Annotated in this window: 54 protein-coding genes and 1 pseudogene (1 of these 55 running past the window's edge); 13 read left to right on the forward strand and 42 right to left on the reverse strand. The window is 54.5% G+C overall.

Annotation, left to right across the window (positions count from 1 at the left end):
* Positions 1-114: 114 nt before the first annotated feature.
* The 23 genes and pseudogenes from AB1763_01790 to AB1763_01900 form a co-directional block, all read right to left on the reverse strand.
* Positions 115-1,602: a tetratricopeptide repeat protein gene (locus AB1763_01790; GenBank protein ID MEW5831554.1), complete on the reverse strand. Its 1,488-nt coding sequence runs from the start codon at positions 1,600-1,602 to the stop codon at positions 115-117.
* A gap of 22 nt (positions 1,603-1,624) precedes the next feature.
* Positions 1,625-3,130 (reverse strand): NADH-quinone oxidoreductase subunit NuoN, encoded by a 1,506-nt coding sequence (gene nuoN, locus AB1763_01795; GenBank protein ID MEW5831555.1) that lies wholly within the window; start codon positions 3,128-3,130, stop codon positions 1,625-1,627.
* Positions 3,130-4,677 (reverse strand): NADH-quinone oxidoreductase subunit M, encoded by a 1,548-nt coding sequence (locus AB1763_01800; GenBank protein MEW5831556.1) that lies wholly within the window; start codon positions 4,675-4,677, stop codon positions 3,130-3,132. The genes nuoN and AB1763_01800 overlap by 1 nt, the downstream gene beginning before the upstream one ends.
* A gap of 9 nt (positions 4,678-4,686) precedes the next feature.
* Complete coding sequence (nuoL, locus tag AB1763_01805; protein MEW5831557.1) at positions 4,687-6,573, reverse strand: NADH-quinone oxidoreductase subunit L; 1,887 nt, start codon at positions 6,571-6,573, stop codon at positions 4,687-4,689.
* A 3-nt stretch (positions 6,574-6,576) separates the two neighbouring features.
* Positions 6,577-6,882, reverse strand: coding sequence for an NADH-quinone oxidoreductase subunit NuoK (gene nuoK / locus AB1763_01810; GenBank protein MEW5831558.1), 306 nt, complete (start codon positions 6,880-6,882; stop codon positions 6,577-6,579).
* A complete protein-coding gene (locus AB1763_01815) occupies positions 6,882-7,466 on the reverse strand; it encodes an NADH-quinone oxidoreductase subunit J (GenBank protein MEW5831559.1) in 585 nt (194 codons plus the stop codon). The genes nuoK and AB1763_01815 overlap by 1 nt, the downstream gene beginning before the upstream one ends.
* 9 nt (positions 7,467-7,475) lie before the next feature.
* Positions 7,476-8,105, reverse strand: coding sequence for an NADH-quinone oxidoreductase subunit NuoI (gene nuoI / locus AB1763_01820; protein ID MEW5831560.1), 630 nt, complete (start codon positions 8,103-8,105; stop codon positions 7,476-7,478).
* 12 nt (positions 8,106-8,117) lie between these two features.
* Positions 8,118-9,107: an NADH-quinone oxidoreductase subunit NuoH gene (gene nuoH, locus AB1763_01825; GenBank protein ID MEW5831561.1), complete on the reverse strand. Its 990-nt coding sequence runs from the start codon at positions 9,105-9,107 to the stop codon at positions 8,118-8,120.
* Between the two features lie 3 nt (positions 9,108-9,110).
* Complete coding sequence (locus AB1763_01830) at positions 9,111-11,597, reverse strand: NADH-quinone oxidoreductase subunit G (protein ID MEW5831562.1); 2,487 nt, start codon at positions 11,595-11,597, stop codon at positions 9,111-9,113.
* Positions 11,594-13,846 carry a 2Fe-2S iron-sulfur cluster-binding protein gene (locus tag AB1763_01835; GenBank protein ID MEW5831563.1) on the reverse strand — a complete coding sequence of 751 codons (2,253 nt, stop codon included), beginning with the start codon at positions 13,844-13,846 and terminating at the stop codon, positions 11,594-11,596. Before AB1763_01835 ends, AB1763_01830 begins: the two co-directional genes overlap by 4 nt.
* A gap of 10 nt (positions 13,847-13,856) precedes the next feature.
* On the reverse strand, positions 13,857-15,893 hold the full coding sequence (locus tag AB1763_01840) for an FAD-dependent oxidoreductase (protein MEW5831564.1): 2,037 nt from the start codon (positions 15,891-15,893) through the stop codon (positions 13,857-13,859).
* Positions 15,894-15,902: 9 nt separating this feature from the next.
* Positions 15,903-16,127 (reverse strand): NADH-ubiquinone oxidoreductase subunit E family protein, encoded by a 225-nt coding sequence (locus AB1763_01845; protein MEW5831565.1) that lies wholly within the window; start codon positions 16,125-16,127, stop codon positions 15,903-15,905.
* 11 nt (positions 16,128-16,138) lie between these two features.
* Positions 16,139-17,365 (reverse strand): NADH dehydrogenase (quinone) subunit D, encoded by a 1,227-nt coding sequence (gene nuoD / locus AB1763_01850; protein ID MEW5831566.1) that lies wholly within the window; start codon positions 17,363-17,365, stop codon positions 16,139-16,141.
* A 9-nt stretch (positions 17,366-17,374) separates the two neighbouring features.
* On the reverse strand, positions 17,375-18,181 hold the full coding sequence (locus AB1763_01855) for an NADH-quinone oxidoreductase subunit C (GenBank protein ID MEW5831567.1): 807 nt from the start codon (positions 18,179-18,181) through the stop codon (positions 17,375-17,377).
* Positions 18,181-18,690: an NADH-quinone oxidoreductase subunit B family protein gene (locus AB1763_01860; GenBank protein MEW5831568.1), complete on the reverse strand. Its 510-nt coding sequence runs from the start codon at positions 18,688-18,690 to the stop codon at positions 18,181-18,183. The genes AB1763_01855 and AB1763_01860 overlap by 1 nt, the downstream gene beginning before the upstream one ends.
* Positions 18,672-19,061: an NAD(P)H-quinone oxidoreductase subunit 3 gene (locus AB1763_01865; GenBank protein ID MEW5831569.1), complete on the reverse strand. Its 390-nt coding sequence runs from the start codon at positions 19,059-19,061 to the stop codon at positions 18,672-18,674. Before AB1763_01865 ends, AB1763_01860 begins: the two co-directional genes overlap by 19 nt.
* Before the next feature lie 318 nt (positions 19,062-19,379).
* Complete coding sequence (locus AB1763_01870; GenBank protein ID MEW5831570.1) at positions 19,380-20,474, reverse strand: methyl-accepting chemotaxis protein; 1,095 nt, start codon at positions 20,472-20,474, stop codon at positions 19,380-19,382.
* Positions 20,475-20,565: 91 nt separating this feature from the next.
* A complete protein-coding gene (locus AB1763_01875) occupies positions 20,566-22,302 on the reverse strand; it encodes an ATP-binding protein (GenBank protein MEW5831571.1) in 1,737 nt (578 codons plus the stop codon).
* A 33-nt stretch (positions 22,303-22,335) separates the two neighbouring features.
* Complete coding sequence (gene nfo / locus AB1763_01880) at positions 22,336-23,181, reverse strand: deoxyribonuclease IV (protein MEW5831572.1); 846 nt, start codon at positions 23,179-23,181, stop codon at positions 22,336-22,338.
* Positions 23,182-23,211: 30 nt separating this feature from the next.
* On the reverse strand, positions 23,212-24,360 hold the full coding sequence (locus AB1763_01885) for an aminotransferase class I/II-fold pyridoxal phosphate-dependent enzyme (GenBank protein MEW5831573.1): 1,149 nt from the start codon (positions 24,358-24,360) through the stop codon (positions 23,212-23,214).
* Positions 24,361-24,390: 30 nt separating this feature from the next.
* Positions 24,391-25,623, reverse strand: a complete 1,233-nt coding sequence (locus AB1763_01890) for a hypothetical protein (GenBank protein ID MEW5831574.1) — start codon at positions 25,621-25,623, stop codon at positions 24,391-24,393.
* Between the two features lie 42 nt (positions 25,624-25,665).
* Positions 25,666-26,166, reverse strand: a complete 501-nt coding sequence (locus tag AB1763_01895; protein ID MEW5831575.1) for a hypothetical protein — start codon at positions 26,164-26,166, stop codon at positions 25,666-25,668.
* Positions 26,138-27,034: pseudogene (locus AB1763_01900) on the reverse strand (aldo/keto reductase). The gene AB1763_01895 and the pseudogene AB1763_01900 overlap by 29 nt, the downstream one beginning before the upstream one ends.
* 166 nt (positions 27,035-27,200) lie before the next feature.
* Between AB1763_01900 and AB1763_01905 the strand changes: the two are divergent.
* The 3 genes from AB1763_01905 to AB1763_01915 all read left to right on the forward strand — a co-directional run bounded on the left by AB1763_01905 (position 27,201) and on the right by AB1763_01915 (position 29,804).
* Entirely contained in the window at positions 27,201-27,533 is a 333-nt protein-coding gene (locus AB1763_01905; GenBank protein MEW5831576.1) for a hypothetical protein, read from the forward strand.
* 68 nt (positions 27,534-27,601) lie between these two features.
* Positions 27,602-28,888 (forward strand): DNA polymerase IV, encoded by a 1,287-nt coding sequence (locus tag AB1763_01910; GenBank protein ID MEW5831577.1) that lies wholly within the window; start codon positions 27,602-27,604, stop codon positions 28,886-28,888.
* A gap of 10 nt (positions 28,889-28,898) precedes the next feature.
* Positions 28,899-29,804: a DUF234 domain-containing protein gene (locus tag AB1763_01915; protein MEW5831578.1), complete on the forward strand. Its 906-nt coding sequence runs from the start codon at positions 28,899-28,901 to the stop codon at positions 29,802-29,804.
* On the opposite strand, the gene AB1763_01920 is transcribed toward AB1763_01915, so the two are convergent.
* From AB1763_01920 to AB1763_01945, 6 genes are all read right to left on the reverse strand, one after another.
* Positions 29,787-30,575, reverse strand: a complete 789-nt coding sequence (locus AB1763_01920) for a J domain-containing protein (GenBank protein ID MEW5831579.1) — start codon at positions 30,573-30,575, stop codon at positions 29,787-29,789. The genes AB1763_01915 and AB1763_01920 overlap by 18 nt on opposite strands.
* A 53-nt stretch (positions 30,576-30,628) precedes the next feature.
* The gene (gene aguB / locus AB1763_01925) at positions 30,629-31,477 is read right to left on the reverse strand and encodes an N-carbamoylputrescine amidase (GenBank protein MEW5831580.1); all 849 of its coding nucleotides are present in this window, start codon (positions 31,475-31,477) and stop codon (positions 30,629-30,631) included.
* Between the two features lie 121 nt (positions 31,478-31,598).
* Positions 31,599-33,179 (reverse strand): arginine--tRNA ligase, encoded by a 1,581-nt coding sequence (argS, locus tag AB1763_01930; protein MEW5831581.1) that lies wholly within the window; start codon positions 33,177-33,179, stop codon positions 31,599-31,601.
* 3 nt (positions 33,180-33,182) lie between these two features.
* Entirely contained in the window at positions 33,183-33,428 is a 246-nt protein-coding gene (locus AB1763_01935) for a twin-arginine translocase TatA/TatE family subunit (protein ID MEW5831582.1), read from the reverse strand.
* A gap of 92 nt (positions 33,429-33,520) precedes the next feature.
* Positions 33,521-34,144, reverse strand: a complete 624-nt coding sequence (gene gmk, locus AB1763_01940) for a guanylate kinase (GenBank protein ID MEW5831583.1) — start codon at positions 34,142-34,144, stop codon at positions 33,521-33,523.
* The gene (locus AB1763_01945) at positions 34,141-35,613 is read right to left on the reverse strand and encodes a hypothetical protein (protein ID MEW5831584.1); all 1,473 of its coding nucleotides are present in this window, start codon (positions 35,611-35,613) and stop codon (positions 34,141-34,143) included. The genes gmk and AB1763_01945 overlap by 4 nt, the downstream gene beginning before the upstream one ends.
* Positions 35,614-35,690: 77 nt before the next feature.
* Here AB1763_01945 and AB1763_01950 point away from each other — a divergent pair, with 77 nt between their 5' ends.
* Positions 35,691-36,164 carry a hypothetical protein gene (locus AB1763_01950; protein ID MEW5831585.1) on the forward strand — a complete coding sequence of 158 codons (474 nt, stop codon included), beginning with the start codon at positions 35,691-35,693 and terminating at the stop codon, positions 36,162-36,164.
* On the opposite strand, the gene fliR is transcribed toward AB1763_01950, so the two are convergent.
* From fliR to rpsB, 4 genes are all read right to left on the reverse strand, one after another.
* Positions 36,156-36,920, reverse strand: coding sequence for a flagellar biosynthetic protein FliR (gene fliR / locus AB1763_01955; protein ID MEW5831586.1), 765 nt, complete (start codon positions 36,918-36,920; stop codon positions 36,156-36,158). The genes AB1763_01950 and fliR overlap by 9 nt on opposite strands.
* A gap of 2 nt (positions 36,921-36,922) precedes the next feature.
* Positions 36,923-37,564: an ABC transporter ATP-binding protein gene (locus tag AB1763_01960; protein ID MEW5831587.1), complete on the reverse strand. Its 642-nt coding sequence runs from the start codon at positions 37,562-37,564 to the stop codon at positions 36,923-36,925.
* Positions 37,565-37,641: 77 nt separating this feature from the next.
* The gene (gene tsf, locus AB1763_01965) at positions 37,642-38,709 is read right to left on the reverse strand and encodes a translation elongation factor Ts (GenBank protein MEW5831588.1); all 1,068 of its coding nucleotides are present in this window, start codon (positions 38,707-38,709) and stop codon (positions 37,642-37,644) included.
* Between the two features lie 2 nt (positions 38,710-38,711).
* A complete protein-coding gene (rpsB, locus tag AB1763_01970; protein MEW5831589.1) occupies positions 38,712-39,488 on the reverse strand; it encodes a 30S ribosomal protein S2 in 777 nt (258 codons plus the stop codon).
* Between the two features lie 309 nt (positions 39,489-39,797).
* On the opposite strand from rpsB, the gene AB1763_01975 reads away from it, so the two are divergent.
* Positions 39,798-41,312 carry a DUF3373 family protein gene (locus tag AB1763_01975; GenBank protein MEW5831590.1) on the forward strand — a complete coding sequence of 505 codons (1,515 nt, stop codon included), beginning with the start codon at positions 39,798-39,800 and terminating at the stop codon, positions 41,310-41,312.
* 53 nt (positions 41,313-41,365) lie between these two features.
* Here the strand turns inward: AB1763_01975 and bcp are convergent, their stop codons facing one another.
* Positions 41,366-41,836, reverse strand: coding sequence for a thioredoxin-dependent thiol peroxidase (gene bcp / locus AB1763_01980; protein ID MEW5831591.1), 471 nt, complete (start codon positions 41,834-41,836; stop codon positions 41,366-41,368).
* 12 nt (positions 41,837-41,848) lie between these two features.
* The gene (locus AB1763_01985; protein MEW5831592.1) at positions 41,849-43,264 is read right to left on the reverse strand and encodes an aldehyde dehydrogenase family protein; all 1,416 of its coding nucleotides are present in this window, start codon (positions 43,262-43,264) and stop codon (positions 41,849-41,851) included.
* A 144-nt stretch (positions 43,265-43,408) separates the two neighbouring features.
* Between AB1763_01985 and AB1763_01990 the strand changes: the two genes are divergently transcribed.
* The 6 genes from AB1763_01990 (at position 43,409) to AB1763_02015 (ending at position 47,787) form a co-directional block, all read left to right on the forward strand.
* Positions 43,409-43,858, forward strand: a complete 450-nt coding sequence (locus AB1763_01990; GenBank protein ID MEW5831593.1) for a globin — start codon at positions 43,409-43,411, stop codon at positions 43,856-43,858.
* Positions 43,859-43,989: 131 nt separating this feature from the next.
* Positions 43,990-44,910 carry a branched-chain amino acid transaminase gene (locus AB1763_01995; GenBank protein ID MEW5831594.1) on the forward strand — a complete coding sequence of 307 codons (921 nt, stop codon included), beginning with the start codon at positions 43,990-43,992 and terminating at the stop codon, positions 44,908-44,910.
* Between the two features lie 49 nt (positions 44,911-44,959).
* Positions 44,960-45,994, forward strand: coding sequence for a prohibitin family protein (locus tag AB1763_02000; protein ID MEW5831595.1), 1,035 nt, complete (start codon positions 44,960-44,962; stop codon positions 45,992-45,994).
* Between the two features lie 79 nt (positions 45,995-46,073).
* The gene (hisIE, locus tag AB1763_02005) at positions 46,074-46,748 is read left to right on the forward strand and encodes a bifunctional phosphoribosyl-AMP cyclohydrolase/phosphoribosyl-ATP diphosphatase HisIE (GenBank protein MEW5831596.1); all 675 of its coding nucleotides are present in this window, start codon (positions 46,074-46,076) and stop codon (positions 46,746-46,748) included.
* Positions 46,745-47,260 (forward strand): DUF2393 family protein, encoded by a 516-nt coding sequence (locus tag AB1763_02010; protein MEW5831597.1) that lies wholly within the window; start codon positions 46,745-46,747, stop codon positions 47,258-47,260. The genes hisIE and AB1763_02010 overlap by 4 nt, the downstream gene beginning before the upstream one ends.
* Positions 47,257-47,787 carry a DUF2393 family protein gene (locus tag AB1763_02015; GenBank protein ID MEW5831598.1) on the forward strand — a complete coding sequence of 177 codons (531 nt, stop codon included), beginning with the start codon at positions 47,257-47,259 and terminating at the stop codon, positions 47,785-47,787. The genes AB1763_02010 and AB1763_02015 overlap by 4 nt, the downstream gene beginning before the upstream one ends.
* On the opposite strand, the gene AB1763_02020 is transcribed toward AB1763_02015, so the two are convergent.
* The 5 genes from AB1763_02020 to trxA form a co-directional block, all read right to left on the reverse strand.
* Positions 47,784-48,746: a TIGR01212 family radical SAM protein gene (locus AB1763_02020; GenBank protein MEW5831599.1), complete on the reverse strand. Its 963-nt coding sequence runs from the start codon at positions 48,744-48,746 to the stop codon at positions 47,784-47,786. The two genes, AB1763_02015 and AB1763_02020, sit on opposite strands and share 4 nt — an antisense overlap.
* Before the next feature lie 8 nt (positions 48,747-48,754).
* Entirely contained in the window at positions 48,755-50,107 is a 1,353-nt protein-coding gene (gene purF / locus AB1763_02025; GenBank protein ID MEW5831600.1) for an amidophosphoribosyltransferase, read from the reverse strand.
* A 9-nt stretch (positions 50,108-50,116) separates the two neighbouring features.
* The gene (gene dapB, locus AB1763_02030) at positions 50,117-50,887 is read right to left on the reverse strand and encodes a 4-hydroxy-tetrahydrodipicolinate reductase (GenBank protein MEW5831601.1); all 771 of its coding nucleotides are present in this window, start codon (positions 50,885-50,887) and stop codon (positions 50,117-50,119) included.
* A gap of 82 nt (positions 50,888-50,969) precedes the next feature.
* Positions 50,970-51,905, reverse strand: a complete 936-nt coding sequence (gene trxB / locus AB1763_02035; protein MEW5831602.1) for a thioredoxin-disulfide reductase — start codon at positions 51,903-51,905, stop codon at positions 50,970-50,972.
* A 201-nt stretch (positions 51,906-52,106) separates the two neighbouring features.
* Positions 52,107-52,424, reverse strand: a complete 318-nt coding sequence (trxA, locus tag AB1763_02040) for a thioredoxin (GenBank protein ID MEW5831603.1) — start codon at positions 52,422-52,424, stop codon at positions 52,107-52,109.
* 171 nt (positions 52,425-52,595) lie between these two features.
* On the opposite strand from trxA, the gene AB1763_02045 reads away from it, so the two are divergent.
* Together AB1763_02045 and AB1763_02050 are read left to right on the forward strand one after the other, a co-directional pair.
* Positions 52,596-53,528 carry a cytochrome c peroxidase gene (locus tag AB1763_02045; protein MEW5831604.1) on the forward strand — a complete coding sequence of 311 codons (933 nt, stop codon included), beginning with the start codon at positions 52,596-52,598 and terminating at the stop codon, positions 53,526-53,528.
* On the forward strand, positions 53,525-55,567 hold the full coding sequence (locus AB1763_02050) for an EAL domain-containing protein (GenBank protein MEW5831605.1): 2,043 nt from the start codon (positions 53,525-53,527) through the stop codon (positions 55,565-55,567). The genes AB1763_02045 and AB1763_02050 overlap by 4 nt, the downstream gene beginning before the upstream one ends.
* On the opposite strand, the gene AB1763_02055 is transcribed toward AB1763_02050, so the two are convergent.
* Positions 55,554-55,889 (reverse strand): YraN family protein, encoded by a 336-nt coding sequence (locus tag AB1763_02055; GenBank protein MEW5831606.1) that lies wholly within the window; start codon positions 55,887-55,889, stop codon positions 55,554-55,556. The two genes, AB1763_02050 and AB1763_02055, sit on opposite strands and share 14 nt — an antisense overlap.
* 3 nt (positions 55,890-55,892) lie before the next feature.
* Positions 55,893-57,671: the 3' portion of a molybdopterin-dependent oxidoreductase gene (locus AB1763_02060; GenBank protein MEW5831607.1), read on the reverse strand. The gene runs 297 nt beyond the window's last position; 1,779 of the gene's 2,076 nt are visible here — the last part of the coding sequence; the start codon falls outside the window, past its right edge; it ends in the stop codon at positions 55,893-55,895.

Genomic DNA, 57,671 nt, shown 5'->3' on the forward strand with positions numbered 1-57,671 from the left:
TGAGGTTATCAATTATGGTGTGTCAATCGATAAGCTGGCTCAGATGCTAGAGTCTGGACAGATGAGATTTGACGTTTAAGTTTCAGAGGGTCAAAAATGGAAATCAACCACTTTTTAAAGAGACCCGTATTTTTTCTGCTTGAACAGCACCTGCGCCTTTTTGTAAAGTGCTTTGCGTCCGACGCTTTCGTTACCGTAGCGCTGTATCAGTTCGTCGTATTTTTTGATCTGCCCGGTTGCATTGCTCTCCTGCTCTTCAAAAAAGAGGCCGTCTTTTGCACGCCGCACTTCCGCGACGTAATCTCCGTATTTGTATGTTTTGAGGTATTCGTTGAACCGTTTGAGCGCTTCGCTCTTGCGGTCTGCCTGAGCAAGACGCAGCCCGAGATTTTTCAACAGTACTTCGTGCTCGGCGCTTTTGGGATCGGCACCGTTGAGAAGTGATTCGGCGATTCGTATTCCCGTCTTAAAATCTTTGCGGTATACGAACGTATCGGACATGTTGATCGCATCGTTGCGCACTTTCGTAAAATATTTCGGATTGGCTTTGATGATTTTGTCGGCATATTCGGCCGCTTTGTCCGTATTCCCGCCGCTCAGTTCCATCTGCGCGAGCCTGAACGCCGCCTGGGATGCGACATCGACGTCCTGGGTCGTATCCAGCGCTTTCTGGTAATAGTACATGGCGCGTTTGGGCGATCCGCCGAATTCAACCTGCTTGGCCTTGTAAATCATTCCCACGGCGGCGAAAGGGCTGTCGCCGTGTTCCTTGAACAGACGGTCGTAGAAATAATCGGCATCCGCCGTCTGTCCGAGTTTCCCGTAGGCATTGGCCGTGTCGGCGAGGACTTCGGCGACATGCTGATCGGACGAATAATCGCGCAGAAACTGTTTGGCGATCTCGACGACCTTTTCATGGTTCCCGCGCTCGTGATAGGCCCGGATCTGATGAAGCATCAGCTCACTTCGGAATACCGTTTTCGGGTAATGTTGCAGGGTGTACTCGGCCAAATCCAGTACCTGTGCATAGTCTTTGGCGTCATATGCCTTTTTCATATGCATGTAGTCGGTAACGTCCTGGGCCCGCGTAATTTTGATCGGATTGCCCTTAAGGTCGAGTCCTCCGACATAGGGCTCGATGTTCTTTTCGATTCGGACCGGAAAATTGATGGCCGACGATCTCGGCGGCGGCGCATCAAGCAGAGGGGGTATATACTCATACCCCATCACGGTCCACTGTTTCGCTTTCGCCGTCTGCGCGGCATAAGTCTGCGTCGATTTCGCGAGACTGAAGGCGACGGGATAGAGTTTCATTTTTTTCTTGGGGAAAATCGAGACCGTATAGCCTTTGGAAGTTGCGGCTCCGGTAATTTTGAAATGGGCGTTTTCGATCGGTGAGAATTTTTTCGGCGAAAGGGGGGAAAAACGGCAATCGATCCGTTTGGTTTCGTCGAACTCGTTGTTCAGGGCACGACATTCAAAGGGGATATTGTCCTGAAGGTGCAGAATACTGTAGGGCCTGGAATCTTCTTTACCGCTTTGGAGCGTGAGCTCCATCGCAAAAAGGGGAAAGCAGAGGGATAGAGCTATCCAGTACCGCACTATTCCCCCTTTCGTAAGATGATTAATAACCGCTATTATACACGAATAAAGTTATGACTTCCAACAACGGATTGACCGCGAAAACGGCAAAAATCGTTCCGACGGCCGCGACACCGATAATCGTTTTGAGCGAAAGCGATGCGTTCATCAGGTAGTATTTATCGTACCCGACCATCGGCTCCTTCATGAACATGAAAACGATCAGTTTGAGGTAGTAATATCCCGCGATCGCCGAGTTAAGCGCCATAATCAGCGCCAGCAGCGTATAACCGGCACTGACGGCGGAGCCGATCATGTACATTTTGCCCCAGAACAGGCCAAAAGGCGGAATACCCGCCAGAGAGAGCATAAACAGACCCATCATGATCGCCGCCATCGGCATCGTTTTGACCATTCCCGAGAATTTTTCGTAAGGGTGGTCGGAACTCTGCCCCGGAAGAAGGTTCTTCTGACGGTTGACCCACAGCATGGTGAAAGCCCCGAGATTGGTGAAACTAAACAGCGCCCAGTACAGGAAAAGACCCGTGTTGGCCTGCGTCGTACCGATCAGGATCGCCGCCATGACGAATCCGGCATGGGAAATCGAACTGTAGGCGAGCATCCGCTTGACATCGGTCTGGACCAATGCCCAGATGTTGGCGGCGGTCATGGTCACGACGACCCCGATATAGAGGATCACCTGCAACCATACCACACCGCTGTGGACGAGGAACTCGAACAAACGCATCGCGACGACGAACGCCGCGATTTTCGGAACGATCGACATGTATCCGGCAAGCGCCGCGGACGACCCTTCGTAAACGTCGGGAGTCCAGGTGTGAAACGGTACCATCGAGAGTTTGAACCCGAATGCCGCGATCATGAAAGTGACGGCGATCAGGACGTATCCGATGTTGCTGTAGTGATCTTCCGCAAGGACGGTGGCGATCTGGTTGATCTCGACCGAACCGCTGATCGCGTAGAGAATCATTGCACCGAACGCGTAAAAACCGGCCGCAAGCGCACCCATCGTAAAATATTTGACCGCCGCTTCAAACGATTTGGAGCGGTTGTGCAGCGCGATAAGGGTATAAAGCGCCAGTGAAGCCGTTTCCAATCCGACGAAGACAAGAATCAGGTTGTCGGTGGCGACCATGAACTGGAAACCCGCGATCATGAACAAGAACAGGGCGAAATACTCCGGATAGTTGTACTCGTGAAACCGTTTGGAGGTAAGTGCCAACGGAATAAAGAGCATCGAACCGGCCACGATGATGATCTGGGAAAGGATCGCGATCCCGTCCATCAGCATGACGTCGAAAAATCCAAGCACCGTTCCGTTTTTCAGGAAGACACCCCCGAAATCGATCAGGGCCCCCAAATCCAGAAGCAAGAACAACAAGGCGACCATGACGTACAGAGACTTGTGGAGTCCCTCTTTGACCAAATCGATCATCAGGATCGACAGTGCACCGACAATGGCGATGAGCATCGGAGCGAGCGTCGCGAGGTTCAGCGACGCCAGCGATACGTTAACGGGCTCCAACATTAGTGTGCCTCCTGCATTGTAATGATCCCGTTCGACTCGGAGAGGTTCGGGATACGCGCCTTGGCTTCGGCGCTTTGCGCTTTGTCGTGCATCAGCTGGATGACCGATTCGACGCTGTTATTGATGGGTTCGAGAACCGGTTTGGGATAAACCCCCAGCCAGATCGCGATGATTACGAGGGGAACCAGGCCCACCATTTCAACTTTGTTGACGTCTTTGAGATTCTTATTCTCTTCTTTGGTCACCGGCCCGAAGAACGCTTTTTTGTACGCCGAGAGCATGTAGATCGCGCCGACGATGATCGCCACACCTGCAGCCAGCGTCATCGCGTGGGACTGTTTGTAGAACCCGAGCAGGCTCAGGAATTCCCCGACGAAGTTGATCGTCAGCGGCAGACCGACCGATGCCATCATCATGATCCCGAAAATGGTCGCATAGCGGGGCATCACCGATGCCAGGCCGCCGAATTCGCTCATCAGTTTCGTATGGCGGCGGTCGTAAATCACTCCGACAAGAAGGAAGAGCGCGCCCGAAACAACCCCGTGCGCGATCATCAGGAATACCGATCCGCTGACCCCTTCGACGTTCAACGCGAAGGTACCGAGAATAATGACCCCCATGTGCGAAATCGAGCTGTAGGCGACGACTTGTTTGATGTCTTCCTGGGCGTAGGCGACCATTGCCGTATAAATAATCATGATGATCGCGATGATCGCGATCGGGAACATGAAAAAGACCGATGCGTCCGGAAAAAGCGGAAGCGAAAAACGGACGAACGCGTAAGTTCCCATTTTGAGCAGAATTGCCGCAAGGATCACCGAACCGATGGTCGGTGCCTGACCGTGGGCATAGGGCAGCCACGTATGGAACGGAAACATCGGAACTTTGATCGCGAATCCGAGGAAGAACGCGACAAAGAGCCAGATTTGAAAGTTCTCGGGCAGAATCAGACGATACCACTCCAGGATCGAAAAGCTCCACGCCCCCGTCGCCTGATAGTAAAAGTACGCCATGAAGAGCATCCCCACGAGCATCACCAGCGATCCGGCAAACGTATAAAGGAAAAACTTGATCGACGCATAGATACGCAACGGTCCGCCCCATGCACCGATGATGTAGAGCATCGGAACGAGCGAGAGTTCCCAGAAGACGTAGAACACGATGGCATCCAACGCCGCAAACACGCCCACCATCGTCATTTCAAGGAACAACAGGGTGATGATCATGTCTTTGACGCGGCGTGTTTCGGTCAGCGACGCGATACCGATCAACGTAAAGAACGTCGACAGGATAATAATGAAAAGCGAAATCCCGTCAACCCCGAGCAGGTAGTTGATACCGAATGCCGGAATCAGCGGTGCGGCTTCCATAAACTGCATCCCCGAAACCATCGGGTCGTACGCATACCACAACCACAGGGAGAGGAAAAACTCGATCCCCGCCACGGCGATACCGTAAGCGCGGATACTGTCTTGTCTGACAACGAACCCGAACATCGCGGCCAATGCCGGGAAGAAAATCAAAAGCGATAAAATATGATCCAACATCATTACTCCTTAAGCGCCGACCGCGTTGTAACCCACGGTAAAGGCAACGGCAAGCGCCAGCAAAACGACCAGGCCGACCACCATCCAGCGTAACATGCTGGAGAGGTTGCCGTTCTGGATATCCCGGGTATTCTCACCCGTTTTGTAGATCGCGTTGGCGATCGCGTCGACGGTAGCGTCGACGATTTTAAGGTCGATCTGCTTCCATGCGATTTTCGAAAGTTCCAGATAAGGCTTCGAAAACACTTCGTCGAAAAACTTCGGAATATAGTACTGATTCCACAGCAGTTTGTAGCAGAAACGGTTTTCCATTTTCGAGGTTCCGTCCGGAACGCTACTCCAGTTGGCGTATTTTTTATACGCGAACAAAATCGCCGCGATGACGAAAAGCTGCGTCCCGATCGTCATGATCCAGTAGGTCATCTCGCTGTGGACATGGTACTGCGTCGACGGAAGCAGGTTGATCACCAGCTGATAATAGGTCATTTTGAACGCCCCGGCGATCACCGCAAGGACGAGCAGCGGGCTCATCGCGACCAGCATGAATTTATACGCTTCGTGCGGATGGATGCCGAAGAGTTTGTAGCGCTCTTCCCCGTGGAAGATCAGAGCGACCAGACGGAACGAATAAAACGCCGTCAAGCCCGCCGTGAGCAACAGAACCGTATACAGCACGTAGTGGTGCTCGACGAATGCTACCTCGAGGATCAGGTCTTTCGAGAAGAAACCGGCCAACGGATAGATTCCCGCCAGCGCAACCGATGCGACCGTCATCATCACGAAGGTCCCTTTCATCACTTTGCGCAGGCCACCCATTTTGAACGGGTCGAGTTCGTCGTGCATCGCGTGCATGACGTTACCTGCACCGAGGAACAGGAGGGCTTTGAAAAATGCGTGGGCCATCAGGTGGAAAAGAGCGACCCAGTAGGCGCCCAGACCGGCCGCAACGAACATGTATCCCAGCTGCGAGAGCGTCGAATAGGCGATAATCCGTTTCATGTCACGGTTCACGAGCGCCATCGAAGCGGCGAAGAACGCGACAAAAGCACCGAGGCTGGCGATAAAGAGCCCGACATTGGGGATCAGATCGTAGATCGGGTTGGAACGGACGACCAGATAAACCCCTGCCGTTACCATCGTCGCGGCATGGATAAGGGCCGAAACGGGCGTAGGGCCTTCCATCGCATCGGCCAGCCAGGTATGGAGCGGAAACTGCGCCGATTTACCCATTGCCCCGATGAAGAGGAAAATACCGATCCAGGTCACCACTTCCACCGGAAGGTTTCCGATTTCGGAAAACACGACGTCGTACTGCAGCGAACCGATGTTCCAGTAAACCAGAAAGAGTCCGATCAACATCCCCAGGTCGGCGATACGGTTCATGATGAACGCTTCGTTCGCCGCCCATGTGGCCGATTCTTTGTGGTACCAGAATCCGATGAGTCCCCACGAGCACAGACCGACCCCTTCCCATCCGATGAAAAGTCCCGCAAAGTTGTCGCTCATGACGAGAACCATCATCGAAAACACGAATGCCGACAGCCATGAGAAAAAGCGGTTGAATCCCTTGTCGTGGTCCATGTACCCGATCGAATAGATGTGAACGACCGTCGAGACGACGGTAACGACCATCATCATGACGACACTCACCTGATCGACGACGAAACCGAACGGAATGTACAGATCTCCCGTCGCCATCCACGTCATCAGTTCGACGTGTACCGTATGCCCGCTCATGACGTGGTTTAGCAAAACGGCGCTGCTGAGGAACGAAACGAACAGCAGACCCGACGTCACGTAGCCTGTGAGCTTGGTTTTGGGCGACGCGCCGAAGAGCGCCGCAAACAACGACCCGGCCAGCGGAGCGAAGAGGGCAAGATATAAGTAGAGTTCCATACATTATCCTCGCATTGAAGTCATTTGATCGAGATCGATCTTACCGGTACGTTTGTACCACACGATGAGCAGTCCCAGACCGACCGCTACTTCCGACGCCGCAATCGCGATGATAAAAAAAGCAAACATCTGTCCGCTCAGATCGCCGATGTAATGTGAAATCGCCGCAAACGCGATGTTGGTCGCATTGAGGAGGATTTCGGTCGCAAAAAACAGCATCAGCAGGTTTTTGCGGCGCATGACTCCGATCAGGCCGATCGCGAACAGCACGGTCGACAAAACCAGATAATGGGTAAGGGTAATTTCCATCAGTGTTCCCCTCTCTCTTGGTGTGTTGGATTCGATGCGTGCATCATCTCAATCTCCTCTTCGGCCATCAACGTGAGCGATTTGTCCATTTTCTTGCCGGCGAGAACGATCCCCGCGATCATCGCTACCAGGAGCATGACCGCCGCCACTTCGAACGGTACGAGGTATTTGGTAAACAAGACCATACCGACCGCCTGCGAGTTGCCCACTTCGGGGTTGATCGGGTAGAGCGCCTGGATGTTGTTGGAGACGATCGGTGCGACGAAAATCGCCACAACCAAAACGGCCGCCAGCACGCCGAGGACAAACACGATCTGAGGGTTGGTCCGTTTTTCGACGACGTTGCGGGTCGTATCGAAAAACATCATCCCGAACGCATAAAGTGCCATGACCGCACCGGTATAGACGATAATCTGGATCGCGCCCAGGAAATCGGCACCGAGGATAAAGAAAAACGCCGAGATAAAAATCATCCCCGCCGCCATCGCCGTGATGGCGTAGAGTGCCTGCGACGTCATGACGGTAATCGTAAACATGACAATCGTCAAGGCTGCAAACAGATAAAAAGCGATTGCTTCAAACATTCCTACTCCTTAATACGCAAGCGGGGTCTTTTTGACCGACGCGTCGCTTCCCGGGATTACGGCACCGAAGCCCGGATACTCTTCCTGCGCTCCCGCCTTGAGCAGATCAAGAGGGGTGAGCATATCGTCTTTGATGACGAAATGGGCACGCTGCTCGGAGGCGTTTTCATAACGCGGGCCGTGGACGATCGCCAGTTCCGGGCACACTTCCGCACAGTAACCGCAGAAGATGCAGCGCCCGAGGTTGATGCTGTACTCGGTCACCTCTTTACGGCTGTTCTCGTCGATCCGCGTATCCATCCGGATACAATCGGAGATACAGATCTTTTCGCACAGTCCGCATCCGATGCAGCGCTCATATCCCGATTCCCACAAGCGAAGGAGCTTGTGAACCGCGCGGTAACGCGGACCGATCGGAAGTTTCTCTTTGGGATACTGGACGGTGTGGATGTCGAATTTGATCATCTCCCGCAGTACGACCCACAAACCGACGAACAGCTCGCCGCTGAACGTCCGGCGGACCACCTGTTTGAACTTGTCCCATCCGCTCTCGGGATAGCTTTCGATATCGACGTAATAGTAGGCGCTTTTTTCGCTTACGTTACGGTCGGTAAATATCTCTTCGTGTCCATGATGCATACCACTACCCCCTTAGAACATCATCACGATGCCGGTAACGATAACGTTGAGCACGGCGATCGGCATTAAAACTTTCCAGCACAGCCACATGAGCTGGTCGGGACGGACATCCGGCCACGCGGCACGGGTCCATAGGAAAAAGAAGAAGAAAAACGCGACCTTGAGGATCAGCTGTACCGCCCCCGCAATCGTACCGTCACCGAAACCTCCGAGGAAGATGATCGCCATGACGAACGAAATAAAGAACATGTTCGCGTATTCCCCGATAAAGAACAGACCCCAGCGCATCCCCGAGTACTCGGTACCGAAACCGTCGATGATCTCGTGGTCGTTGGCCACGAGGTGAAACGGCGTACGCCCCGTCTCGGCAAACGCCGCAATCCAGAAAAGGATGAACGCTACCGGCTGCGACCAGACGATCCAGTTACCGATCCCGCCGGCTTGGTAGTTGTTGATGTCGATGAGCGAGAGCGATCCGACCATCATCAAAGGCGCCAGAAGCGAAAGCCCCGTAATCACTTCGTACGAAATGAAGATCGCCGCACTCCGCGCCGCCGAGATCAGCGACCATTTGTTCGCAGAGGCCATACCCCCAAGCAGCGGGCCGTACAAACCGATCGCCATCACCCCAAGAACGTAGAGAATCCCGACGTTGATGTCGGCAACAATCGGATGAACGGTATAGCCCATAACCGTAAACTGGGGCCAGAACGGAATCGCCGCAGCCGCCATGAATGCGGTAGCCGCGGTGATGACCGGGGCAATTTTAAAAATCGGCTTGACGACGTTTTGGGGAACGATATCCTCTTTCGTGAAGAGTTTGATCCCGTCTGCCATGATCTGAAGCAACCCGTATGGCCCGACGTGCATCGGTCCAAGGCGACGTTGCATGAACGCCAGAACCTTACGCTCGAAATAGGTACCGAACCCTGCAAGCGCGGAAAAAATCAACAAAATGACAACGATTTTGACGATCGTCTCAATAATGAATGCTGCATCCATTGTTTACACCTTTTGAATTGATACACTCGTAAAACGGTAACCGTCAAACAGTGCTTCGGAATTGATCTCTGTGTCAAACGTCGGTAGATACGCGATATCTCCGTCGATTTTGCCGTCACAAATCACGCTTACCTTCAGCTCGCCGCGCGCCGAGCGGAGGGAGACGCGGTCCCCTTCGCCCAGCCCGTTGGCCTCCATGTACGCTTTGGAAGCGTACAGGCCGCCCCGGCTTGAGAGCTGATGGGCCCGAGCCGTGAACGCGGAGAACTGCAATACGGGATTGGCCAGGTAGACGAGGCTTCCCGCCATCGCAGCCCCGGCGTCAAACGGAACGACGCTCTCATCGCCGCTTGTCGATACGGCGATGTTCTCCATAACGTACCCGCGAACCTCTTCCCCGCTGTTGGTGTAATAGTTCGGCAGGGCATCGAATTCAACCGCTTTGAACCCTTTTTCGACCGGGAGCTGTTTCGTGTACTCGACGGTCAATTTCGCATCAAGCCCGAGCGCGTTGGCAACGTCATTGAGGACATACCCTCCGTAGGGCAGCGCAACGTTGGTCGGGTTGACCCGTTTGTCGATTCCGCTCAGAGTCCCCTCTTGCTGGTTCAGTGCCGGCATATCCAGATCGCCGTTCCCCAGCGCACTGAGAGTGAAGTCGCCCGTCGTGTTGTAACCGACGGTGTAGCTGCCGCACTCCGAATCCAGGTCACAGATCATCGCTACGCCCAGCGTATTGGCAAGGTTCGGAATCATCGTCACGCTAAACGGCGTATATTTTTCGATCAACGCAACCAGACGCGCACAGTTGGCGCTGTTGGGATGCGTATACAGGTCAGGACCTACCATCAGAGCGAATTTCTCTTTTTTGGCAAGGTATTTTTCGAGCGTTTCGGCAAATTTGTCTCCGGCGTTGAGCAGCGCGAACAACGCGTTGTCATCCATTTCGACCTCTTTGGAAACCTTTTTCTTGACCGTCTTGGTCACCTCTTCGCTCACCTCTTCCTCGACGCCGGTCTCTTCGTTGAGGACTTTCTTGGTCACCGTTTCGGTCACTTTCTCATCCACCGTCTCTTCGACGCTCACCGTTTTGGTCGAGTGGAATCCCGCCAGATACGAAACGATCCCGGCGGGCATGGCCGATTTGTCGCCGAAAAGGTCGAGGATCAGATACAGTGCCGCCTCTTCCATCATCGGCGCATGCTGGATCTGGGTAACGTTTTTGGACATCTCTTGGATGACCGGATCGGCGATCGGGTGGAAATACAGCCCCGCACCCTTATTCATCGACAACGCGTTGTTCATCGCGAAACGGGCGTTGGGGTTGTCGGTTTTGAGCGCGCTCCCGATCGAGACAACGAAATCGGCTTCGTGAACCTGTTTCAGATCGCCGCCGTAGAGGCTTTTGCCGCTGATCGTACCGTAGGCGTTCAGGAAGTTCTTAAATACGCGCGCTTCTTCATTGATGAGGCGATAGCCGTATTTGGCTTTGAGCTTCTGAAGGATCAATGCTTCCTCATTGGTGATCGTCGAGGTAAAGCGGATCGTATCGGCTTTTTTGAACGCTGCGATCGCCGCTTCGAATGCTGCGGGATTTTTGACGACGCCGCGATTTTCAAAATCGTAGCCGTAGCGTCCCGCACCGCAAAGGGAAACGTAGTTCCACTCGTTTTTGACGCGGTAGATTTTAGGCTCGGTATTTTCGATGCTCGTGTGTTTGATGTCGTAGCTGAGCTGACATCCCGCCGAACAATGGGCGCACGTCGCGGGGATCTGTTTGTGTTCCCATGCGTTTGACGTATATTGATAGTCCGAACTCACCAGTGCGCCGACCGGACATACCGCCGAACACTCGCCGCAGTCGGTACAATCGAGCGTGTCGCCGCCGTTGGGGGCAATCAGCGACTTGTTGAGTTTGTTCCACATCGCGTAGGCGTCTTTGGGCATGCTCTCTTTGAATGCCGGGTCAATCGCGTCGCTGCCGCGGGCAACCGTCGAGAGGGCCGCATCCCCGATCATGTCTTTACAGACGGTGATACACCGTTCGCACATGATGCACAATGCGGGATCGTAGTGGATGAATCCCCAGTCCTGTGCCGGTTTGTGGGTGTCTTTGATCGCATAGGTCTGCGAGTCGACGCCCACTTCAAGGGTATAGTTTTGGAGTTCGCATTCGCCCGACTGGTCGCACACGCCGCACTCCAGCGGGTGGTTGACGTCGTAAACTTCCATAATCGCGCGGCGCTCCAGCTCGATGTTGGGGGTAGTCGTCGTAATGTTCATCCCCTCTTTGGCTTTCGCGTTACACGCATAGACCTGTTTTCCGTCGGCTTCGACCAGACAGATACGGCATGCCAGCGTCGGCGAACACCGTGTCAGGTAACAGATCGCCGGGATAAAAATACCATTGGCACGCGCCGCGTTGAGGATGTATTCCCCCTCTTGCGTCTGAACCGTGCGGCCGTCTATGGTAATCGTTATATCACTCATCCTTCACTCCCCACCCTCGAAATTTTCACTTTTTCGAATCGGTAATTATCGTTTGCCGGTCCGTATGCCCCGTCGTATGAAGGGACCAGCGCGACGGTCCCTTTCAGGGAACCGTCGAGGACGAAAATCCTCTCTTCGCTTCCGGATCCGAATTCAATGCGAATTTTATCACCGTTCGCAATTTTTGCGGCAGCCGCAAACTGCGCCGAACCGCGCAGGGCTGTATCTTTTTCGAGCTGCCGGCTCTGCGCCGTATACGCATTGAACTGATTGACCGGATTGCAGCGGTAAACCACCGTTCCGTTGAATTCGGGCAGATCGTCCACCTCTTCGAGCGCTCCGCAGGCTTCGACGTCGACGTTTTCAAGGATGTAACCCCGGTTGTCTTCGCCCAGGGGCCCGAAAAAGTTGCCGAGCGAATCGAATTCACGCCCTTCAAATCCGCACGCTCCGGGGAGCTGCACCGTATAATCGATCGTATACGCCGCCTCGACGCCCAGTTTTGCGGCAACGTCGTTAAGGGTATAACCGTTAAACGCCACCGCTACGTTGGTCGGCAGCACCTGGTTGTTCATGCTGACGAACGTCCCCTCCTGCGAATTGAGTGCGGGTAGGGGAAGCTGCGCATTTGCAAGCGATCCCATCGTATAGATGCCCGGAGCATTGTAACCGACCGCTTCTGCCCCGGTATCGGCATCGAGGTCGCAGATCAGCGAAACGCCGACCGTATTGACGCTTGGTGCGGCGACGACGACCGAAAACTCCGTATACGTTTCGATCATCGCGCACAAACGCGCAATGTTCTCGCTGCGGCGGTGATTGAGCAGGTCGCTCCCGATGACGAGGGTCTTGCGCTTGGCACGACCGAATGTTTTGGCGAGGCGTTCAAACTCTTCGTCGCCGACGTTGCTCTCGGCGCACAGGTATCCTTCATCAAGATCGTCGAAATAGCGGCGAATCTCTTCGGCGATGTCCGATTCTTTGAGGAGGGTTTTGGCGAGCATCGCCGCGACCCCTTCTTCGGTCCCCACTTCGTATTTGACGTATTGCGTCACGACGTTTTGCAGCAACGCGTCTTCGAGCGGATGCATGTACACGACTTTGGCCCCGTTGTGGCGGGCCGCCGTCGTCACGCTGTAGCGCAATGCGGGGTTATCGGTGGAGATCCGCCCGCCGAATACGATGATGGCGTCGCTCGAAGCGACTGCCTCGGTACTTCCCCCGTAACTCTTTTTGCCGCTGATCGAACCGTAAGCGTTCATAAAGCGGCGGTACGCACGGGCTTCTTCATTATACAGTTTCACGCCGTGCGCTTCTTTGAGCTTTTGCAGGATCAGCGCTTCTTCGTTGGTAATCATCGAACCAAAACGGATCGCTTTGCATTTGCCGATCGCTTCTGCGGCACGTGCCAGTTCCGCTTCGTCTTTTTCCGCGTCGATGTTGAAATCGAATCCGAATCGACCCGCACCGCACAGTGTCGTGTGCTCGAAGTCGTTTGTGACGCGGTAGATTTTCGGCTTGCCCCCAAATGCGTTCGAAGTGTGGCGCACCTCATAGGAGAGCGAACACCCTGCCGAACAGTGCACACACGTCGCGGGAACCTGACTCAACTCCCACGCGTTGGCGCTGTACTGGAAGTCCGAGCTCACCAGTGCACCGACCGGGCAGACGGCGATACACTCGCCGCAGAACGTACAATCGAGCGTCTCGCTGTTTTTGGGAATGACGGAAGATTTGTATCCCCCGAATTGCAGCGTAATCGCATCGTCTCCGATAATTTCGTTACAGACGTGAACGCATTTTTCGCACAAAATACACAGTGACGGATCGTAATTGATCAGTCCCCAGTGCTCGATTTTGCGGTGTTGCTCTTTAGCACTGAAGTGCTGGCGGTCAACGCCGAATTCGAGCGTCTTGTTCTGCAGGTCGCACGCTCCGGATTTGTCGCAGACGCCGCATTCCAAGGGGTGGTTGACGTCGTACAGACGCATGATGTTCGTCCGTTCCGTTTTGAGTTTCTCCGAGTCGATCGTAACACAGAGCCCCTCGGTCGGAGGAGTCTGGCAGCTGAGGACGAACCCGTCGGTCTTGTCGGTCTCCACCACGCACAATCGGCACGAGGCGCACGGCGTCGTTTTTTCAAGGTAGCACATCGTCGGAATGTAAAGTCCCGCTTTGCGCGCCGCCTGGAGGATCGTCTCCCCTTTTTGCGCAGTGACGGGCTGGCCGTTAATCGTAAAATTGATCATCCATCCCTCCTTAGTGCGCGACCATCGCAATGTAATAACAGCGCATGCAGCGCTCCGCTTCGGAAAGTGCTTCTTCCTGCGTAAAGCCGTATTTGACCTCACGGTTGTTGTCTTTGCGTTCGTCGACCGTGAGGACTTCGCTGTGGGCTCTAGGCAATCCCGGAAGCCATCCTTTGATCTTCTCTTTCTTGTTGTAGACCTTGAGTTTACGGAGGTGGTCTTCCATAATCTCCTCGTCGGTGAGAGTGATTTCGCCGGTCTGCACATAGCGCGAAATCACCGAAGCCGCACGCTTGGCCTGTCCTACGGCGTTGACGATCGTCATCGGGCCGTATTCGCAGTCACCTGCCGCAAAAATCCCTTTGCGCGACGTCATGTAATCCTTGCCGTTCGTTTTGATCGTCGCCCATGAGGTGCGCTCGATCTCCCACTCTTCGGGAAGGAGTTTGAGATCGGCGCTCTGGGAAACGGCCGGAATCAGATAGTCCACGTCGATGTCGAACGACGCTCCTTCGATTTTCTCCAGCGTAGGACGTCCGCCGTTCGGATCGGGAACCAGTTCGAAACGGTCCACCGTCAGCGATTTGAGGACGTCGTTTTCATCGTTCATTTTCGCAACCGCAGAGTGGAAAATAAATTCGACCCCCTCTTCGACCGCTTCGTGGTACTCTTCGTAGGTCGTGTTTTTGATGATTGTCGCTTCGTCGCGGCGATAGAGCATAATCACTTTTTTCGCACCGGCGCGGATCGAACAGCGTACGACGTCCATCGAGGTGAACCCCCCTCCGACGCACGCAACCGTTTTGCCGGTCAGATCGACCCAGTTTGTCGGAAGCATGTGCCGCTTCTGGTCTGCTTCGTCGACCATGATGTCGTATTTGACCTGGAGGTTGATTTTATCGAGAAAATCGATCGCTCCCCAGTATCCCTGAATTTCTGGACGTTCGTTGTCACAATAGACTTTTTTCGAAATCCGTGTTCCCGTCGCGACCAGGATGGCGTCATAGTCCTGTTCGAACTGACGCATCATGTCGGCGGTGACTTTCGTATTGGTGATAAAATTCACCCCCAAATCGCGAACCGCTTCGATGTCCTGATTGTATTTGTCGATCGGCATCCGGTATTCGGGAACCCCGACCGCGACTTCGCCGCCGAGAACCGGGAGTTCCTCGTACACGTCGACGTCGATCCCCTCCAGCGCGAGGTAATACGCTCCGGTCAGACCCGCAGGCCCTGCACCGATCACCGCCACTTTTTTGCCGATTGAGGACTTCTTCTGCGCAGGGTGGAAAAATCCGAAACCGTGATCGGTTTCGTAGTCGGCACCCAGACGTTTGAGCTCCATGATCGAGATCGGTTCGTCGAGATTCGCGCGGCGACATTCGGTTTCGCAGGGATGGGGACAGACCCGTCCGCAGGTATGGGCCAGAGGCATCGTCTGGCGCGTCGCCATCAGCGAGTCGTCAAACCGCAAGTCCCGTACCCCTTCGATGTACGCAGGGATATCGACGTGCGCCGGACAGGCATCCATACAGGGGGCCGTGATCTTGGCGATATAATTCGTATCGTCCATGTGGTAGTGTTTGGAAGGTTTTTGTCCTTCGATGCACGCCATGAATTCCGATTCGAAATGATTCATCAAATCCAGCAGCGGATTGGGAACCGTTTTGCCGATTTCACATTTGGAGGTTTCCTGCATCGTACGGGAAACTTCCTTGAGGTGTTCCATGTCGGCTACCGAACCTTCGCCCCGCGCGATTTTATCGAGCAGGTCGTAGAGAATCCGCCCGCCCCAGCGTCCCGGTGCGCACCGTCCGCACGCTTCGGAATAGACCTGGTACTGGGCGGCGTATTCCGTAGCCAGACGAACGACGTCGACGTCCGGGCTGAACAGCGCGACGCCGTCCCATCCGATAAACGCTTTGGAAGAGGCGTGTTCGTTGTATTCAAGCGGTAGGTTATAGGCAGAATTTTGCCACTCTTCATCGGATTTTCCGATGTTGTTGACCTGCTCACCCCGCCACGTGGAGAAATAGACTTTGCTCACGACGGTTCCTTATTTTTTGACCACGATGGTCCAGTCGGCTTCGTTGAACTTGAGCGAGTTCATCAGTTCGAACCCGAGTTCTTTGACCAGGTCAGCCGATTTTTGAACCGGTGAAAAATCGCCGATTTCAAACAAAAAGATCACCACTTCTCCGGCTTTCGCCTCGTTTTTAAGGATCTCTCCCATCCGACCGTAAAAATCATCTTTGAGATGACGCAAATCGTAACGTTTCATCTTTTCTCCTCTTAACGGTCTACTTCACCGAAGACGATGTTGGTCGTCCCGATGATGGATACAACGTCCGGAATGTAATGGCCCGGCAAAAGATCGGTCAGGATCCCCGTGTGCCAGAACGACGGCGCACGGAGTTTGAGACGGTACGGATACGCGTCTCCCTGTGAGTTGATGTAATACCCCAGTTCCCCTTTGGGAGACTCGGTCGCGACATATACCTCGCCGACCGGAGGGCGCATCCCCTGCGTTACAAGGACGAAATGCTGCATCAGCGAATAGTTCTGCGTCATGATGTCGATTTTCGGAGCCGAAATGTACTGCGGAGCGTGCGCCATCAGCTCCGGGCCGGTCCCTTCGTACATATCGATTACCTGATACAGGATTTTCGCCGATTCGCGCATCTCCGCCATGTAGAGTTTGTAACGGGCATAGTTGTCCCCTTTGTCCGAGACCGGAACGTTGAACTCCACTTCGTCGTAGAGTTCATACGGTTCCTCTTTACGGATATCCCACTCGACGCCGGAGGCGCGGAGCATAATCCCCGAACAGCCCCAGCTCAGCGCCATCTCTTTGGAGATCACCCCGACGTTTTCCATCCGCATTTTCCAGATACGGTTGGAGTCGAGGAGGTCTTCGTAATCTTTGATGTTTTCGGGGAGCTTGTCGAGGAACTTTCTCAGATCGTCGATGAAGTTGTCCGGCAGATCGAGCGGTACTCCCCCGATGCGGACCGCGGCATGGGTCAGACGGGCGCCGCAGTAGTCTTCGATCAAATCCATCAGGTATTCGCGCTCGCGGAAAGCGAAAAGGAAAACCGTCATCGCCCCGATATCGAGGGCCGTCGTCGCCAGCCAGAACAGGTGCGACATCAGACGGTTCGTCTCCAGCAGCATCATCCGGATTACTTTCGCCCGGCGCGGCACTTCGAGGCCGATGAGGCGCTCGACGGCGAGGGCGAAGCCGTAGTTGTTCGAGCTCGATGCGATGTAGTCCATCCGGTCGGTGGTCGGCATGAACTCGTTGTAGATCATGTTTTCCGCCATCTTCTCCATCCCGCGGTGAAGGTACCCGATGTCCGGATGGGCTTTGGTGATCTGCTCTTGCTGAAGGTGGAGCATCAAACGCAGCTGCCCGTGGGCAGAGGGGTGCTGCGGACCGAAGTTGAGGATCAGTTCGTTGTCGTCACGGTCGAACGTGATGTTTTCGAAAAAAGGTCTGAGTCTGTTGGGTTGTTGCATGCTTGATCCTTAACGGTCGCGATCGGTGATCGTAACGGTTTTTTGTGCGTCGAATTTATCAATCATAAAGGCGCCGCCTTCTTCCTGGTACTGGACCGGTGTATCCGGCTCGCCCTGGCTGATATCGGCACCGCGCGGTACTTCGTGTCCCAGACGGGCGAAACGCTCGGTATCGTAACGGTCTACCCGTGCGCTGTCACGGTTTTCGGGCCCGATGATGTCACGCGCTTCTTTTCCGAAGATTTTGTCGACTTCATACCATTGCGCGAATTCATCCCCCTGGAGCGGATAGGTTTTGCGCAGCGGATACCCTTCCCAGTCATCCGGCATCAGGATCCGTTTCATATACGGGTGGTTGTTGATGACGATTCCGAACATGTCGTACATTTCGCGCTCACTCCAGTCAGCGGAACGGAAGAGCTTCTCGACGCTTCGGATCGACTCTTTTTCGGCAATTTTGCATTTGACGCGGACGCGCTTGCGCTTGCTCATGGAGAGCATCTGGTAGAACACTTCGAATTTCCCTTCCTGCGCAAGCCAGTCGATGGCGCTCAGCTCGCTGAGCTGGCAGTATTCGCGCTCGTTTTTGAGGAGTTCGAGGACGCCGTAGTTGTCGGCGGCGTTGATGACGACCACCATCTGCCCCACCTGGATATAGGCATCGAGAACCTCGAATGACGCTTTGATCGCGGCAAGGTCTTCGGCAAAAACCGCATCTTCGTTCACATCGCTTTTGGCAACCTGCGGGGCAACCCAGTAACGGTCGGTATAGTAAGGTTTTTTCTGTACGTTGTCTTTGGGCGTATAGGCTCTCATTACATCAACCTTTTTGGTTTTTGTGATTTATTCGCGCTTTCGCGACGGATTTTCTGCTGAAGCAGCATCACGGCGTACTGAAGGGTTTCAGGACGCGGGGCACAGCCGGGGAGGTAAAGATCGACCGGGATGACGCGGTCAACACCCTGCACGGTCGCATAGGTGTTGAACATACCGCCGGTGTTGGCGCACGATCCCATCGAGATGACCCATTTGGGTTCGGTCATCTGGTCATACAGACGGCGGATAAACTCGGCGTGTTTTTTGGTCAGCGTCCCCGCAACGATCATCAGTTCCGCCTGACGCGGTGAGGCACGGAAAATCGTACCGAAACGGTCGAAGTCGTAGCGCGACGCACCCGAAGCCATCATTTCGATACCGCAGCATGCCAAACCGTACGTCAGCGCCCACAGCGAATTCGAACGCCCCCAGTTGACCACTTTGTCGATCGTCGTCAGTGCGACGGGCAAGCCGCCGTCTTTGAGATAATTTACTTGATGTTGTGCCATTCGAGCGCCCCCTTCTTCCACGCGTAAACAAATCCGATCGCCAGCAACAAGATGAACATCATCATCTCGGCGAAACCGAACCAGCCGAGTAATTTAAAATCGATTGCCCATGGAAACATGAATACGATTTCCACGTCAAACAGCAAAAACAGCAGCGCGAACAGGTAAAACTGCGTCGAAATACGGTTAGGCTGCTTGGTTACCTCCGGTCCGCATTCGTATACCGTCAGCTTCAGCTTTTCCGTATCTTTGGCCGCCAATGCGCGGCTGGCTAAGCGTGCGATTACCGTCGTGGCGTAAAACGCCCCGAACGTCAACACAAACAGTACAAATACCCCGAAATAAGGATTTGCGACGTTGTAATGCTCCATGATTCCGACCTCTTAGTGGTTGATGGCATACCCCGAAAACCCCATGAAAAAGGGCTCGGAAGTACGGTTTCTATAAAAACAGTTGTTGCACTATAACAAAAAGAGGATTAAACGAACCCTTATCATCTCCACATTTTCTGCGGACTGTAACGATAGGGAACAGATAAAAGAAGGTAAAGAAGAAAATATGTTAAATATTGTAACACATTGGGAGAAAAACGGTTTTAAAGTATCGAATTGCTACAATCCGCGAGGAAACCGTTCTCCCCCTCTCGGTCGAAAACGATGGGGAGTGCTACCATACGAATCAAATAGGGCTTACTGTTTTTCCTGAAGCATGCGGTCAAGGGTCGTAAATACACCGTCACTCGCATGTTCCATCTCTTCGAACGCACGTACCATCACATCCGAACCGATACTCTCGCCGTGCAGCAGGTCGAAAATTTTGTGCGTCGTATTGTGGACGATTGAATGGGGAGTTTCAAGCGCCCCGTAGCTTGGGGTCTGTTTAAAGAACTGCGCCCCTTCGCCCTGCTCGTACCATTTGCCCAGACGGCAGTTGTGGTGGTCGACAAACGTAAACTGCTCTTTCCGTGTTACGGCGGAGAGGTAGGTGTTGACTTTCCACAAAACGTGGTCGAGTTTTGCAAGGCTCATGAAAACCCGCTCCGCGGTGTGTTCGGTGCTGCCGAAGGTCTCGCGCATCATCTGCGCGTTGGTATGCATATTGGTGGTAAACGTCGCGATCGATTCGTTGGATTCGGAGATATTTTCCTGGATATTTTCGAATTTTTCCCCGATCGTCGTAACGTCCTGTTTCATCGACTGAAGCGAAATGTGGATTTCACTGATCGCTTTGTCGGTACGGTCGGCAAGCTTGCGCACTTCGTCGGCAACGACGGCAAAGCCGCGCCCGTGTTCGCCGGCACGGGCCGCTTCGATCGCCGCATTGAGGGCCAGCAGGTTTGTCTGGTCGGAAATGTCCTTGATCAGCCCCAGGATACTCGCAACGTCCTGGGCCCGTTCGGAAAGGGCCTGAACCGTCCCCATCGAGTCGAGGGCCAGAGCATTGAGCCCTTCGAGCGTGGTCGAAATTCCCGATGCCTTGTCGCCGAGATCGATGATGTTTTCAAGCAGCGAGGTGGACTGGGCGATGTTTTCGCGCGACGAAGCGACCGACGCGGCCATATTCCCCTGAATATCGAGGAGGTTGCGCTTGAGCTGTTCGTTTTGATAGGTCATCAGCGCCGTGGCGTTTTCGCATTGATGCGATGCCGGTTGCTCGGCCATAAGCGCTTCGCATTCGAAGACGCGTTCCTGGAGGCGGCGGTTCTCTTCCTGCATCGCCTCATACGCTTTTTTCAGATCGTAAAGCTCGTTTTTCAGTGCCCTGTCATCGCCGAACCAACCCATAACATCTCCTTCACGCACGGTATAGCATCATTGTCGATGCATTATACTACGTTTGTGTTGCAGATTCGTTGCACGATTGCCTGGAAAACAATCAGCGGTTGATGAAGCCCATCGATTTTTCTCCCTCGAAACTTCCCGAACGCTCTTTTTTGATTTCGGCGACGAAGTCATCAAGGCGGAACACCCCCTCTTTACGCGCGGCAACGTGGTAGGCGGTATTTTTGACAATCAGATTGATCTGTCCGCCCGTCAGCGGATAGGAGATGAGCGCTTCAACGTCGAACCCTTCTTCGTACGGGGCATTTTTGGGAAGCATCATCTTCCACAGCGACAGCCGCTGTTTCTGGTCGGGCTTCTTGAACTCGATCTTGTAGTTGAAACGGCGTGAAAACGCCTGGTCGATATTCTCGAGGAGATTCGTCGTCGCAATCAGTATCCCCTGGAATTTTTCGATCTGCTCAAGGAAGATGTTCTGCATCTGGTTGTGCATCTGGTCGGCCGACGATCCCACCCCTGACGAGCGTGACGAGAGGAACTGGTCAGCCTCGTTGAGCAGCAAAATCGGTTCGGTTTTCGTCTGGCGCGTCAGATCGGCATAGGTATCAAAGATCTTGCGGACGTTTTTCTCCGATTCCCCGACGTACATCGACAGGATTTTGGAGCAGTCGAAACTGAGCACCTGCCGTTTGAGCGATTTGGCGAGCGAATGGGCCGTCAGCGTTTTCCCCGTTCCCGGAGGGCCGTAAAATATGATCCGCGCGTCGATCCCCGCCTTTTTGTCTTTGATCCCCCACTCGTGCAGGCGCGATACCACTTCCCGGTCGAGCTGGCGCATCAGGTTCTGAAGCGTCTGTTCGGTCGTCGGGTTCAAAACGACGTTCTCCAGCGACGTCGAAGGCTCGATCAGCTCGAAAATGTCCTGTTCTTTGATCAGCATGTCGAGCTTGAGCTTTCGCACTTTTTTCTTTTTCTGGGGATGCATGATCGACTGAAGCACCTCATCGACGATGTAAAAAGCCCTGGAGATCCCGCCAAAGGGGTTGAGCATCTCTTCGTAATCGATCACATCCTCATTGATGAGCCGCGCGCCGTCTTCGAGAAGGGCGCGGTTTTTGATCCGTTCGTAGTCGTCGAAACTGATCAGGTCGATCAGTGTGTTCATTTCCCGCAGGTTCCCCTCCGTCGCGCTGTATTCTTCTTTGAGTAACGCGAGGAAAATCACCTGCTCTTTGGGCTCGAGTTTTTTGGTCTTGAAAAAACGGTCCAGTACGACATCGTGCGAAGTCTGCGCGATCCGCTCCTCGATCCGTTTTTCGAGGAGCTCGAGCTTTTTCTGGATCCGGTGGATCCCCAGGGAGTGCTCGTTGCCGTTGTGGCGGATGATGCTCATCTTCTGGTACAGCTCGATACGGAAAAACTGGTCTTGCAGGTATTCGAGATGATCGGCATAGGGCTTGATATCGGGAAGGGTCATCTCCAAAGAGCCTTCTTCAATCAGTTTCATGAAGACCGGTGTGAGGGCAACAGGGGTATTATAAAGCTCCAGCTGCGAAAGTTCGCTGATTTTGATCGGCGTGAACGAATGGTGGGTGAGCCATCCGAGTTCCATCAGCGTCTTGACTTCCCCGAAACGTGAAAGAAACGAATAGTCCTGCGCCCCGTATATCTCCTGGAGGAGTTCGGCGACGACGACGTCCTCTTGCCCCTGCAAAAATTTACGGGTCAGAAGCCGCAGGATTTTGGCTTCGTCGGCCGAGCATTTGAGATGCTGGAAAATATGGCTCTGTTCAATGACGGGATTTTCCAGAAAATCGATCAAATATTTCAAAAGTGTCCTTGTATGGTGGTCTGTGTAAATCGTCTATCCCTGCAGCCCGTAGAGCAGCCGGATCTCTTCGGCCCAGATCGTCTCGTCGATCGTCTCCAGAACAAGCGGAATGTCGTCCATGCGCGGATCGTTCATGATGTAGCGAAACGGTTCGATTCCCAGTTTCCCTTTGCCGATCGAATCGTGACGGTCGACGCGGCTCCCCAGATCGGGTTTGGAGTCGTTGATGTGCATTCCCATCAGGTATTGGAAACCGACGATCCGCTCAAACTCGTTCCATGTCGCTTCGTACGCTTCGGGAGTGCGGATGTCGTAGCCGGCGGTGAACATGTGGCACGTATCGATGCAGACCCCAACGCGCGATTTGTCCCCGATCCGCTCGATGATGGCGGCAAGGTGTTCAAATTTCCATCCCAGGTTGCTCCCCTGGCCCGCGGTATTTTCGATCACGAGGCTCACCCCCTCGGTCACATCGAGCGTCTCGTTCATCGACGCGGCGATCCGGTCGATGCACTCCTCTTCGCTGATCTGCTTGAGGTGGCTTCCGGGATGGAAGTTGAGCCGATCGAGTCCCAGCTGCATGCAGCGGCGCGTTTCGTCGATAAACGCTTCCAGCGATTTTTGCCGCTTATCCTCTTCGGGGTGCCCGAGGTTGATCAGGTACGAATCGTGCGGAAGAACGTGCTTGGGCAAAATACCGCTTTGGGCAAGGTTCTCTTTAAACAGGGCGATCGTCTCGTCGTCGAGAGGCTTTGCCGTCCACTGTTTCTGGTTTTTGGTAAAGAGGGCGAACGCCTTTGCCCCGATCGCCATCGCGTTGAGGGGGGCATTGAACACGCCGCCGCTGGCGGAGACGTGGGCACCTACATATTTGGCCATATTGAATTCCTGATAGTTGATAATGACATTTTAGCGCAGTTTGCGTATTCTCTCGGCGGCCTCTTGGAGTACCTCGAGCGGTTTAGAATAGCAAAAGCGGACCATGTTTTTCCCCGCATCGTCATGGTAGAACGCCCGTCCGGGGACGGAGGCGACCCCCGTGGCCTCCAGAATGGCCATCGCTTTTTCAAAATCGTCATTTCCCGCCACGCCGCTCACATCGGTCATGATGTAGTACGCCCCCATCGGGAGGCTTGGGGAGAGACCGGCATCGCGCAGTGCGGCACAGAAGAGGTCGCGTTTGTGCTGATGGACGCGGGAGAGTTCGGCGTAATACTCATCCCCGAGCTTCTCCAGCCCGACCGCAGCGCCGATCTGCAGCGGCGCGGGGGCGCAGACGTAGATCAGGTCGTTGAACTGCGCCATCGCCTCGATGACATGAAGCGGTGCAATCGCATATCCCAGCCGCCATCCGGTAACGCTGAAAACTTTGGAAAACCCCGACATCGTAACGCAACGCTTCGCGAGGTTGGGGACCGAGAGAGCGGGGACATGAACGGCACCGTCGTAAAGAAAATGTTCATACATCTCGTCGCTGAAGACGATCAGATCGTGTTTCTCGGCAAACGCACCGATCGCTTCGAGTTCTTTGCGGGTATAGACCTTGCCGCTTGGGTTGGCGGGGTTGCAGATCACCATCCCGCGTGTTTTGGGGGTCACCGCCGCTTCGAGGGCCTCCATGTCGAGTTCCCATTCGGGGGCTTCAAGCCGCACGAAGATCGGGACCGCCTCGATCGAGGTGAGTGTGGCGCGGTGGTAGCCGTAGTAGGGTTCGAACAGTATCACCTCGTCCCCCGGTTCGAGAAGGGAGAGGCACGCCGTGTAAAATGCCCCCGTCGCCCCGTCGCTGACCAGTACCTCGGAGGGAGAGACGTTGACACCGTAAAACCGTTTCATCTTCGCCGCAATCGCTTCGCGAAGACGGGACAGTCCTTCGGTCGGGGTGTAAATGTTGATCCCCTCGTCCATTGCCCTCTTCGCCCCTTCGATCACTTCGGAAGGAACGGGCAGATCGCATACCCCCTGCGCCATATTGATCCCGCCCGCGGCGTTGCAGGCCCCGGTCATCGACCGGATATGGGACTGTTCGATCGTCCCGCTGCGACGGCTGAGTTTCATGCTTGCTCCTCGTTCATAGAAAGAGCGCAATTATACCCGATACCGCAACACCTTCACGATTATGGCGACGAGGAGCACCCCCGACACAAACAGCAAAACCGCCCCCGTCTGCCACAGCCAGACGCTCTGCGACCATAACGAAACCGCGATCGCCGCCACCCCCGCAAGAGCGCTCCCCCATTGCGCGTCGGCCCACCGCGCCGGCAGGAGCTGATGGATCATCGGCACCTCTTCGTCGTCGATGCGGGGGGCAAAACGCTCGAACCACACCAGAAACGGCACGATCTTGTAAAGGTGGCCCGTAATCAAAAAACCGATAAATCCCGCCATCAGCAGCCAATAAACGATCAGCCAGTACCGCCCGTTTCCCTCGACGTACGCATACAACGCCAGGGCCAGCGCCGCGACGAGGGCCATGAACGCGACGGCTGTCGAACGTTCCCAGATGTCGGCGTAACGGCGTTTTTTGGAGGTGAAAATACGGTAAACGACCCGAAGGTAATACAATACCGAAAACAGCGCCGCCCCCAGCGATACCCCTTCAAGCCATCCGATTTGCAGCAGCGCGGCGAGCATCATCGTCAAAACCGCCGCGATCATCGCATAAAAGCTGAGGGCATGATCGTTGTCGGAGAACCGTTCGCACGCCCCGAACATCGGGAGCAGTACCGTGCTGACCCCCATCACGTTGAGCAGAACGTATCCCCCCAACACGCTCATCAGATGCGCGTAGAGCCATCGCAAGGGATCGATCACCCACGCTCCGGCATATCCTCCCGCCATCGCGATTCCGACCGCCAGCCCGATTCCCAGGAAAAACGTGCTCCACTGCATCGACCGGGTCACCGCGGTTCGACGGCGGCTGCGCCGAACGGTCACGAACAGGTCGAACGCGAAAAGGGCCAATGCGGCGACGATCAAGACGCCTCCCGCCAAAAGCCAGGCGGGATCGCGGATAAATCCCGCAGCCAGGAGCACGCTCCCGACTCCGAGCATGGGGGCGATCCACACGAACAGGACCGGGTAGCGGTGATGCACCTCCCCGACAACGACGGAGAGCTGTCCCATGGCCCCCGCAATCACGCTCATCACGAATCCGACCATGTACGCGTGCACCCATCCCAAAACCCGCATATCACCCGCCGAAACGGCAGGATCGATAAACCACAGATACCCCATCGAGAGGGCGTAAAAGAACGTACCGGCGAGAAAATAGGGGGCAACGACCCGCAGAGGGAGGGAAAAATCGGGGGAAACGTTCATCGCAAAACCCTTTTTTAGTGCCGATTGTAACCGATTAGGCCTCTAGCGTGATTGATTTTCGTCAAGATCGTTGATCCGGACAATAATGCCGTTAAGGCGGTCTTTAAAATAGATCTCCCCTTTCCCCCGTCGGTAGATAATATCCATTTCATCGTCGCGGACAAACTGGAAAAGTCTTCCGTCGCACATCTCCTCTTTCCCTTTCCCGCCGAAAATATCGTGGCCGAGGAGAACGCGTTTCATCGTATCGGCCGGGTAATCGGGGTAGAGATACTCCTTGACGAATCGCTCTTCGCTCATGCACCCCGCACTGACGCACACCTCACCGTCGATGCGGATCTTTTCGACCGCGACCCCGGCGGCAAAAAGTTCGAGTTCGACGCGCTCCCCGTCGCTTCGGAGGTATCCGGTGTCGGCGAATTTGAGTTTTGGGGTTTTGAGGGTAATCATTTTCGGTTCGCTGCGGGTGTAGTGTTGTTTCGTGGCACAGCCGCCGATCATCACGACGGTAAGACTAGCCCATAGGATAGAGAATTTTCGCATGCACCTCATCCAGTTTTTGAAGTATATCGCTGCCGAGCGTCACCTCCATCGCGGCGAGGGAAGCGTCCATCTGTGCCGCCGACGTGGCCCCGATGATCGTGGAGGCGACGAAATCGAACTGCTTGCTCCACGCGATCGCCATCGTGACGGGGTGAATCCCCGCTTCGGCGGCGATGCGGAGGTACTCCTGGGTCGACGCGAGCGTTTTGTCGTTCAAAAACCGCGCGGCCATCAGCCGCTGGCGCTTGTTGGGGGATTTGACATAGTCGCTGAACCGCCCTGCGGTGCCCGGATTTTGGTTGTACTTTCCGCTGAGCACCCCTCCTCCCAGCGGCGAATAGGGGAGCAGCGAAATTTTCTCCTCCCGGCACAGCGCGGCGATCTCGGTCAGGTCGCGACGGTTGAGGAGGGAAAAATTGTTCTGGATCGATTCGAACCGGGCGAGTTTTTCGTATCTGGAAACCATCAGCGATTTCATCGTCCCGCGCGCGGTATCGTTGGAGGTTCCGACGTAGCGTACCTTTCCGCTTTGCACGAGAGCATCAAACGCCCGCATCGTCTCTTCGATCGGAACCACCGTATCGGGCCAGTGCATCTGGTAAAGGTCGATGTAGTCGGTCCCCAGCCGCTTGAGCGATCCCTCGACGGCCCGTTCGATGTGGAAGCGGTCGCAGGCGGTAAGGCCGTGGCGGATCGGGGGGACGAACCATCCCGATGCGGCTCCCGCTACCTTGCTTGCGAGAATGACACTTTCTCTGGGCTTGGTTTTCAGCCACCGTCCCACGATCTCCTCGGTACGCCCGGCGAGTTTTTCGCTCGGCGGAACGGGATACAGTTCGGCGGTATCGAAAAAATTCACCCCCGCTTCGGCCGATATAGCGGTATTCCATGTGACTCCTTTCGCCCTGCATTTCGGAGCGTCCCCTCCGGACTCCCTTTGTATCCTGCAATTGTATCCTACTTGATGCCGCGCCTACCCGATCAATTAATTTTTAGTTATAATAGAACAGAAACGTTTTCAATGGAGGATCACCATGAACGACATTATCCGTGAAGCATACTCGCGATTCGGCGACATTTCCGATCTGCTTCGCTCGGGGAACCCAGGAGGGGAAGAGTATTACGTCCAACTGAGCGAAGCGACGCAGGATGCCTATGTGATTATGAACGAGGGGATGTGCGAAAATACGACCGTCTGCCATGAATGCGCGGCCCACCGCGATTTTTTACAGTCGATGATCGGCATCGTCGAAGACCTTGCATCGGGGGCGCCGCTCTCCAGCACCTATCAGAACGAACTGGAGAAGTACCGCCTCAAAGTCGGCGAAATCCTCAAAAAGATCGAAGGGGCCCTCGTCTCGATGTAACAGGGTGCACAAGGTGCATTCTGCCATATTTTTCCCTTTCTCCCCGTTTTTGAATTACACTTTCCGGTATGAGAATACATATCGATCTGGACTGCTTCTTTGTCTCTGCCGAACGGACCCTCGACGCTGCGTTAAACGCTCAGCCGGTCGCGATCGGGGGGCGCGGAGACCCGTATATCTTCTCGGGTGAGAATTCGAACCAGGAACTGCTGATCGACAACGGCGGCGCCTTTGTCGGCGCATTTTTTCATCGCTACCAGGGAGACGACCTCCAACAGTACATCGATCCAGACGGGCGCATCCGCGGTATCGTCACCACCGCCAGCTACGAAGCGCGCGCCTTCGGCGTCAAAACCGGAATGAGCCTGCGCGAAGCGCTCGGCCGATGCCCCTCGCTGATCGTCAAAGCCCCCAACATGCGTCTTTATCACCGCCTTTCGCGTGCCCTTCGTGACTTTTTGCAAGAACGAATCCCGCTGGTGGAACAAGCAAGCATCGACGAATTTTACGGCGACCTGGAGGGCTGGGTAGCGGACGAGGATGTCCCCGAATTCACCGATGCACTCCGCCATGCGATCAAAAAACATCTCCGGCTGCCCGTCTCGATCGGAGCCGCCCACTCCAAATACCTTGCGAAACTCGCTACCGACGAAGCCAAACCTTTCGGGTGCAAGACTCTCTTTCCCGACCAGATCGGCCCCTTTACCCGTTCCGTACCGGTCGAAAAATTTCCGGGGCTCGGGAAAAGCATCCAGCGCCGATGCCGCGAATACCGTCTCGAAACCCTCGGTGATCTGCTGCGGGCGGAGTCGCTCGTACGTTCCTGGGGACCGTACGCATCGGCACTGTACGACCGGATCAGCGGAAACGATACGGGGGAGCTGAGTCTGCGCGCACCCCGCAAATCGATCGGCATTTCCCGCACCTTCGATCCGGTAGATGATCGGGACGAACTTCGCCGCCGCGTTTCGATCCTCGCCCGTCATCTCGCCTACGCGGTACAGAAACTCGAAGTCTATCCGACAACCTATACCCTCTCGATCCATTACCTCCACTACCCCAGAACGCACCAAAGCCTCACCGAACCGCGCCTCTTCAGCGAACGGCGTTTCCGAGCTCTGGCGTTGTCCCTTTTTGCGAAAGCCGACCTCCATCCCCTGGGGGCGGTGAACCATCTGGGGCTTTCGGCATCGCATTTCAGCTCCCAGACCCATCGGGTCTTTTCCCTGCTCGATTACGAATCGGACGTCCACGAGCGTTCCCTCGATACCGCCGCCGTATCGATCCGAAATAAATACGGCCTCGACATGCTCCGGTGGGGAAACGAATTCTGTTCCAAAGAGAATTCGCTATAATCCTCTCTACATGGATAAAAAACTCTTTTGCGATTTTTTTCACCGCAATCTTCCCTCCGACATGGAAGAGTGCATTTCGCTTTTTGCCCTTTTCGGAGGACTTGATGAAGCCATCGATACCGACCAAAGCGTCGAAACGCTGCTCGAACGCCACGTTCTCGACCCCTTTGAAACCCATCGCGAAAAACTGATGGAACCGCTGGGGGAAGAAGGGCTGTACGTCCGTTTGCTGCGCGCCATCGCCGTAGGCGACCGCCGCCATCTCTCCGCTTACCGCCGCGCCCGAATCGGCAAAGAAAGAGGAAGCGAGGCATTCGAATACCTCCGCCGTAGCGGTTACCTGACCCTCGAGCGCTCCCGTGAAATCCCCCCCGTTCGCCAACATCCCAAACAAAAATTCAAAAAAGAGATCGAACGCCACAAAATCAGCCACAAACTCCGCTTCGCAACGCCGTTCATCCGTTTCTGGTTTGCTTTCGTCGAGCCGTTTTCAGAAACGATACGCCGCGGAGAGTATGCCCCTTTTTGGGACTATTTCCATCTCCATGCCAACGCTTTTACGGGGTTTACGTTCGAAGAACTCTGCGGGCTCTATATCCGCGAAGTACTGGCCGGGCGGTTTGATGCGGAACTGCTCGATTCGGGAAGCTACTGGGACCGTGAAGTGGAAATCGACCTGTTTTGCGAGACGTACGAAGGGGAGACGTGGATCGGCGAATGCAAATGGACGAATCACAAAGTGAATAAAAAAGAGCTGCGCCATCTGGAAGAGAAATGCGCCCGCCTCTCGCTTGATCCCGATAAAATCTTTCTGTTTGCCAAGCGGGGCTTTTCGAACGAACTGACCCATCTGATCTCCCCGCGTCTGTATCTGTTCGACGCCGAAGAGCTGATGGCGTTAACTCGCCGCCCGTAAAGCGTCGTAGGCTTCCTGAAGAAGCTGAAATTTCTGGGTGTATTTGTTGATCACTTCGGGACTTTGCGTCTGTACCCGGTCGGGATGGTAGCGGCGCGCGAGTTTGCGGTACTGTTTTTTGAGATCGGCGGGTTTCGCCCCGACGGGGAGCTCGAAAATCGCATGGTAGCGGATCATCTTATCGATGCTTTCGCTGCTGAATCCCCACCCCTTGTACTGGCTGTAAAGCCGGCTCATGAATTCGTCGTCGTAACGGTAGTGAATCGCATAGTGGAGCACCTCTCGGCGGTTAAGCGTTTTTTCGAGACGTGCTTTTGCCGCCGCCGTACCCACATCGATGTCGATCTGGGTTGAGGTAGCGTTAATGACGAGGCTGGAGAGCTGCTGCTTGAGATAGCGCATGATCCATCCGTTGGGTGCGGTGAGGGTAAAGCGGACGCGGCTCGAACTGAACGCATAGAGTTCGATTTCGACTTTCTCTTCTTCGCGATAAGGCAGTTCGATCCGTACCGCCGCGGTTTTGCACCGCTTGAGCGAACGGCGGTAAAACGGGCTGGAAAGATCGTTGATCCGGGTAAACTCGTCGCTGAGGGTTTCGAGAAACTCCTCTTTTTTTCCGAGCGAACTCTCGTTGTTGAGCACTAACACCCCGTTATCCAGAAACAACGTATTGTGTATGTGGTGTTCGAAGAATTCTTCCATCCACGGTTGTTCCAGGGTGTTGGCTCCCCCCTGGACGAAGATGGCGTTATTGCGTAAAACGACTCTCACGGAAACCCCCGTTGCAGTAGTATTTGGTTTACTAAAGCAAAAGGAGTTCCACTTTAACGTTTGACAATCTCTCCGTAGCACTCGGGGCGGCGGTCGCGGATCAATCCCCAGTAATGACGGTGTTCCCGGATCGCCGCGGGATCGAACTCACCATAGAGAATCTCCTCTTTATCGCGCGAAGCTTCGGCGACTTTTTCCCCCGTGTGATCGGTGATGAACGAGGAGCCGTAAAACGTCAGCGTGCAGCTCTCCCCCGCTTCGACGCCGATCCGGTTGGCGGCGATGACGGGGACGATGTTGGCGGCGGAGTGTCCCATCTGCACCCGCTGCCAGTGCGATGCCGAATCGACCCCGATTTCGGGCTCGCTGCCGATCGCGGTGGGATAAAAAATCACGTCCGCCCCCATCAGCGTGAGGCTCCGGGCCGTTTCGGGAAACCATTGATCCCAGCAGATCCCGACCCCGACGTTGCCGTAACGGGTATTCCATACCTTGAACCCCGTATCGCCGGGCTCGAAATAAAACTTCTCCTCGTAACCCGGACCGTCGGGGATATGGGTTTTGCGGTAATTTTCCATCACCGTGCCGTCGGCGTCGATCATGACCAGCGAGTTAAAATAATGCTCACCGTCTTGCTCGAAGTAACTGATGGGGAGGACAACTCCCAGCTCTTTGGCGAGGGCGCTGAAACGCGCGATCATCGGATGCCCTTCTCGCGGCCGGGCCCATTCGAAGTATTTTGGATCCATGTCCTTGCAGAAATAATACCCTTCAAACAGCTCGGGCAATAAAATGATCTGCGCGCCGTTTGCGGCGGCTGTACGGACCATTTTTTCGGCTTTGGCCACGTTGGCGCTCTTGTCGGCCCCCATTTGCATCTGTATTGCCGCGACTTTTACCATTGATAGACTCCTGTGCTCTCTAATAGCGAAATTATAGCACCCGAACCTCTCGGTACGCTAACGGAAGGGATCGAAAAGAAAAAAGGAAACGGAGAAAAAAAGGGGGGAAAGCCGAACGGATCTACATCCGGTCTTTGGCTTCGATCCCAAGAAGAGAGAGTCCCGATCTCAGCGACAGGGCGACCACCAGGAACAGCTTGAGAAGCTTCGCTTCCTCGTCGCTTCCGATGATCCGGTTATCGTAATAGAATTTGTGCAGACGACCGGCCAACACTTTGAGGTAATCGGGGAGTTTCTGAACCTGACGCGATTCAAACGCATCCTCGATGATCTCGGGCAGCAGCAGCGCTTCGAACAATAACGCGTCCGCATCGGCGCTGAGATCGTGCAGGTGCGTCGCCATGATCTCTTCCATGCTTTTGTCGCTTTTGGAAATCAGCGTCTGGATACGGGCATGTGCGTACTGGATATAGTAGATCGGGTTCGAACTGTCGGCGCGCTTGAGTTCTTCGACGTCGAATTCAAGCGCCGTATCGCTTTTTTTGCTCGCGAACATGAAACGAAGCGCATCGGCTCCGATCTCCTCGACGACGTCGCTCATGAGGATGACCGTCCCGGCCCGCTTGGACATCTTGAACGGTTCGCCGTCTTTGAGCAGACTGACCATCTGGGCAAGCTGTACCTCCAGCTTCTCGTGGTCGTATCCGAGGAACGTAACCGCCGCTTTGACGCGGGCGATATAGCCGTGGTGATCGGCACCCCAGATGTTGATGTAATGGCCGAACCCGCGTTCAAACTTCTGGTTATGATAAATGATATCCCCTGCCAGATAGGTCGGACGCCCATCTTCACGGACAACGACACGGTCATGGTCATCCCCGAGTGCCGAAGATTTGATAAACGTTTTCCCCTCGCTTTGATAAACCCCGTGGCCCATTTTAGCCATAACGCGATCCCACTCACCGTACAGCGATGCTTCGCTGACAAACGTGTCGAAGTGGACGTTGACAGCGCGAAGGCTATCGACGATCTGTTCGAGAATTTTGTCTTTCGCCCAGAGCGCGAGTTCTTTTTGGCGGCTCTCGTCACGAAGGGCTTCGGGGCCGAATTTCTCTACCGCTTCGTGGGCCAAGAGGCTCATGTACTCGCCGCGGTAATACTTCTCCGGCCATTCGACCTCTTCGCCCAATACCGTCGCACGCCCTTCGAGCTGGAGCGAAACGCCCAGCAGATCGATCTGGTTCCCCGCATCGTTCACGTAATACTCGGCGGTAATATCGTATCCGAGATGGCGCCCAAGACGCAGCAGGGTATCGCCGTACACGGCACCGCGGGCATGTCCGATGTGCAAAGGCCCAGTGGGGTTCGCGCTGACGAATTCGAGGAGGATCGTCCCTTTTTTGTCGGCATTTCCGAATTCGCTGCCGTGGCTCAACGCCCACGAAGCGTACTCGTCGAGAAAATGTTCGGAGAGACGGAAGTTAATGTACCCTTTGACCGATTCAACCGCCGTAAACATCGATTCGTCTCCGAACGATCCGGCAATCTCTTCGGCGATCGCCATCGGCGATTTGCGCAGTTCTTTGGCAAGAGAAAAAGCAATGGGAGTGGCGAAATGGCCGAAAGATCGATCTTTCGGCTTTTCGAGGATGACGTCTGTATTGAATTTATCGCGCAACAGCGCACTGACTCGCTGTTTCAAGGCTTACGCTTGCTTGACTTGGTCTTTGGGAGCTTCTACGCTGGCGGTCGTAGACGTTTCAACTTGCTTGGGGGCTTCGGGAGTGGCGGAAGCGGTAGGAGCGGCAGGCTCTTCTTCTTTCATCTCTTTTTTGAAATTACGGATGCCCTGTCCGATTCCTTTGGCCAGATCGGGGATTTTTTTCGCACCGAACAACAAAATGACAATCCCGAAAATCAGTAATAATTCGGTTCCGCTTGGCATACTCATACGCAGAATTCCTTCTCTCAAAAATTTAGCGTTGTAGTATAACGGCTCATTGCTGTAACCGTCCTTATAAGATTATGCGAACTTATACGCTCTTATCCTTGCGCTTCCCACCTCTGCACGAACTCGTTGATCCGGAGCGTAGGGATCTTCATGCGCGCGGCTTTGGCGATGGACACCAGCACTTCGGCGGCGGTATCGAGATCGTCGTTGACCACCAGGAAATCGTATTCGCTGATCCGCTGCACCTCACGCTTGGCCATCTCGATCCGCTTGGCGATGATCTCGTCGCTGTCGGTAGAGCGGCCGTAAAGACGCCGTTTGAGCTCTTCAAGAGTCGGGGTCGTGATAAAGACCGACGTCGTAATATCGGCCAGCCGGTTCTGCACCGCGTCATGCCCCTGAACGTCGATATCGAAAATGACAAGCTTCCCTTCTTTCAATGCCTGCTTCACCGGTCCCAGGGACGTCCCGTAGTAATTGCCGTGGACCACCGCGTATTCGAGAAACATCTCCTGCTCGACGTCGCGCTTGAACTCCTCTTCGCTCACAAAGTGGTAGTGGACACCGTCGGTCTCTCCCTCGCGCATCGGCCGGGTTGTCGTCGAAATGGAAAAATAGGTAGGCCCGATGTGATCGATGATTTTGGCGATCAGGGAACTTTTCCCCGCCCCGCTGGGGCCGGAGAGGACAAGGATCGCTCCGCTTTCGAGATTCACTTGTCGTTCCCGAAATTGATGTTGATACTGATGTTAAGCCCTTTGAGCGATTTGGCGACCTCTTCGTTGGAGAGTGCCTTGAGCAGTGCCTGCAGTGCTTCAACCCCTTCGGCATGGGTCCCCTCCGTATCCGCCTCTGCTGCCGTGGGTTCTTTCGGCACGAGCGTTTCCGCCTGCAAATTCCCCGAAGCCTCGGCCAGCGCTTCGGCGCCCAATGATGCGAACTCGCTTCCCCCGACGCGGATTTCAGGCTCTTCTTCCACTTCTTCGCCGATCGCCAGCTTCAGCTCCCGCTCATCGAGGGTGTCGAACTCATCGAATCCTCCGCTCCCCGTTCCCTCATCGCCCAGATCGAACTCTTCGAGTACCCCCGCATCGAGCTCCATATCCAGGTCTTCAGGTTCGAGTTCGTCCACCGCTTCTTGAATCTGGAATTCGAGTTCCCCGAACGCATCGTCGTCCATCAGCATTTCGTCGCTTTCGGACAGATCGGGTAGCGTGGCCGCCTCTTCGGACTCTTCGGACAAAAGCCCCGCCTCCGCAAAATCTTCGCCAAAATCAAACGCTTCGTCCTCCTCCAGTGCGGGAAGAAGGTTTTCCGGAACCTCTTCGCCCGCCATCTCCTCAAGGCTATCCTCGAACATCAGCTCCTCATCCGGCGATTCCGGGGCAACCGGCGCTTCTTCCACAGCCACATCGCTCTTGGTTTCGACCGCCGTTTCATCGCTTTCGGCGCCGAGCAACCCTTCCAGATCAAATTCCTCCGCTTCGGAAAGATCGGTTTTTTCACTTTCGACGAGCCCTTCGAAATCGAACGCATCGTCTTCGATTTCAGGTTTTTCGGGTACGCCGAAATCGTCGATCCCCTTGACCGTGATTTCGTCCTCTTCGATCAGTGCGTCACTTTCGGCCGCTTCGAGCAACCCCTGGACTTCCTGGACTTCTTCGCTGTCGAGCACGGCGGTTTTGGGTGCTTCGTCGTCGTTAAACCCTTCCAGATCGTCAAGCGTAAAGTCATCGCCCGCCGCATCAAGATCATGGTCCAGAAATCCTTCGTCGTCATGGTCGATTTCAGCCAGGGTTTCTTGAAGGTCGATCGCATAGGGGTCTTCTTGCGCTGGGGCGGAAGGAGCCGCTTTTGCGGCGACGGCCATGCCTTTGTCGATCTGGATCAGCGTTTCGACCAGGTCGGTCGGCAAAAAGGGTTTGTTGATCACGTTGTCGAATCCGGCCGGTACGATATTGCCGCGTGTCGCCATAAAGAGGGCGCTTTTATAGGCGATACGTTCTTTAAGCGCCCCAAAAACCTCTTCACTGTACAACGCGTCGTCGATTACGAGCAAATCGTATTCGGTCCCGGAGACTTCGTCGGGGGATGCGGCGACACTCAGATCGTCTTTCGTTTTCTGTGCGCTCAGAGACACCAGTTTCTGGACTACCGGGTTGTCGTTAAAAAGCAAAATAGTCATGATCGATACGGCCCCTTTTCACTTGCTCTTGTTCTGCCAAAAGCTAAATGGTATGATTGTAACTAAAAAAAAATTAAATGATAAAACTTCTGGGATTTCTTTTTCCGTTTGCACTGCTTTTGGGGAACGAAACGTTCTTTCTCCTCCCTGACGACCAAAGCCGCATGCTCGCTTTTCTCTCCGAATCGCTCCGGAAATCGGATGATCCGGTCCTCGTCGCAACGCCGCGTCTGCACCTTCCCGAGCTCAACAAACTGCTTGTCAAAGCGGCTCGCAACGGATCGCGCGTTACATTGCTCCTCTCCGACCCGCAAGGCGACCCTCTCAACCTGATCCAGTACCGGGGAATCGAACTCTTGCTCTACCGCGCACGGCCGATGGAGGGGAGCGTTCTGCTCATCGGGAAGCGCAGCGTCTGCACCTTCCCGATTCCGCTCGTATCGGAAGCCGCAGAAAGTGAAGCCGCGCTCGTACGCTGCAGCGAAGAGGCCTCAGAGGCGCGCAAAGCGCTTATCCCCCTTCTGCGACGTTCGCGTCCCTATCTAGAATAGCTTTTCGAGGAAATTATAGGCGCTTTGGGTCTGCGACGTCACGATGGCCAGCGTTGCGGCAAGGGTCGCCATCAGTACGACGAACGACACCGCGATCTTGATCGGCATCCCGATCACCAGCAGGTTGAACTGCGGCATCGTCTTCATCAGCATACCGAAAATGATGTCGGCGAGAATGGAGAGGGCCGTGATCGGAAACGCGATCATAAAGCCCACGACGAACATATTGAGCGTGGCATGCATGATGTACTGGAACAGCGAAGGGGTAATCATAAATCCCCCCAGGGGGACCTGCGATATCGACGCCGACGCGTAGAGCAAAATCCAGTGGTGCAGGTCGAAAACGAGTAGTATCATCAATGCGAGCAGAGCCAAAAACTGGCTGACGATCGGCATCGACACCCCCGATTGCGGGTCGATCGCCGAGGCAAGCGAAAATCCCATCATAAACGATATCTGCCCGCCGGCGAACGTGACAACGTGGTACGCCAACTGCAGTATCGTCCCGACCACCAGCCCAAAGAGCATCTCACCCAGAATGGCGACGGTAAGGCTCAACGCGTCTGTCGGGATGTTTAGAGGAGGGACGGCACCGAAAAAAAAGACGGTGAAAAAAAAGGCCATTGCCGCTTTGACGCTGATGGGGATATTCATGTGGGAAAAAATGGGAACCGCCATGAATAGAGCGGTAAAACGGGTAAACAACAGCAAAAACGCTATCGTCCTCCCTTCGCTGAACAGCTGCGCCCATTCCATCGCTACACCGCGTCTAGCGTCCCGTTTTGCATCCGGTATACACGGGTGCAGCGACGGGCCAACGCTTCATCGTGGGTCACCAAGACCATCCCCGCATCACGCTTTTGAAGATACTCCTCGAATATCCCCATCACCTCTTCGGCCGTGGCATGATCGAGATTGCCCGTCGGCTCGTCCGCGAAAATGAGGCGCGGTTTTTTGGAGAGGACCCTGGCGATCGATACCCGCTGCTGCTGCCCGCCGGAGAGTTCGGTTACTTTTTGGGTAATGACGCGCTCGATTCCAAGCCGCTCGAGCAGTTGCGGGTCGATCGTCTCGTTTGCCAAAAGGGCCGCGACTTCAAGGTTCTCGTACGCACTGAACCCTTTAAAAAGATAGTGGCTCTGATAAATAAGCCCCAGTTCGTGACGCCGGAGGCGAACCAATTCCGCATCATTGAGTGCGTAAATATCCCGCCCGAACAGTTCCACTCTGCCGCCGTTGGGACGCAGCATCGTCGAAAGGACATGCATCAACGTCGATTTTCCGCTGCCGCTCACCCCGACGATCGCAATCGATTCGCCGCTTTGCAGACCAAGCGATATATCCTCAAACAGCGGATACTCAAATGCATGCGATAAGGATGTGGCGTTTATAAGTGTCATGGAGCAATTATAGGAGAAATTAGATTAAGAAAAAGGAAGGGGTCCCGCCGAAGCGGGCAGAGGATGCGCCCGGAGGCTTATCCCATTTGTGCAGCGACTTCGGCAGCGAAGTCGGTGACTTGTTTTTCGATACCTTCGCCGACTTCATACTTGATGAATTCGACGATCTCGGCAGTACCGCCGTGTTTCGCGGCTTCTTTGGCAACCGCTTCGGCTACCGTCAAAGAGTCGTCCATGACGTATTTCTGGTCAAGAAGCGCCAGCTCTTTGTCCAGCGTCGTGTTGTCGTCAACGAAACGGGCAAGTTTACCCGGGATGATGTTAGCCCAGATTTTCTCCGGTTTTCCCTCTGCGGCGAGTTCGGCTTTGATCGCCTCTTCCGCAGCCGCCATCACTTCGGGAGTGAGTTGTGACATAGAGATATACTGGGGAACGTTTTTAAGCGGTTTTTTCAAACGCGCAAGTTCTTCGTTCTCGGTTTTGATCGCTTCGATACGTCCGATTGTTTCGGCTTCGACGAATGACGCGTCGAAATCTTTGTACGAAAGGACCGAAGGTTTCATCGCCGCAGCGTGCATCGCGATGTTTTTGAGCATCGGAGCCATAAGCTCGGCCGTTTTCTGGCTGTCGCATTTGGCCGCTACGAGAACGCCTACGCGGCCGTTTGAGTGGACGTAGCCGTTCACCGCGCCGTTTTCGCCGGCATTGAGCGTTACGAAACGGCGGGTAACGATTTTTTCACCGATACGGGCGACTTGAGCAGTGAAATACTCCGAAAAAGTCCCGGTTTCGTATGACGACTCGTTCAGCTCTTCAAGAGTGCTGACGCCGGTCGTAAAAATGTGTGCCGCAGTATTGCCGACAAGGGCGATAAAACCGTCGTTTTTCGCGACGAAGTCGGTTTCGGAGTTGATCTCGACGAGCGATGCCGAAGCAAACGTATCGGCGACTTTCAGCCCCAGAAGGCCTTCTGCCGCAACACGGTCCGCTTTTTTGGCCGTTTGAGCCATACCTCGGTCACGGAGCCACTCTTTGGCTTTCTCCATGTCTCCTTCGGATTCGGTCAGAGCCTTTTTACAATCCATCATGGGCGCATCGGTTGCTTCCCGAAGCGCTTTTACCATTGCTGCTGTAATTTCTGCCATGATTACGCTTCCTCTGCGACTTCTTCGCTTGCCGCAGCTTCTTCGGCCGCAGCTTCAACCGCTACTTCTTCTTCGGCAACGGCTTCATCGCTTCCGCCGTTAGCCAGTGCTTTACCTTCGAGAACCGCTTCGGCCATTTCTTTACAGAAAAGCTGTATAGAACGGATCGCGTCGTCGTTACCCGGGATGGGGATGTCGATGACGTCGGGATCACAGTTGGTATCCAGAGGAGCAACTACTTTGATTCCGAGGTTGCGCGCTTCCTGAACCGCGATGTGTTCTTTTACCGCATCGATAACGAACATCATGTCGGGAAGCGTTTTCATGTGGCGGATACCGCCGAGGTACGCGATCAGTTTTTGTTTCTGGCGTTCCATCATCAGCGCTTCTTTTTTGGTCAGAAGGTTAACCTGCCCGCTGCTTTGCATCTCTTCGATGATGTCGAGTTTGCGGATCGATTTCTGGATTGTCGGGAAGTTGGTGAGCATTCCGCCCAACCAGCGGTTGTCAACGTATGGCATGCCGCATTTTTCAGCCGCTTCGCGGATCGCTACGCGCGCTTGTTTTTTCGTACCGACGAACAGAACGGTTTTCCCTTCCGCCGCAGCGTCAACGACTTGCTGATACGCATTGCGGAAATAACGCAATGTTTTTTGGAGGTCGATGATGTAAATGTTTTTGCGGACGCCGAAAATGTATTTTTTCATTTTCGGGTTCCAGCGACGTGTTTGGTGACCGAAGTGGACACCACATTCGAGAAGGTCTTTCATTGTGACCATGTGTGACTCCTGAGGAGAGATATTTAGTTTGTTCTTCGTTTTCTTGGGCGACCGCGGACAGGGCCGATGAACCATCGGTTGCACGAGAACGGCGGTGCGCTTGCGATTTTTTTCTCGAGGCCGTCGTGAAACGGGAGAGAAAATCGTGCGGATTATACTGAAATAGAGCTTAATTTAATCTGTGTTTAATGATGTGCGCAACGTCACGTTTTTATCACACAAATTTCAACTTATTCAAATTACTTTTATATAATTTTTGTTAATATCGCCACACTACCTGACGCGCGGATGATCAGATAAGGAGAAATGATGACTCAACGGATAATGGTTTCGGTAGCCGCCGCGGCATTCCTGACAACCGGAGCGACCGCCAACGACGCTTTACTGGAGCGGTTCGAAAAAATGGAAAGAGAGATGGCGGCGCTCAAAGCCGAGCTCAATGCGCTCAAAAACGAAAACGCCAAACTCTCTTCGCGGCTTTCAACCCCTGATGCCGACGCTCCCAAAACAACGGTCGCCTCATCGTCCAAACTCGATGAAACGCTCGAAGAGATGCAAGACCAGATCGACGATCTGAACAAAAAAACCAATAACGATAATCTCAAATGGGGGGTCGATTTCCGCACCAGCGTCGATAATCTCCGCTATGAAATGGCCGACGGAACCACCCGCAAAAACGATGCCCTTTTCAGCAACCGCCTATGGCTGAACATGAGTTACGCCGCCAACGAAAACATCAGCTTCACCGGTCAGCTCGCCTACAACAAAATTTTCGGCGAACGCTCCATGGCCTCCTCTTCGGCGCCGTTCGAAGGATTTGACTGGGTCAGCAACGAATCGGCCTATAATGACGAGCTCCGCGTCCGCTCGGCCTATTTCCTCTACACCGACGACGAATTTTTCGGCGCCGATGTCCCCTGGACGTTCAGTATCGGTCGGCGCCCCTCTACCGAAGGGCACCTGATCAACCTGCGCGACGATGTCGACGCTTCCTCGCCCCTGGCCCATGCGATCAATGTCGAATTTGACGGGATGAGCGCCAAATTCGGCACCGAAGAGATCGTCGGGCTCGAGGGATCGTATTTCAAACTGTGCGCCGGACGGGGAATGAGCAATGCCGAACCCCGTTTTGCCGCGGCTCCCTACAGCGGTGAAGACGCACTTACGAGTAACAACGACATGGTCGGCATCATCGTCGTCCCCTACGACGACAAACAATACAGTACCGGCTTTCAGTATACCTACGCGGTCAACCTTATCGACACCACCACGCCCAGCTCTACAACGATGGAAGCGGTAGGGGGGCTCCACACCGCCACTGCGTTTGCAATGGTGAACGGCATCGGAGACGGGATCAGCGACTTCCTCGATGATACGACGGTATTCATCAGCGGTGCAATGTCGCGGACCGACCCCGATGCGGGTAAACAGGGGATGCTCGGTTCGACCGACGCCAAAACCGGTTACAGCTACTGGATCGGTACACAGTTTCCCTCTCTCATCAGCGAGGAGGGACGCTGGGGGATCGAATTCAATCACGGTTCGAACTACTGGCGTCCCATAACGTACGGTGAAGATACTATGATCGGATCTAAAATCGCCGCACGGGGTGACGCGTACGAAGTCTACTTTACCGAACCCCTCGTCGACGACATCCTTTCGTTCCAGCTCCGTTACACCTACATCGACTACGACTATACCGGAAGCAACGGTTTCTTCGGAAGTTCAAGCGGAACCCCCACCGCGATCGGCGACGTTTCCAGCGGCACCAGTGCCGTCGACAAAGCGCAAGACATCCGCGCCTATCTCCGTTACCGTTTTTAAGAGAAGATTTTTATATACCGCCGGGATTTGATTCCGGCGGCCGCACTTTTCCATCACCCGTTTTGCAGCGTGGCCAGTTCCTCTTTGACTTTGGCAACATGATCTTTCACTTTCACGTTTGTCCATACCGCACGTACCGTCCCTTTAGGATCGATGATGTACGTCGAACGGACGATTCCCATATATTCTTTCCCGTAATTCTTTTTCAGCGCCCACACACCGTAATCTTGCATCATCTGCGTCGTCGGATCACTGAGCAGCGTGATGCCGAGGTTTTGTTTGGCAATGAAATTGCGGTGGGATTTGGTGCTGTCGGCACTTACCCCTAGAATGATCGCCCCGAGGTCGTCGTATTCGTCCATCGCGGCACTGAATTCACACGCTTCGGTCGTACATCCGGGCGTCGAATCTTTGGGATAAAAGTAAAGCACAATCCATTTACCCCGCAGATCGCGTGAACATATCTCTACATCATCCTGGTTACTCAAACAAAAATCGGGAGCCGCAGTTCCTACTTCCAACATGTAATTTCCTTCTTATAAAATAACAATCGATTTGATTTCGGTAAACTCTTCGATCGCAAAACGGGGGCCTTCACGCCCAACGCCGCTGAGTTTCACCCCGCCGTAGGGCTGTATGTCGAAACGCAGCGTCGGCATATCGTTGATGACGACTCCCCCCGCCTCGCACTCGTCGATCATTTTCTTGACGTGGGAAAGGTTGTTGGTGAAGACCGAAAACTGCAATCCGTAGGGGGAATTGTTCATCCGCATCACCGCATCGTCGATCCCTTCGACTTTCACCAGACTGACGATCGGGGCGAATACCTCCTCGCACACGATCTTCATCGATTCGGTCACATCGGCCATGACGCAGGGGTAAAAAATCCGCCCTTCCCGCCGCGGCGGCGTCAATGCCCGAGCCCCTTCGGCAATCGCGCTTTCTACCCAATTCATCGCTCTCATTGCCGCTTCGTCATTGATCAGCGGCCCCAGAAACGTCCCTTCGTCATAGGGGGAACCGACAACAAGCGCGGCGGTAGCCTCGGCCATCTTCGCGGCAAATGCGTCGTATACCGATGCATCGACGTAAATGCGCTGCAGCGAGATGCAGACCTGCCCGGAATTGACGAAAGCGCCGATGGCGCAACGTTGCGCGGCATATTCGAGGTCGGCGTCCGCATCGATGTAAGTTGCGGCGTTCCCTCCCAGTTCCAGACTCACTTTTTTGATTCCGGCATTTTTGGTGATGATGTTCCCAACCCCGACCGATCCGGTAAAGCTGACGACGCGCGGAATGTCGCTGGAGACGAGCGTGCCGCCCACTTCGGCATCGCCGTAAACGACGCTAAGGGCATCGGGAACGGCGTAAGGGCTTTCAATGAAAAGCTCGGCCAGCTTGTAGGCGCACAACGGCGCCTCTGGGGTCGGCTTCAAGACGACCGCATTACCCGACACCAATGCCGGGGCAAGCTTGTGCGCGACGAGGTTAAGGGGGAAATTGAACGGGGTGATCGCCACGATGACCCCCGCACTTTCGCGTCGCCAGTACGCGTGGGCGCTTCTTCCGCTCTCCATCGCGTCGGTATTGATCGTCTCACCGTGCATGGTCCGCATCGTTTCGGCCGACAAGGTGATCGTTTCGATGCATCGGTCGACTTCAATCCGGGCATACGTTATCGGCTTGCCGACTTCGTCGCACAACACCCGCGCAAACTCTTCACGGCGCTCGCGAAGTCTCGCCGCGACGTCGTTGAGCCACGCGCACCGGCGATGCAACGGAGTTTTTCTGGCCGTTTTGGCCGCTTTTTCGGCAATCGTGAGGGCCCGCAGAGCATCCTCGGCACCGCATACCCCCCATCGGGAGACGACCTTTCCGTCATACGGACTTTTCCGTTCGGCGTATCGGGCCGGTTGGGTCCGCGTCGATCCCATCCATACATGTGCATCCATAGCGCATTCCTGTTGTCGAAATTGATTCTGATGAATGTTTCAATTATACAAACCCCCACCTAAAATGAGGGAGAAGAAACCGTTTTAAGGAATCTCTTGATGAAAACCTCTTAGAATGTGTCCCAAAAATACGCAGGGGATTTTATGCTGGAACTCAAGATTACTGACGGTGTTTTAGGGGTACGCCCGCCGGTGACCAAACCGCATCCGGGCTTTTATTTCCAGGTTGGGGAAGAACGGTTTCGTAAACTGGTCGACGACCACTACGAGATGATACGCAACAGCGACATTTCGTTTTTGTTCCCGATTCATGACGAAGAGGATTTCGCCGCAGCCAAAAAACACGCCGCCGACTTTTTGATCCAGATCTGCGGCGGTCCCGATTATTTTGCCCAGACGCGGGGGGAACCGCGGATGGTGGGCCGTCACGCACCGTTTAGAATCGACGAGGCCGCACGCCGCCGATGGCTCGAATTTTACGCGAAGCTCCTCCCCGAACTCGAAAACGAGGGGGTCAGCCCCGAATACATCGAGTCGTTCTGGAATTACCTCGATGTCTTCTCGATCTGGATGATTAACACTCCGAACCATTGAGAAGCCGAAAGCGGGGGTTTTCCCCGCACTCTTTCTTATCGTCCGCCGCATCCCGTTCTTTTCTTCTTAATAAACCTTAAACCCCATCTTGGTTAAAATCTTCCAATTTTTTTCTACCGGAGACCTTTCTCATGAACGAAGCCAAATACATTTGGATGAACGGCAAAATGCTCCCCTGGAGCGAGGCAAAAATTCACGTCCTCTCGCATACCCTCCACTACGGTAACGGAGCCATCGAGGGTACCAAAGCGTACAAAACGCCCAAGGGATACGCGATCTTTCGCCTGAACGACCATACCAAACGCCTGATTGAATCGGCGAAAATGACCCTCATCAACGTCCCGTACACCATCGAAGAGCTCAATGCGGCCCAGATCGAACTTCTCAAGGCCAACGGCTTTACGGGGGAAAACGTCTACCTCCGCCCGATCGTCTACCTCGGATACGGCGTCATGGGCGTTTATCACAAAGAAGCCCCCGTCGAAGTAGCGGTTGCGGCGTGGGAATGGGGCGCATACCTCGGTGAAGAAGGGATGAAACGGGGTATCCGCCTGAAAATCTCTTCGTTCAGCCGCCCGAACAACAAATCGAACATGGGAAAAGCCAAAGCGGTCGGAAACTACCTCAACAGCCAGATGGCCAAATTCGAAGCGGTCGAAGCGGGCTACGACGAAGCGCTCCTGCTGGATGATGAAGGGTACGTTGCCGAAGCGAGCGGTGCGGCGTTCTTTATGATTAAAGACAGCGAGATCATCACTCCGCCCAACGACAACTCGCTCGCTTCGATCACCCAGAAAACGGTCATCGAACTGGCCGAATACCTCGGGTACAAAGTGACCCGCCGCCGCATCAGCCGCGAAGAGATCTACACCGCCGACGAAGCGTTCCTCACCGGGACCGCGGCGGAGCTCACCCCGGTGCGCGAAGTCGACGCACGGGTACTCGGCGCCGGCGGACGCGGACCCATTACCGAAAAACTTCAGAGCGGTTATTTCGACATCGTCTGCGGACGCAATGCCGATTTCGACCATTATTTGACGTACATTGACTAAATTTGGGTATAACTGCACCCATCCATTACAGATCAGAAGAGGACACTAGATGGCCAGCGACATGAACGACTACTTCAACAAGAAGAAAAACGAAAGCCAGCGGGGCGGAGGGTTTCAGACCCCAAAATCGCCGAAAATCGATTTCAATATGAACAGCCAGAAGGCGGGAATGCTCTGGCTGATCGGAGGATTCGTGCTGCTGCTGATCCTGGCCAAACCTTTCGTCATCATCAACGAAGGGGAGCGCGGCATCCTCTCGACCAACGGAAAATACGAAGCCCAGGCCCTTCTTCCGGGTCTGCACTTCATCATCCCCCTGATCCAGCAGGTCTACGTCGTCGACACCAAAGTCCGCATCATCAATTACGCGGATAAAATCGACCGTGCCTCGACCACCGGAGACGGGATTCTGGTCAAACCGGCCATTACCGTTCTGGACAAACGGGGGCTTCCCGTTTCAATCGAGCTGACGGTCCAGTACCGGCTCAATGCGCAGCTGGCCGCCCAGACGGTTTCGAACTGGGGCTTTAGCTGGGAAGACAAAATCATCGATCCGGTCGCCCGCGACATCGTCCGCAACGTGGTAGGGCAGTATGAAGCCGAAAACCTTCCCATCATGCGCAACACGATTGCGCAGAAGATCGAAAGCGGCATCCGCAGCAACGTCGGCCGCCAGAAAAACGGTCCCGCCGAGCTCGAATCGGTACAGCTGCGCGAAATCGTCCTTCCCCAAAAAGTCAAAGACCAGATCGAACGTGTCCAGGTCGCCAAACAGGAAGTCGAGCGGGCACAGCAGGAAGTCGAAAGAGCCAAACAAGAGGCGTTCAAAAAAGAGACTGAGGCACAGGGGGTCGCCAACGCCCTCACCATCGAAGCCCAGGCCCAGGCAAAAGCCAATCAGCTGATTGCCAATTCGATCACTCCGGGACTTCTCAAACTCGAGCAGATCAAGGTACAGGGAAAATTCAACGAGGCGCTCAAAGAGAACAAGGACGCGAAAATTTTTCTCACCCCCGGCGGCTCTACGCCCAACATCTGGGTTGACATGAAAAGCGACCATACCCAGAAGGTCTCTTCGAAATAACCGATCCCATCTCCCCTCTTCGGAGGGTTTGGCAGGGGTTCAGCCGTGGACTCTTCCCAAATACGAAAAAGGTTTCCGCATGAATCTCGATCATATCGACTGGCAAAAGTCCCCCCTCCTTCCCGTTATCGTCCAGGACTCGACGACCCTCGAAGTACTTATGATGGCTTACATGGACCGCGAAGCGCTCGAACTTTCCCTCTCGACGAGAACCGCCCACTACTACTCCCGCTCCAAACAGCGCCTGTGGAAAAAAGGGGAAAGCAGCGGCCATCTGCAGCACATCGAGCGTTTTTTGCTCGATTGCGACAATGACACCCTGCTCATCCAGGTGCGTCAGGAAGGGGTCGCCTGCCATACGGGGCGTAAATCGTGTTTCTTTACCGACATCGAAACGGGCAGCGTCATCTCCGAACCCCAGATTGACACCGCCGCAGCCTACGGAATCATCGACGAGCTCTACCACACGATTCTCAGCCGCAAAAATGCCGATCCATCAACCTCGTGGACGGCGAAGCTCCTCTCGAAAGGGGACAACGCGATCCTCAAAAAAGTGGTCGAGGAAGCGGGAGAATTCTCTTTTGCGATCAAAGACGGAAATGAGAGTGAAATTATTTACGAATGTGCCGATTTGGTCTATCACGTCCTGGTCGCGCTCGGACATAAAAATATCTCTCCCGACCGTATCAAACAAGAACTCGCACGCCGATTCGGGACAAGCGGGATCGCGGAGAAAAACTCAAGGCCTTCATGAAAACGTACATTCTCGATTTCATCGACCATCTTCTCGTTTACGACTATCTCCTCTTCGGAGCGGTCATACTCCTTTTCATCCTGATCCTCGGACTCGCCGTCTTTTTGCGCCATCACCTCGGGCTTGCCGTTTTTCTGGTGCTGGTGGCATTCGGGGTACTGACGGTCGGGAGCGCCGTGGGATACACGATGATGCACCGGTATCTCTTCAGTAACACCCTCGTCCTCTCGCAGGTCAAAGCACTCGAATTCACCGAAGCGCTGCTGGTCAAAGGGGAGATCCGCAACACCTCAAAACGGACGTTCGGCGAATGTACCGTAAGCGTCGGGGTACACAAAGTGAGCGGTAACCCTTATCTGGACCGGATCTATCCCAATATCCCTTTTCAAAAAGCCTCCCTGAAAGTGGAAGAGACGATCAAGCCCAATCAATCAGCCCCCTTTAAACTCTTTGTCGAACCTTTCCGATATACCAAAGAATACAATATCACGGCAAAGGCGGATTGCAAATGAGTCCCTTAACGAGCTGGCATTATCTACTAATCGTTATTTGCGGTGTGCTGTTTCTCGCGGGAACGGTGCTGGCATTGCGAAGCCGGTCAAAATTTTCCGTTTTTCTGACCGTCGTATTGGTCATCGGCTTCTTTGTGGCGATGCTTTGGCCCCTGATCAACGAAAGCGTTTACAAGGTACAGATTTCGAATCTGAGCGACGAGCGCTTTTACCAGTCCGAACAGATCCTTATCAAAGGGACGGTGCGCAACGTCGGAAACCATCCCGTCGGGCAGGTGAGCGCCGTCTTAAAGCTCTCAAACATCAAAGGCGGCACTCACGCCAAAGCCTCGCAGTTCAGCGAACCGAGCGCGTTCGAGCAGCTCTTTCAGGACGACGATCCCGAATTCAAACGCCAGAACGTCTTCTCGCGGCACGTCATTGCCGAGAGCCTCAACCCCGGTGCCTCCAAAACCTTCAGGCTCCTCGTCGATTATCCGAGCCATTTCGACAAAGCGTCGTTCGAAGTCGAAGCGCAGGTCGATTAGTATTTGAGCCCCCACGTTCGGAGTGCCGCATTCACGTTTTTGAGCTGGTCGTTTTTGTCCCGGCACCACATCGGGGCGACGAGGGTATCGTCATCGATCCCCGCACTGATCCGCTGGACGCTCACCTGTGCGGGTTTAAGCCGCAGCGCTTCGGAAAGCACTTCAAGATACAGCTCCTGCGAAATCGGCTCGAATTCCCCACGGGCATACTCGTTGGCCAAAGCGGTCCTCTTTACCACGTAGAGAGGATGGTATTTCACCGAATCGATCCCCAACGCATACGCTTCTTTGGCCGTTTCGAGCATCATCTCCTTCGTCTCCCCGGGCAGGCCGAAAATGAGATGCCCGCACACGTTGAGACCGTAGCTTTTGGCTTTTGTGATCGCTTCTTTGACATTGGCGCTGTCATGGCCCCGGTTAATCCGCTGCAGTGTCGCGTCGTAAATCGACTGGATTCCGAATTCGACCCAGATTTCGGTCCGTTTTGAAAGTTCGGCGAGATAGCGCATCGTTTCGTCGGTAATGCTGTCCGACCTTGTACCGATGCTCAACCCCACGACGTTCTCAAACGAAAGGGCCTTTTCGTAAAGCGCTCTAAGGGTTTCCAGAGGAGCGTAGGTATTCGTAAAACTCTGAAAATAGACGAGAAATTTTTCGGCACCGTTTTCTTCGCGGAGTTTTTTGGACAGGGTTTCGAACTGCCACTCCAGCTGACGAAGCTGCTGTTCCAAAAAAGGGTTTTCGGCGGAAGAGAGATTGAGAAAAAAGCCTTTCAGCGGGCGGGCGCGGTCAAGACTCGGACTGAACGAATCGTTCTCGCAGAAAGTACACCCCCCCTTGGCGACGGTTCCGTCGATGTTCGGACAGGTGAACCCCGAAATGGAAACGGGTACCTTGGAGACTTTGAAGCCGAATCGGCGGTGCAGATATTGCCCGAACGTAAAAATCTGCTCCCGCATCGGGCCTCTTAGATGATGTATTTGCCCGTGAAACAGGCGGTACAGTAATTCTCTTCCTTGCCGTTGACGCTATGCAGAAGGGCTTCGTTGCTCAGGTATCCGAGCGAATCGGCTTCGATAAAAGCGCAGATCTCCTCGATCGACATGTTCGCCGCGATCAGCTTCTCTTTGTCGGGAGTATCGACGCCGTAAAAACACGGATCGGTCGTCGGCGGGCTCGAAATCCGCATGTGGACTTCGCGCGCGCCGGCGGCTTTGAGCATCCGGACGATCTGGCGGCTCGTCGTGCCGCGGACGATCGAATCGTCGATAACGACAAGGCTTTTGCCCTTGATCAGGTGCTCGATCGGAGAGAGTTTCATTTTGACCTTCAGGTCTCGCATCTCCTGCGTCGGTTCGATAAACGTACGGCCGATGTAGTGGTTACGCATGATCGCCATCTCGAATGGGATACCGCTTTGCTGCGCGTAACCGATCGCGGCGGGAACACCGCCATCGGGAACGGGGACGATCATGTCAGCACCGATAGAAGGCTGCTCTTTGGCAAGTTCTTTCCCCATCGCTTTTCGCATTTCATAAACGTTTTGCTTGTAGACGTTCGAATCGGGACGTGCGAAATAGACGTATTCGAAGATACAGTGTTTCGGCGTCGCTTCGAAGACTTTGATCGACTGGGGGGCTTTCCCTTTTTCAAAAATCAGGAGCTCACCCGGTTCGACGTCACGGATATACTCCGCACCGATCAGGTCAAACGCACACGTCTCGGATGCGACGACGTACCCGTCGCCGACCCGCCCGAGACTCAAGGGGCGGAAACCGTGAGGATCGCGCATCGCAAACATTTTCGAGCGGCTGAGGAAGACCAGCGAATAGGCCCCTTCGATCTTTTTGACCGCATCGATGATCCGGTCGGTCAGATGGTGCTGATCGCTTTTGGCGATCAGGTGGATCAGGTTTTCGGTGTCCATGAAGGTCTGGAAAATCGCCCCTTTTTTGATCAGGGCGTCGCGCACCTCTTTGGCGTTGGTGAGGTTCCCGTTGTGAACGATCGACATCTCTCCGAGGTCGTAGCGGGCAAAGACAGGCTGTGCATCCAGGATCGAGTCGTCTCCGGCCGTAGAGTAGCGGGTATGGCCGATCGCCATGTGGCCCTTGAGCGTATTGAGTTTTTGGGTATCGAATACCTGCGTCACGAGGCCGCGGTCTTTGATCGTGTAGAGTTTTTCGCCGTCCCCGGTGCTGATACCGGCCGCTTCCTGGCCGCGGTGCTGGAGTGCATGAAGAGAGAAATAGGCCAGTTTAGAGGCTTCCGGATGGTCAAAAATACCGACGACGGCACATTTTTCGTTTAAGCTACGCACGCTGTTTCCTTATGCAAGTTCAAGACAGTCTTGGATCGAGTAAAGGCCGTTTGGTTTTCCGGCCAGCCATTTTGCCGCGCGAATCGCCCCCTTGGAGAAGGTGTTGCGGCTTGTCGCGGTATGGTGGAGTTCGACGAATTCCCCTTCATTGTAAAACCCGACCGTATGGCGTCCGACGATGTCTCCGCCGCGCAGCGCCATGACCGCGATCTCGTCTTTGGTCCGCTCGCCGATATTGCCGTTACGCCCGCTCACCCGCACCGCATCCAGATCGAGGTTCCGTGCGTCCGCCGCCGAATGGGCCAGCGTCAGCGCGGTACCGCTGGGAGCATCTTTCTTGTGGCGGTGGTGCTGTTCGACGATCTCGATGTCGAATCCCTCGAGGGTCTTGGCGGCGATGTGGACCAGTTTGTTCAGCAGCGCAACCCCCAGCGACATATTCGTCGCATAAAGGATCGGCATCGATTCGCTGGCCGTTTTGAGGAGATTCATTTGGTGGTTGTCCAGGCCGGTAGTCCCGATAACGAGAGGTCTGGGGTGTTTGATCGCCTGTTCAAGGAGAAGCTGCGTCGCTTCGGGAAGCGAAAAGTCGATGATGACGTCCGACCCTTTGAGAAGCGTCGCCATATCGTTGGTCACCAGGACCGACGGATCAATCGAAAAATTGAGTTCATTGCGGACGTATACCGCACCCAGTGAAATCTCTTTTTCGTGCCGCAAATCTTCGATCAGCAGCTTGCCGACACGCCCTCCCGCTCCGAAAACACCTGCTCTTACCATCTGTGTGATCCCTATTGTGCATTATTTCTAAGCGCATTTTACCGTTTTAGTGTTTAAAAAGGGCGTAAACGAAAACGCTCTTTCAATGATGGTCGACGTAAGCGATCGCCTGGAGCGCCGCCACCGCCCCGTCACCGGCCGCGCACACAACCTGCTTGGGAGCCTGTTCGCGCATGTCGCCCGCCGCAAAAAGCCCGGGAACCGACGTTTTCATGCTCAAATCGACCTTGACCTCGCCCCAAGGTGTCATGTCGCACAGAAAACTGCCGTCTTCTTGGATCAGTACCTGGTTGTTGACGTTGTACCCGACAAACGTAAAAACTCCCGGTACGTCGATATGACGTGTCGTTCCGTCCGCGAACGCGACCCGGATTCCGGTCACTCCCGACGTGTCGCCGACGACCTCTTCGGGAGTGGCGTTGAGGACCAGTTCGATGTTCTCGGTATGTTTCACCCGATCAATCGTACTCGGTGCAGCCCGAAACGTATCGCGGCGGTGGATCAGATAGACTTTCGCACAGATTTTTGCCAGGTAGAGTGCCTCTTCGAGTGCCGTATCGCCGCCCCCGATGACCGCCACTTCCTTACCTTTGTAAAAAAAGCCGTCGCAGGTGGCGCACGTACTCACCCCCCGTCCGAAAAACACGTCTTCGCCGACAAAACCCGCCCGCTTGGGGGTTGACCCCGTACAGACGATGACACTTTTGGCTTCGACGCTGCTTCCGTCCCCTTTGTGTACGGTAAAAATCCCCCCGGCACCGCGCGACACGCGTACCACTTCGGCCATTTCATGTTTCAAACCGAATTTCTGGCATTGCTCGGGCCAGGGGATCATCAGGTCCATCCCGCTGATGTGCCCCGTAACACCGGGATAATTCTCAATCTCCGAACTCATGGTAATCTGACCGCCGGGCATCCCTTTTTCAAACATCGTAACGTCCGCGAGCCCTCCGCGCGTAGTATAAAGCCCAGCCGTCAAACCGGCCGGTCCTCCTCCGATAATTGCACAATCTAGCATCTGCCGTCTCCTGACTTGTTATGGTAGGAGCTTATCATACCCTGTTGTAGATAAACCAGCTCTTTTCGAACTAAACATACGGGATAAAAAAATTATAATTTAAATTACTATAATTAATACGTTGCAGGCGAAAATAACGAATAGCGTAAAAGAAGAGAAAAAGAGGTTGCCGCCGAGGCTCCGGCGGCGGAAAGGGGGTGATTAAAGAAGTGCGTTGAGTTTGTCCGCGAACGCCTGTTTCGACGCGGCACCGACCATTTGCTCGACCACTTCCCCGTTTTTGAAGAAAAGGATGGTCGGGATAGAACGGATACCGTATTTAACGGCGATATCCTGCTCTTCATCGGTGTTCACTTTACAGATTTTGGCTTTGCCGTCGTAGTCGGCCGCCAGTTCTTCGATAACCGGAGCGATCATACGGCATGGTCCGCACCAAGGAGCCCAGAAATCGACCAATGCGACACCCTCTTTTGTTACTTCATCAAAGTTTGAAACTGTCAATTCAATGTATTTACCCATTGTTTTTCCTTGAGTTGCGAATGTTTATGGGGTCATTATAACGCCCCAATCTTTAAAATGTCTTATTACATAATGATCACATTTTTTCTCAGGATCGCTCCGAAATATCTTAAGGATTTTTTGGAGATAATCAATAAAACAGAATTTTCAAGAAAGGTACCGGATCAATACATGAAGCGAAAGGGGTGGGTAATCGGTTGGATGGTTGCGGGAGTGCTGTTGCAAGCGGCCGAACCGATTGTACCGATTCCCCGTTCCGTTTCGTACGATCCGGACAAAGCCGCCCTCGGCGAAAAACTTTTCGCCGATCCCATCCTTTCCAAAGACCGCACCGTCGCCTGCATTTCCTGCCACGACGTCTTCTCGAGCGGCGCCGACGGCAAAAAAATTTCGACCGGCATTCGCAATCTACAGGGGACCATGAACGCACCGACGGTATTCAACGCCGCGTTTAACTTCGTCCAATTCTGGAACGGCCGGGCCAAAACGCTCAGCGAGCAGGCACTGGGGCCAATCCACAACCCGGTCGAAATGGGTCTTCCCCTCTCCGAAGCGGCTCGCCGGCTACAGTCGCACCCCGAGTACGCCAAAGCGTTTGCCGCCCTCACGGGACGCGCGACCCTCACCCCCGACGACATCGCCGTCATGATCGCCGAGTACGAAAAAACCCTGATAACCCCCAACGCCAAATTCGACCGCTACCTTCGGGGTGAAATACGCCTTTCTCCTCTGGAAGCCAAGGGGTACACACTGTTTAAAACCCTCGGCTGCGTCTCGTGCCACAACGGCGTCAACATCGGCGGAAACTCTTTCCAGAAAATGGGGGCCATCATCGCCATCCCCTACGATGCGAGAACCTCCGACCGCTATGCCCTGACCAAGCGTCCGATCGATAAAAACGTCTACAAGGTTCCGACGCTGCGCAACATCGCGCGTACCGCTCCCTATTTCCACGACGGAAGCGCCGCGACCCTCAGCGAAGCGATCGCACGGATGTCGTACCACAACCTGGGAATGACCCTCACTCCCGCGGAGATTCGCGCTCTGGTCGCTTTTTTGCAGACCCTAAACGGGGAACTCCCCTCAAAAACGGCCCGCCGATGAAACTCTCGCTCAAACTGATCCTCACCGTCATCCTGGGCGTCAGCGCGCTCAGCGCCCTATTTTTGTTCAAATCGTTTTCCAACCGTTATTTCGTCCACCGCAACGCGATCGAGCTCTCCTTCAAAGAGATCGAAACGGCCCACAAACGCCTCGATTACCAGATCCTCCATAACACTTTTTTTCTCTACACCAATCAAGACGACGTCAATCAAAAAATCACTTTGATCGGCGTCAAAATCGATGTCCTGCTGCACAATCCCCATATCGCCGACGGCCATCCCGCAACCCTCGAAGAGCTCAGAAACCATGCCGAAGCGTTCGATGCGAAAGTACGTGCAATCTACGATTTTCAAACCGTCAACACCGTCATCAAAAATTCGACTGCCGCGATTTTGGCCCTGCAAAACCGCCTTTTCGCCCTTAAAGCCGCTAACGCGGCGGAACAGGAACTCTTTCGCGAAATCAGCCGTATCAGCGGAGCCATTCTCCTCGCAAAAAACGGGATGGACGCGCAGCTGATCGCCTCGCTGAACGCTTCGATCACCTCTTTATCGAAAAATCGCCTGAACGATCCGCTGAAAAATGACCTTCTTGAGCGTTCTATCGCCCATTTCAGGGTCATCGAGGAGTATTTTCCCCGCTACGTCCGCCATCTCGAGGAGATCAACGATCCCCAAGTCATCCGCTCCCTCCACCGCAGCAATGAAACGTTCCTGAACGAGTCGGACAGCGAACTGCGACTGATCAACTATTTTTCCTATCTGCTGGTCGCATTGTTCATCATCAGCATCGGGCTGATCACCTTTTTTCTCATCCGCAGCGAAAAGGAGGCACGCCGCGATCCACTGACCCGCCTGCGCAACCGCAAAGCCTACGAAGAGAAAATACGCCACGCGTCCCGTAAACTGTCTCTCATCCTGATCAACATCAACAAATTCAAGCATTACAACGATTTTTACGGCGTTCAGGAAGGGGACCGTCTGCTGATCGAAACGGCGCGGCGGATCAAAACGATGGGATTTGCCGGAAACCATGTTTCCTACTACCGCCTTGGGGCCGACGATTTCGGTATCCTTTTCGAAGAAAGTCCCCTTCTTTCCCTCGAAGAAGCGGCAAAAAGCGTGCTGCATCTGTTTCCGCGCGAGCCGATCGTCATCGACGGGGAAGTCCGCACCCCTTCGATCACCGTCGCGGCATCGAACATAGCGCCCCTTCTCGAAAACGCCGATATGGCGCTCAAAAGCAAACAGCAGCACAACCCCATCTTCTATCACGAAGGGCTCAATCTTCGCCAGGTGATCGAAGAGAACGTCACCAAAGCCAAAGAACTTCGTGAAGCGCTCGAAGAAGACCGGGTCATCCCCTATTTTCAACCGATCGTCGCTCTCTCATCGGGGATGGCGGCGAAACACGAAGTGTTGGCGCGCATCGTCATGAAAGACGGCGAGGTCCGCTCCATCTATCCCTATTTGCACGTCGCCAAGGAATCGCGGCTTTACAACCCCCTTTCGCGTATCATTATTTCCAAAAGCTTCGCGATCATCGCCTCCCGTACAGGGAATTTTTCGATCAATCTCTCGATCGACGATATCGAAAACAATGAAACGGTTGAACTCATCACGCAACTGCTGGAAAAGCATGAAGGGATCGGGAAAAGAATTATTTTCGAAATCCTGGAGAGCGAGGCGATCGAGCGATACGAAGGGACGCTTGAATTCATCGCCCATGTACGCCGCTACGGGTGCCGGATCGCGATCGACGATTTCGGAAGCGGCTATTCTAATTTTGCCCGCATCCTCAATCTTGCCGTCGATATTATCAAAATCGACGGCTCACTGATCCGCCATCTCGACAACGATTCCAAAGCGGTCACGATCGTTCAGACGATCGTCAACTTTACCCGTGCCGCATCCATCGAAACGGTGGCCGAATTCGTCCATAACGAAGCGGTGGCGCAGATCGTCCGATCCCTCGGGATCGATGCGGCCCAGGGATTTTATTTTTACGAACCTTCTCCTCTTCCGCTCAGCCCAGAGTGATATTTTCGATCCATTCGATACCCTCTTCCCAAACGATCAATGCGTCGACGCAGTAATCGAGGTTCAGCCTTTTTTGCTGCAGGTACGACTGTATCGCGCGGTTCAGTTTGGACAGTTTCGCGGGAGTGATATTGTGAACCGCCTGTTCGTAGGAACGGGCGCTTTTCACTTCGACGAAGCGAAGCACGTTCCCCTGTATCGCAATAATGTCGATTTCGCCGAAGCGGTTGTAGACGTTGCGATCAATAATCCGCAGCCCCCTGCTGCGGAGATAGTCGCACCCGCGCTCTTCGGCCGCATTGCCTATCGCGCGGGTATGCACGGGTTACTCCAGGTAGTCGGGCTTGAGGACCTCGACTTTGACCGATTTGAACCGTGCGGTACGGATCAGTTCGTCGCATTCGTCTCCGAACAGAAAATTGATCCGGCTCTTCGCATGGTGAAACGTGGTGAACATCGTCCCTTTTTTGATCGTCGTGCTCACTTTGACCCGTAACGGCGCGCTTTGTCCGTACTCGCTCCGCAAAACCACGAAATCTTTGTATTCGAAAAAATCGGCATCATCGACACTGACGAGGAGGATATCCTCGTCGTGCGAACGGTGAAGTTTTTCGCACATATTCGTCTGTGCGGCGTTATTGTAATGGACAAGCACCCGCCCCGTCGTCAGATAATATCCTTCGTGCCCTTGACGTTCCAGGAGTTCTTGTACCTGTCCGCGCGGTTCGTATTGTTTGTAACGGAACGAACCCAGCTCGTCCTTGGTCCGGAACGCGTCGATATGAAGCACCGGCAGATCTTCTTCCTGTACCGGCCATTGCAGGCCGCTTAAGCGCGCGGCTTCGAGTTTTTCGTAACTTGCCCCACCGAAACGCAACGGTGCATCGACCCGGACACGTTCCCATACGTCACGCGGGCTGTTGACTCCCAGATCGGTGCCGTAGCGTTTAGAGATTTCGGCGATTACTTCCCAGTCATCGGGCATCGTGACGTTGACCAGCGGTTGCGAAAGGTGCAGGCGGCGCTCGGCATTGACATAGACGCCCGTCTTCTCATAAGCGCTCTTGACGCCGAAAACGATATCGGCGAATTTGGTGATCTCGTTGTCGAACAACTCGTTGACGATCAGAAGTTCCAGATTCCCGAGGGCCGAGTGGATCTTGTTCTGGTTGGGGTGAATGTGGGCGATGTCTTCGCTGATGTTGAACAGGGCTTTGATTTCACCCCGCCCCATCGCGTCGATCAGGTCGGGAGTCATCATCCCGACTTCCTTGGGAGGCTGATAGTCCGGGGCGTAATAAGGAAGCATTCCCACGTCGCACGTTCCCTGCACGTTATTCTGTCCGCGCAACGGCATCAGTCCGGCTCCCCGTTTTCCGATATTTCCGGTGAGCATCGCCAGATGAGTGATTGCCATCACCGCATACGATCCGTCCAGATGCTCGGTGATTCCGAGTCCCCAGAAAAAAAGGCTTTTACGGGTCGCGTATTTGCGTGCGACCGTACGTACCTCATCGGCAAGCGGTTCATAACCGGGAAGCTGCAAGAAGAAATCGGGATTCGCGTACGGATCGGAGAGGATGGCGTTTTTGTACTCCTCATACCCTTTGGTCCGTGTGTTGACGAACTCCGTATTGACGAGATTTTCGCTGATGATGACGTATGCGAGCATGTTCAGCACCATCAGGTTGGCTTCATAAGGGATGCTCAGGTGCTCGCTTGCCGATTTCGAGAGCTGGATGCGGCGGACGTCGAGAACGGCCAGTTCCACCCCTTTGTTCTTGATGACGTCAAGCATCCGGTTGGCCACGATCGGATGCCCCTCGGTCGTATTGGTCCCCATCGCTACCATATACTCGGTCTCGTAGATGTCGTCAAACGGGTTGGTTGCCGCACCCTCCCCGATCGTGGTGCGCATCCCTTTCAGCGACGGGGAGTGGCAGACACGGGCACAATTGTCCACGTGCGGCGAACCGACGACGTGACGGGTGAAATGCTGGAAAAGGTATGAGCTCTCGCAGCTCGTCCGCGCCCCTCCGATCGCTGCGAACGCGTGCGAACCGTACTGATCGGTAATGGCCCGCAGTTTCCGAGCGGCCAGCTC

This window comes from Campylobacterota bacterium (genome assembly GCA_040752835.1).
GTDB lineage: Bacteria > Campylobacterota > Campylobacteria > Campylobacterales > Sulfurimonadaceae > Sulfuricurvum.

What these genes read in the sequence shown, in the direction of transcription:
- nuoI (MEW5831560.1), bottom strand. Translation starts at nt 8,105, where the DNA reads ATGCATCATGGACACGAAGAGATATTTACCGACCGTAACGTAAGCGAA.
- aguB (MEW5831580.1), bottom strand. Translation starts at nt 31,477, where the DNA reads ATGGTAAAAGTCGCGGCAATACAGATGCAAATGGGGGCCGACAAGAGC.
- nuoK (MEW5831558.1), bottom strand. Translation starts at nt 6,882, where the DNA reads ATGGAAATTACCCTTACCCATTATCTGGTTTTGTCGACCGTGCTGTTC.
- AB1763_01845 (MEW5831565.1), bottom strand. Translation starts at nt 16,127, where the DNA reads ATGAAACGTTACGATTTGCGTCATCTCAAAGATGATTTTTACGGTCGG.
- AB1763_01975 (MEW5831590.1), top strand. Translation starts at nt 39,798, where the DNA reads ATGACTCAACGGATAATGGTTTCGGTAGCCGCCGCGGCATTCCTGACA.
- AB1763_01870 (MEW5831570.1), bottom strand. Translation starts at nt 20,474, where the DNA reads ATGGGTTGGTTCGGCGATGACAGGGCACTGAAAAACGAGCTTTACGAT.
- AB1763_01855 (MEW5831567.1), bottom strand. Translation starts at nt 18,181, where the DNA reads ATGAGAGCCTATACGCCCAAAGACAACGTACAGAAAAAACCTTACTAT.
- AB1763_01895 (MEW5831575.1), bottom strand. Translation starts at nt 26,166, where the DNA reads ATGCGAAAATTCTCTATCCTATGGGCTAGTCTTACCGTCGTGATGATC.
- trxB (MEW5831602.1), bottom strand. Translation starts at nt 51,905, where the DNA reads ATGCTAGATTGTGCAATTATCGGAGGAGGACCGGCCGGTTTGACGGCT.
- AB1763_01800 (MEW5831556.1), bottom strand. Translation starts at nt 4,677, where the DNA reads ATGTTGGATCATATTTTATCGCTTTTGATTTTCTTCCCGGCATTGGCC.
- AB1763_02015 (MEW5831598.1), top strand. Translation starts at nt 47,257, where the DNA reads ATGAGTCCCTTAACGAGCTGGCATTATCTACTAATCGTTATTTGCGGT.
- dapB (MEW5831601.1), bottom strand. Translation starts at nt 50,887, where the DNA reads ATGGTAAGAGCAGGTGTTTTCGGAGCGGGAGGGCGTGTCGGCAAGCTG.
- nuoL (MEW5831557.1), bottom strand. Translation starts at nt 6,573, where the DNA reads ATGGAACTCTACTTATATCTTGCCCTCTTCGCTCCGCTGGCCGGGTCG.
- rpsB (MEW5831589.1), bottom strand. Translation starts at nt 39,488, where the DNA reads ATGGTCACAATGAAAGACCTTCTCGAATGTGGTGTCCACTTCGGTCAC.
- AB1763_02020 (MEW5831599.1), bottom strand. Translation starts at nt 48,746, where the DNA reads ATGCGGGAGCAGATTTTTACGTTCGGGCAATATCTGCACCGCCGATTC.
- AB1763_02045 (MEW5831604.1), top strand. Translation starts at nt 52,596, where the DNA reads ATGAAGCGAAAGGGGTGGGTAATCGGTTGGATGGTTGCGGGAGTGCTG.
- AB1763_01960 (MEW5831587.1), bottom strand. Translation starts at nt 37,564, where the DNA reads ATGACACTTATAAACGCCACATCCTTATCGCATGCATTTGAGTATCCG.
- AB1763_01910 (MEW5831577.1), top strand. Translation starts at nt 27,602, where the DNA reads ATGAGAATACATATCGATCTGGACTGCTTCTTTGTCTCTGCCGAACGG.
- AB1763_01985 (MEW5831592.1), bottom strand. Translation starts at nt 43,264, where the DNA reads ATGGATGCACATGTATGGATGGGATCGACGCGGACCCAACCGGCCCGA.
- nuoH (MEW5831561.1), bottom strand. Translation starts at nt 9,107, where the DNA reads ATGGATGCAGCATTCATTATTGAGACGATCGTCAAAATCGTTGTCATT.
- AB1763_02000 (MEW5831595.1), top strand. Translation starts at nt 44,960, where the DNA reads ATGGCCAGCGACATGAACGACTACTTCAACAAGAAGAAAAACGAAAGC.
- AB1763_01990 (MEW5831593.1), top strand. Translation starts at nt 43,409, where the DNA reads ATGCTGGAACTCAAGATTACTGACGGTGTTTTAGGGGTACGCCCGCCG.
- tsf (MEW5831588.1), bottom strand. Translation starts at nt 38,709, where the DNA reads ATGGCAGAAATTACAGCAGCAATGGTAAAAGCGCTTCGGGAAGCAACC.
- hisIE (MEW5831596.1), top strand. Translation starts at nt 46,074, where the DNA reads ATGAATCTCGATCATATCGACTGGCAAAAGTCCCCCCTCCTTCCCGTT.
- AB1763_01885 (MEW5831573.1), bottom strand. Translation starts at nt 24,360, where the DNA reads ATGAAACTCAGCCGTCGCAGCGGGACGATCGAACAGTCCCATATCCGG.
- trxA (MEW5831603.1), bottom strand. Translation starts at nt 52,424, where the DNA reads ATGGGTAAATACATTGAATTGACAGTTTCAAACTTTGATGAAGTAACA.
- fliR (MEW5831586.1), bottom strand. Translation starts at nt 36,920, where the DNA reads ATGGAATGGGCGCAGCTGTTCAGCGAAGGGAGGACGATAGCGTTTTTG.
- AB1763_01995 (MEW5831594.1), top strand. Translation starts at nt 43,990, where the DNA reads ATGAACGAAGCCAAATACATTTGGATGAACGGCAAAATGCTCCCCTGG.
- AB1763_01905 (MEW5831576.1), top strand. Translation starts at nt 27,201, where the DNA reads ATGAACGACATTATCCGTGAAGCATACTCGCGATTCGGCGACATTTCC.
- AB1763_01950 (MEW5831585.1), top strand. Translation starts at nt 35,691, where the DNA reads ATGATAAAACTTCTGGGATTTCTTTTTCCGTTTGCACTGCTTTTGGGG.
- AB1763_01815 (MEW5831559.1), bottom strand. Translation starts at nt 7,466, where the DNA reads ATGTTTGAAGCAATCGCTTTTTATCTGTTTGCAGCCTTGACGATTGTC.
- AB1763_01945 (MEW5831584.1), bottom strand. Translation starts at nt 35,613, where the DNA reads ATGACTATTTTGCTTTTTAACGACAACCCGGTAGTCCAGAAACTGGTG.
- nuoN (MEW5831555.1), bottom strand. Translation starts at nt 3,130, where the DNA reads ATGTTGGAGCCCGTTAACGTATCGCTGGCGTCGCTGAACCTCGCGACG.
- AB1763_01890 (MEW5831574.1), bottom strand. Translation starts at nt 25,623, where the DNA reads ATGAACGTTTCCCCCGATTTTTCCCTCCCTCTGCGGGTCGTTGCCCCC.
- AB1763_01830 (MEW5831562.1), bottom strand. Translation starts at nt 11,597, where the DNA reads ATGAGTGATATAACGATTACCATAGACGGCCGCACGGTTCAGACGCAA.
- AB1763_01860 (MEW5831568.1), bottom strand. Translation starts at nt 18,690, where the DNA reads ATGGCACAACATCAAGTAAATTATCTCAAAGACGGCGGCTTGCCCGTC.
- AB1763_01865 (MEW5831569.1), bottom strand. Translation starts at nt 19,061, where the DNA reads ATGGAGCATTACAACGTCGCAAATCCTTATTTCGGGGTATTTGTACTG.
- AB1763_02050 (MEW5831605.1), top strand. Translation starts at nt 53,525, where the DNA reads ATGAAACTCTCGCTCAAACTGATCCTCACCGTCATCCTGGGCGTCAGC.
- AB1763_01915 (MEW5831578.1), top strand. Translation starts at nt 28,899, where the DNA reads ATGGATAAAAAACTCTTTTGCGATTTTTTTCACCGCAATCTTCCCTCC.
- bcp (MEW5831591.1), bottom strand. Translation starts at nt 41,836, where the DNA reads ATGTTGGAAGTAGGAACTGCGGCTCCCGATTTTTGTTTGAGTAACCAG.
- AB1763_02010 (MEW5831597.1), top strand. Translation starts at nt 46,745, where the DNA reads ATGAAAACGTACATTCTCGATTTCATCGACCATCTTCTCGTTTACGAC.
- AB1763_01935 (MEW5831582.1), bottom strand. Translation starts at nt 33,428, where the DNA reads ATGAGTATGCCAAGCGGAACCGAATTATTACTGATTTTCGGGATTGTC.
- AB1763_01835 (MEW5831563.1), bottom strand. Translation starts at nt 13,846, where the DNA reads ATGATCAATTTTACGATTAACGGCCAGCCCGTCACTGCGCAAAAAGGG.
- nfo (MEW5831572.1), bottom strand. Translation starts at nt 23,181, where the DNA reads ATGGCCAAATATGTAGGTGCCCACGTCTCCGCCAGCGGCGGCGTGTTC.
- nuoD (MEW5831566.1), bottom strand. Translation starts at nt 17,365, where the DNA reads ATGCAACAACCCAACAGACTCAGACCTTTTTTCGAAAACATCACGTTC.